Annotated in this window: 51 protein-coding genes and 3 pseudogenes (1 of these 54 cut by a window edge); 33 read left to right on the forward strand and 21 right to left on the reverse strand. The window is 64.8% G+C overall.

The annotated features are described in order from the left end of the window. Both ACEWFR_RS10055 and ACEWFR_RS10060 read right to left on the reverse strand, forming a co-directional pair. Positions 1–190, reverse strand: partial view of an AMP-binding protein gene (locus tag ACEWFR_RS10055; RefSeq protein WP_374060897.1) — the beginning only. 1841 nt of this gene lie to the left of the window's left edge; the window shows 190 of its 2031 coding nt (coding positions 1–190); its start codon is at positions 188–190; its stop codon lies off the left edge, out of view. A 2-nt stretch (positions 191–192) separates the two neighbouring features. Further along, a pseudogene (locus ACEWFR_RS10060) lies at positions 193–313 on the reverse strand (D-beta-hydroxybutyrate dehydrogenase); the annotation flags it as partial. Between the two features lie 372 nt (positions 314–685). On the opposite strand from ACEWFR_RS10060, the gene ACEWFR_RS10065 reads away from it, so the two are divergent. The 5 genes from ACEWFR_RS10065 (at position 686) to ACEWFR_RS10085 (ending at position 9713) form a co-directional block, all read left to right on the forward strand. After that, positions 686–3730, forward strand: a complete 3045-nt coding sequence (locus ACEWFR_RS10065; RefSeq protein ID WP_374060898.1) for a PAS domain S-box protein — start codon at positions 686–688, stop codon at positions 3728–3730. Positions 3731–3954: 224 nt separating this feature from the next. Continuing rightward, complete coding sequence (locus ACEWFR_RS10070) at positions 3955–4266, forward strand: hypothetical protein (RefSeq protein WP_374060899.1); 312 nt, start codon at positions 3955–3957, stop codon at positions 4264–4266. Between the two features lie 90 nt (positions 4267–4356). Then, the gene (gene smc, locus ACEWFR_RS10075) at positions 4357–7947 is read left to right on the forward strand and encodes a chromosome segregation protein SMC (protein ID WP_374060900.1); all 3591 of its coding nucleotides are present in this window, start codon (positions 4357–4359) and stop codon (positions 7945–7947) included. Continuing rightward, positions 7940–8974: a segregation/condensation protein A gene (locus tag ACEWFR_RS10080; protein WP_374060901.1), complete on the forward strand. Its 1035-nt coding sequence runs from the start codon at positions 7940–7942 to the stop codon at positions 8972–8974. Before smc ends, ACEWFR_RS10080 begins: the two co-directional genes overlap by 8 nt. Positions 8975–9071: 97 nt before the next feature. Then, on the forward strand, positions 9072–9713 hold the full coding sequence (locus ACEWFR_RS10085) for a hypothetical protein (protein ID WP_374060902.1): 642 nt from the start codon (positions 9072–9074) through the stop codon (positions 9711–9713). Positions 9714–9715: 2 nt separating this feature from the next. Here the strand turns inward: ACEWFR_RS10085 and mtnP are convergent, their stop codons facing one another. Continuing rightward, positions 9716–10576 carry an S-methyl-5'-thioadenosine phosphorylase gene (gene mtnP / locus ACEWFR_RS10090; protein ID WP_374060903.1) on the reverse strand — a complete coding sequence of 287 codons (861 nt, stop codon included), beginning with the start codon at positions 10574–10576 and terminating at the stop codon, positions 9716–9718. Between the two features lie 147 nt (positions 10577–10723). Here mtnP and ACEWFR_RS10095 point away from each other — a divergent pair, with 147 nt between their 5' ends. Continuing rightward, positions 10724–12178 carry an MATE family efflux transporter gene (locus tag ACEWFR_RS10095; protein WP_374060904.1) on the forward strand — a complete coding sequence of 485 codons (1455 nt, stop codon included), beginning with the start codon at positions 10724–10726 and terminating at the stop codon, positions 12176–12178. 81 nt (positions 12179–12259) lie between these two features. Here ACEWFR_RS10095 and ACEWFR_RS10100 read toward each other — a convergent pair whose 3' ends face one another. Further along, positions 12260–12955: a phosphoribosyltransferase gene (locus ACEWFR_RS10100; RefSeq protein ID WP_374060905.1), complete on the reverse strand. Its 696-nt coding sequence runs from the start codon at positions 12953–12955 to the stop codon at positions 12260–12262. 171 nt (positions 12956–13126) lie between these two features. Between ACEWFR_RS10100 and thiC the strand changes: the two genes are divergently transcribed. The 4 genes from thiC (at position 13127) to ppsA (ending at position 19683) form a co-directional block, all read left to right on the forward strand. Beyond that, a complete protein-coding gene (gene thiC, locus ACEWFR_RS10105) occupies positions 13127–14572 on the forward strand; it encodes a phosphomethylpyrimidine synthase ThiC (RefSeq protein WP_374060906.1) in 1446 nt (481 codons plus the stop codon). A gap of 104 nt (positions 14573–14676) precedes the next feature. After that, the gene (locus ACEWFR_RS10110) at positions 14677–16017 is read left to right on the forward strand and encodes an alpha/beta fold hydrolase (RefSeq protein ID WP_374060907.1); all 1341 of its coding nucleotides are present in this window, start codon (positions 14677–14679) and stop codon (positions 16015–16017) included. 61 nt (positions 16018–16078) lie between these two features. Beyond that, positions 16079–16978: a PhzF family phenazine biosynthesis protein gene (locus ACEWFR_RS10115; protein WP_374060908.1), complete on the forward strand. Its 900-nt coding sequence runs from the start codon at positions 16079–16081 to the stop codon at positions 16976–16978. 365 nt (positions 16979–17343) lie between these two features. Then, entirely contained in the window at positions 17344–19683 is a 2340-nt protein-coding gene (gene ppsA, locus ACEWFR_RS10120; RefSeq protein ID WP_374060909.1) for a phosphoenolpyruvate synthase, read from the forward strand. A gap of 86 nt (positions 19684–19769) precedes the next feature. Here the strand turns inward: ppsA and ACEWFR_RS10125 are convergent, their stop codons facing one another. Next, entirely contained in the window at positions 19770–19979 is a 210-nt protein-coding gene (locus ACEWFR_RS10125) for a hypothetical protein (RefSeq protein ID WP_374060910.1), read from the reverse strand. A 104-nt stretch (positions 19980–20083) separates the two neighbouring features. Here ACEWFR_RS10125 and ACEWFR_RS10130 point away from each other — a divergent pair, with 104 nt between their 5' ends. Continuing rightward, positions 20084–20719 carry a DUF456 domain-containing protein gene (locus tag ACEWFR_RS10130; protein ID WP_374060911.1) on the forward strand — a complete coding sequence of 212 codons (636 nt, stop codon included), beginning with the start codon at positions 20084–20086 and terminating at the stop codon, positions 20717–20719. A 1-nt stretch (position 20720) separates the two neighbouring features. Here ACEWFR_RS10130 and ACEWFR_RS10135 read toward each other — a convergent pair whose 3' ends face one another. After that, positions 20721–21380, reverse strand: coding sequence for a metalloregulator ArsR/SmtB family transcription factor (locus ACEWFR_RS10135; RefSeq protein WP_098724336.1), 660 nt, complete (start codon positions 21378–21380; stop codon positions 20721–20723). Positions 21381–21467: 87 nt separating this feature from the next. Further along, on the reverse strand, positions 21468–22295 hold the full coding sequence (locus ACEWFR_RS10140) for a hypothetical protein (protein ID WP_374060912.1): 828 nt from the start codon (positions 22293–22295) through the stop codon (positions 21468–21470). Positions 22296–22911: 616 nt separating this feature from the next. On the opposite strand from ACEWFR_RS10140, the gene ACEWFR_RS10145 reads away from it, so the two are divergent. Both ACEWFR_RS10145 and ACEWFR_RS10150 read left to right on the forward strand, forming a co-directional pair. Further along, positions 22912–23304, forward strand: a complete 393-nt coding sequence (locus ACEWFR_RS10145; RefSeq protein WP_374060913.1) for a DUF5802 family protein — start codon at positions 22912–22914, stop codon at positions 23302–23304. Between the two features lie 29 nt (positions 23305–23333). Continuing rightward, positions 23334–24263 carry a Vms1/Ankzf1 family peptidyl-tRNA hydrolase gene (locus tag ACEWFR_RS10150; protein WP_374060914.1) on the forward strand — a complete coding sequence of 310 codons (930 nt, stop codon included), beginning with the start codon at positions 23334–23336 and terminating at the stop codon, positions 24261–24263. Between the two features lie 109 nt (positions 24264–24372). On the opposite strand, the gene ACEWFR_RS10155 is transcribed toward ACEWFR_RS10150, so the two are convergent. Together ACEWFR_RS10155 and ACEWFR_RS10160 are read right to left on the reverse strand one after the other, a co-directional pair. Continuing rightward, complete coding sequence (locus tag ACEWFR_RS10155; RefSeq protein ID WP_374060915.1) at positions 24373–24567, reverse strand: hypothetical protein; 195 nt, start codon at positions 24565–24567, stop codon at positions 24373–24375. Between the two features lie 493 nt (positions 24568–25060). Continuing rightward, positions 25061–25231 (reverse strand): annotated as a pseudogene (locus ACEWFR_RS10160) (MFS transporter); the annotation flags it as partial. A gap of 117 nt (positions 25232–25348) precedes the next feature. Between ACEWFR_RS10160 and ACEWFR_RS10165 the strand changes: the two are divergent. From ACEWFR_RS10165 to ACEWFR_RS10175, 3 genes are all read left to right on the forward strand, one after another. Further along, a complete protein-coding gene (locus tag ACEWFR_RS10165) occupies positions 25349–26368 on the forward strand; it encodes a DUF1611 domain-containing protein (protein ID WP_374060916.1) in 1020 nt (339 codons plus the stop codon). Position 26369: 1 nt separating this feature from the next. Beyond that, the gene (locus tag ACEWFR_RS10170; protein ID WP_374060917.1) at positions 26370–27428 is read left to right on the forward strand and encodes a dipeptide epimerase; all 1059 of its coding nucleotides are present in this window, start codon (positions 26370–26372) and stop codon (positions 27426–27428) included. Positions 27429–27540: 112 nt separating this feature from the next. Further along, positions 27541–28422, forward strand: a complete 882-nt coding sequence (locus tag ACEWFR_RS10175) for a hypothetical protein (protein ID WP_374060918.1) — start codon at positions 27541–27543, stop codon at positions 28420–28422. Between the two features lie 74 nt (positions 28423–28496). On the opposite strand, the gene ACEWFR_RS10180 is transcribed toward ACEWFR_RS10175, so the two are convergent. The 3 genes and pseudogenes from ACEWFR_RS10180 to ACEWFR_RS10190 all read right to left on the reverse strand — a co-directional run bounded on the left by ACEWFR_RS10180 (position 28497) and on the right by ACEWFR_RS10190 (position 31054). Further along, complete coding sequence (locus ACEWFR_RS10180) at positions 28497–28943, reverse strand: AAA family ATPase (RefSeq protein WP_374060919.1); 447 nt, start codon at positions 28941–28943, stop codon at positions 28497–28499. Between the two features lie 276 nt (positions 28944–29219). Further along, positions 29220–29931 (reverse strand): annotated as a pseudogene (locus ACEWFR_RS10185) (hypothetical protein). A gap of 70 nt (positions 29932–30001) precedes the next feature. Further along, positions 30002–31054, reverse strand: coding sequence for a hypothetical protein (locus ACEWFR_RS10190; protein ID WP_374060920.1), 1053 nt, complete (start codon positions 31052–31054; stop codon positions 30002–30004). Positions 31055–31280: 226 nt separating this feature from the next. On the opposite strand from ACEWFR_RS10190, the gene ACEWFR_RS10195 reads away from it, so the two are divergent. Then, the gene (locus tag ACEWFR_RS10195) at positions 31281–31793 is read left to right on the forward strand and encodes an FxLYD domain-containing protein (RefSeq protein WP_374060921.1); all 513 of its coding nucleotides are present in this window, start codon (positions 31281–31283) and stop codon (positions 31791–31793) included. A 77-nt stretch (positions 31794–31870) separates the two neighbouring features. Here ACEWFR_RS10195 and ACEWFR_RS10200 read toward each other — a convergent pair whose 3' ends face one another. The 3 genes from ACEWFR_RS10200 to ACEWFR_RS10210 all read right to left on the reverse strand — a co-directional run bounded on the left by ACEWFR_RS10200 (position 31871) and on the right by ACEWFR_RS10210 (position 34343). Further along, positions 31871–32218, reverse strand: coding sequence for a hypothetical protein (locus tag ACEWFR_RS10200; RefSeq protein ID WP_374060922.1), 348 nt, complete (start codon positions 32216–32218; stop codon positions 31871–31873). A 146-nt stretch (positions 32219–32364) separates the two neighbouring features. Continuing rightward, complete coding sequence (locus tag ACEWFR_RS10205; RefSeq protein ID WP_374060923.1) at positions 32365–33243, reverse strand: PspA/IM30 family protein; 879 nt, start codon at positions 33241–33243, stop codon at positions 32365–32367. Between the two features lie 242 nt (positions 33244–33485). After that, on the reverse strand, positions 33486–34343 hold the full coding sequence (locus ACEWFR_RS10210; RefSeq protein ID WP_374060924.1) for a winged helix-turn-helix domain-containing protein: 858 nt from the start codon (positions 34341–34343) through the stop codon (positions 33486–33488). A gap of 128 nt (positions 34344–34471) precedes the next feature. Here ACEWFR_RS10210 and ACEWFR_RS10215 point away from each other — a divergent pair, with 128 nt between their 5' ends. Further along, positions 34472–36028, forward strand: a complete 1557-nt coding sequence (locus ACEWFR_RS10215; protein WP_374060925.1) for a M23 family metallopeptidase — start codon at positions 34472–34474, stop codon at positions 36026–36028. Between the two features lie 75 nt (positions 36029–36103). Beyond that, entirely contained in the window at positions 36104–36724 is a 621-nt protein-coding gene (locus ACEWFR_RS10220) for an alpha/beta hydrolase (RefSeq protein WP_374060926.1), read from the forward strand. Between the two features lie 126 nt (positions 36725–36850). On the opposite strand, the gene ACEWFR_RS10225 is transcribed toward ACEWFR_RS10220, so the two are convergent. The 4 genes from ACEWFR_RS10225 to ACEWFR_RS10240 all read right to left on the reverse strand — a co-directional run bounded on the left by ACEWFR_RS10225 (position 36851) and on the right by ACEWFR_RS10240 (position 40957). Further along, on the reverse strand, positions 36851–37273 hold the full coding sequence (locus tag ACEWFR_RS10225; protein ID WP_374060927.1) for a DUF6069 family protein: 423 nt from the start codon (positions 37271–37273) through the stop codon (positions 36851–36853). A gap of 217 nt (positions 37274–37490) precedes the next feature. Continuing rightward, positions 37491–39344: an ATP-binding protein gene (locus ACEWFR_RS10230; protein WP_374060928.1), complete on the reverse strand. Its 1854-nt coding sequence runs from the start codon at positions 39342–39344 to the stop codon at positions 37491–37493. A gap of 56 nt (positions 39345–39400) precedes the next feature. After that, a complete protein-coding gene (locus ACEWFR_RS10235; RefSeq protein WP_374060929.1) occupies positions 39401–40192 on the reverse strand; it encodes a cellulosome anchor protein in 792 nt (263 codons plus the stop codon). 135 nt (positions 40193–40327) lie between these two features. Beyond that, complete coding sequence (locus ACEWFR_RS10240; RefSeq protein WP_374060930.1) at positions 40328–40957, reverse strand: ArsR family transcriptional regulator; 630 nt, start codon at positions 40955–40957, stop codon at positions 40328–40330. A gap of 510 nt (positions 40958–41467) precedes the next feature. Here ACEWFR_RS10240 and ACEWFR_RS10245 point away from each other — a divergent pair. From ACEWFR_RS10245 to ACEWFR_RS10260, 4 genes are all read left to right on the forward strand, one after another. Next, positions 41468–41800 (forward strand): hypothetical protein, encoded by a 333-nt coding sequence (locus ACEWFR_RS10245; protein ID WP_374060931.1) that lies wholly within the window; start codon positions 41468–41470, stop codon positions 41798–41800. Between the two features lie 288 nt (positions 41801–42088). Next, the gene (locus ACEWFR_RS10250; RefSeq protein ID WP_098724358.1) at positions 42089–42274 is read left to right on the forward strand and encodes a hypothetical protein; all 186 of its coding nucleotides are present in this window, start codon (positions 42089–42091) and stop codon (positions 42272–42274) included. Between the two features lie 106 nt (positions 42275–42380). Continuing rightward, positions 42381–42638: a DUF1059 domain-containing protein gene (locus ACEWFR_RS10255; RefSeq protein WP_374060932.1), complete on the forward strand. Its 258-nt coding sequence runs from the start codon at positions 42381–42383 to the stop codon at positions 42636–42638. Next, positions 42613–43152 carry a hypothetical protein gene (locus ACEWFR_RS10260; RefSeq protein WP_374060933.1) on the forward strand — a complete coding sequence of 180 codons (540 nt, stop codon included), beginning with the start codon at positions 42613–42615 and terminating at the stop codon, positions 43150–43152. The genes ACEWFR_RS10255 and ACEWFR_RS10260 overlap by 26 nt, the downstream gene beginning before the upstream one ends. 70 nt (positions 43153–43222) lie before the next feature. Here the strand turns inward: ACEWFR_RS10260 and ACEWFR_RS10265 are convergent, their stop codons facing one another. Further along, entirely contained in the window at positions 43223–44500 is a 1278-nt protein-coding gene (locus ACEWFR_RS10265) for a DNA double-strand break repair nuclease NurA (RefSeq protein WP_374060934.1), read from the reverse strand. A gap of 126 nt (positions 44501–44626) precedes the next feature. Between ACEWFR_RS10265 and ACEWFR_RS10270 the strand changes: the two genes are divergently transcribed. The 9 genes from ACEWFR_RS10270 (at position 44627) to ACEWFR_RS10310 (ending at position 56423) form a co-directional block, all read left to right on the forward strand. Next, the gene (locus ACEWFR_RS10270) at positions 44627–44905 is read left to right on the forward strand and encodes a hypothetical protein (protein WP_374060935.1); all 279 of its coding nucleotides are present in this window, start codon (positions 44627–44629) and stop codon (positions 44903–44905) included. Positions 44906–45043: 138 nt separating this feature from the next. After that, positions 45044–46597 carry an HTTM domain-containing protein gene (locus ACEWFR_RS10275; RefSeq protein WP_374060936.1) on the forward strand — a complete coding sequence of 518 codons (1554 nt, stop codon included), beginning with the start codon at positions 45044–45046 and terminating at the stop codon, positions 46595–46597. 55 nt (positions 46598–46652) lie between these two features. Next, entirely contained in the window at positions 46653–48236 is a 1584-nt protein-coding gene (gene gpmI / locus ACEWFR_RS10280) for a 2,3-bisphosphoglycerate-independent phosphoglycerate mutase (RefSeq protein WP_374060937.1), read from the forward strand. A 105-nt stretch (positions 48237–48341) separates the two neighbouring features. Next, a complete protein-coding gene (locus tag ACEWFR_RS10285) occupies positions 48342–50081 on the forward strand; it encodes a histidine kinase N-terminal 7TM domain-containing protein (RefSeq protein WP_374060938.1) in 1740 nt (579 codons plus the stop codon). 167 nt (positions 50082–50248) lie between these two features. Continuing rightward, complete coding sequence (locus ACEWFR_RS10290) at positions 50249–50668, forward strand: hypothetical protein (RefSeq protein WP_374060939.1); 420 nt, start codon at positions 50249–50251, stop codon at positions 50666–50668. 277 nt (positions 50669–50945) lie between these two features. Then, positions 50946–53576: an alkaline phosphatase PhoX gene (locus ACEWFR_RS10295; RefSeq protein WP_374060940.1), complete on the forward strand. Its 2631-nt coding sequence runs from the start codon at positions 50946–50948 to the stop codon at positions 53574–53576. 101 nt (positions 53577–53677) lie between these two features. Continuing rightward, positions 53678–54385 (forward strand): hypothetical protein, encoded by a 708-nt coding sequence (locus ACEWFR_RS10300; RefSeq protein ID WP_374060941.1) that lies wholly within the window; start codon positions 53678–53680, stop codon positions 54383–54385. 174 nt (positions 54386–54559) lie between these two features. Continuing rightward, on the forward strand, positions 54560–55852 hold the full coding sequence (locus ACEWFR_RS10305; protein WP_374060942.1) for an O-acetylhomoserine aminocarboxypropyltransferase/cysteine synthase family protein: 1293 nt from the start codon (positions 54560–54562) through the stop codon (positions 55850–55852). A gap of 181 nt (positions 55853–56033) precedes the next feature. Then, the gene (locus tag ACEWFR_RS10310) at positions 56034–56423 is read left to right on the forward strand and encodes a hypothetical protein (protein WP_374060943.1); all 390 of its coding nucleotides are present in this window, start codon (positions 56034–56036) and stop codon (positions 56421–56423) included. Here the strand turns inward: ACEWFR_RS10310 and ACEWFR_RS10315 are convergent. Further along, the gene (locus tag ACEWFR_RS10315) at positions 56401–56589 is read right to left on the reverse strand and encodes a hypothetical protein (RefSeq protein WP_374060944.1); all 189 of its coding nucleotides are present in this window, start codon (positions 56587–56589) and stop codon (positions 56401–56403) included. The genes ACEWFR_RS10310 and ACEWFR_RS10315 overlap by 23 nt on opposite strands. 193 nt (positions 56590–56782) lie before the next feature. Here ACEWFR_RS10315 and ACEWFR_RS10320 point away from each other — a divergent pair, with 193 nt between their 5' ends. Further along, positions 56783–57319, forward strand: coding sequence for a DUF5813 family protein (locus tag ACEWFR_RS10320; RefSeq protein ID WP_374060945.1), 537 nt, complete (start codon positions 56783–56785; stop codon positions 57317–57319). The last annotated feature ends 352 nt before the right edge of the window (positions 57320–57671 follow it).

Consider the following 57671-nt stretch of genomic DNA (forward strand, 5'->3'; position numbering starts at 1 on the left):
AGAACCAGTCGACGCCGCTCTCGGGTTCACCCTCGAGTTCGGTCGTCGTCCGTTCGATGAGGTCGTCGTAGTCGTCGATCCCGTACGTCTGCATGAACTCGGCGACGTTGGTCGATTCGACGAACTCCTGGCTCGGTTCGTGAGCGATCTCGTCGATATCCTCGAGGCTCGGGCTGGTGTTTCCGGGCATTGCTACTCGTAGGTAAGCGTCATGCCCCCATCAAACAACAGGTCGCCGCCGTCGAGGTGTCGCCTGAGGTCAGAAAAGCCCAGTGGGAAGGGTAGCGACATCGATCGGTTCCATCATCCGTGAACGACTCGTCGGCGAACCGGCAGAGTTCCTCGCGGGAAAACGTCGACGCCGTGACCTGCTTCTGGGATATGTTGCGTATGTAATCGTCTCCGCGAACCACGATAAAAATGGCCAACAGACGACCGCCTCGCTGTCCGGTCACCGGCAGCGATCTGGGGCGACTGTAGCGGTCGCTCAAGGGCGTCCTCGAGACGCCTCGAGGAGCCAGCTGAACGACGACGGTTGAGAACACATTCTCCGCTTTGGAGCCTTCTCGTGCGCGTTCTATTACGTTTTCCTTCGTCGACGACGGCCTCGCCGAACGGGACGATACCGGGGGAAACCTGCAACGCGGCGGGGGTTTTTTCCCCGCTCAACGGCTATCAGATATCCATGAGTACTCGAGCGGGCGCGGACGGCGGGGCATTCTGGGGGGATGCCGACGACGACGACGTTGCGCTCCACCGGTATCGGACACTCGTCAACACGATCGACGACGGCATTTACCAGGTCGATACGGACGGACGCTTCGTCGCGGTCAACGACGTCATCGTCGAGGCGACCGGCTATACGCGCGACGAACTCCTTGGCGAGCACGTCTCGCTCGTGCTCGCCGATAGCGATATCGAACGCATCGAACGCGAGATTTCGAGCCAAATCGGCGCACCCAACGAGGACGACATCGCGACGTTCGATATCACCGTCAGAACTGTCGACGGCGACACGATACCCTACGAACTGCGGATCAACCTCCTTCTGGAAGACGGCACGTTCCGGGGCTCCATCGGCGTCGCCCGCAACCGTACCGAGGAACAGCGCCGACAGGAGTCGCTCGCATCGGCGGTGGAATCGTACGATTCGATCACGAGCATCATCGACAAAGCAGATATCGGCGTCTGTATCCTCGACGAGAACTGCGAGATTGCGTGGGCCGACGAGACCATCGAGCAGTACTTCGCTCTCGATCACGAGCGTCTCGTCGGGCGAAACAACCGGACGGTCATCGACGAGACCCTCAAACACAGGTTTGCCGATGCCGATTCGTTCGCCGAGACCGTCCTCTCGTCGTACGACGACGATCACTACGTCGACCGCCTCGAGTGTCGGGTCGTGGACGACGGGACCGACCTCGAGGACCGATGGCTCCGATACCAGAGTAAACCGATCGAATCGGGGGAGTTCGCCGGCGGCAGGGTCGAATTTTACTACGATATTACCGATCAGAAGCAGTCCGAGGAGGACCTAGAAGAGAACAGGGAAGCGTTTCAGTCCCTGGTCGACGCCGTCGAGGAGTACGCGATCTTCCGACTGGACGCGGACGGTCACGTCCTCACCTGGAACAGGGGTGCGCGGACCCTCAAGGGCTACGACCGCAAGGAGATCGTCGGCGAGCACTTCTCGACGTTTTACACCGATGCGGATCGAGCGGCGAACGTTCCCGAACAAAACCTCGAGCGAGCGCTCGAGACCGGATCCGCCGAGGACGAAGGGTGGCGCGTCCGAGAGGACGGGACGCGGTTCTGGGCGAACGTGACGATCACGCCGGTTCGGGACGATAACGGCACCCATCGGGGCTATCTGAAGGTAACTCGCGATATGACGGACCGCTGGGAGCGCGAGCAGGAACTCGAGAGCGAACTCCAGCGCATTCTCGGGCGGATTTCCGACGCCTTCTACGCGGTCGATGACGAGTTCCGATTCACGCACGTCAACGAGCGCGCCGCCGAACTCCTCCAGCAGACCGAGGAGGAGCTACTCGGCGAACAGCTCTGGGAGGTGTTCCCGGATCTCCGTGACCTCGACGAGGTCTGGGACGCCTTCCACACGGCGCTGGAGACGCAGGAGCCGACCAGCTACGAACTGTACTACGACACGCTTGACTTCCGTGTCGAAGCGAACCTCTACCCCTCCGAGACCGGGATCTCGGTGTACTTCCGCGACGTCACCGAACGCAGAGAGCGCGAGCAGGAACTCGAGCAGACGGAGCGGCGCTTCGAAGCGATCTTCGAGGATCCGAACATCCTCGTCGGGCTGCTCGAGACCGACGGGATGGTGCTGGATATCAACGGGACGGCGATGGAGTACATCGACGCCGACCTCGCTGACGTGACCGGCGAGCCGTTCTGGGAGACGCCGTGGTGGGGAGAGGGCGAGGACGTTCGGTCTTCGGTCAGGGAGTGGACCGAACGCGCGGCGGCCGGCGAGTACGTCAACTTCGAGGCCGACCTCACGCGACCCGACGGCGAGCAGTACACGCTCAACGGCGTCTTCAGGCCCGTCACGAACGACGAGGGTGACGTCGTGTCGATCGTCGTCTCGGACCGCGACGTCACGGAACGAAAGAAGCGCGAACGCGAACTCGAGGAGTCCGAGCAGCGCTACCGTACCCTCGCCGAGCACTTCCCGAACGGCGTCGTCACCCTCTTCGACCACGACCTCGAGTACACGCTGGTCGCGGGGCAAGGCTTCGACAAGATACCCGTGGACCCGGCGGAAGCCGAGGGGGAACAGTTCGACGACGTCTGGCCCGAGGAGACGATCGACACGCTCAAACCGGCGCTTCAAGCCGCACTCGAGGGCAAGGAGCGAACGGTCGAACTGGAGTACGCCGGCCGGGAGTGGGTGCTCTATACGGTCCCGATCACCGACAATCGAGGCGACGTCTTCGCCGGCGTGTCGATGGCCCACGACATCACCGAACGCAAGGAGTACCAGCGCAGACTCGAGGAGACGATCGACCGACTCGAGGAGTCCAACCGTCGATTGGAACAGTTCGCCTACGCGGCCTCCCACGACCTGCAAGAGCCCCTGCGGATGGTCTCGAGTTACCTCCAACTCATCGAGAGCCGCTACGGCGACGAACTCGACGAGGACGGCGAGGAGTTCCTCGCGTTCGCGGTCGACGGTGCCGACCGAATGCGCGACATGATTGATGGACTGCTGGCGTACTCTCGAGTCGAGACGCAAGGGGATCCGATCGAACCCGTCGACCTCGATTCGGTCCTCGAGAGCGTGCTCGCGGATCTACAGCTCCAGATCGAGGAGACGGACGCCGAAATAACGACCGACACGCTCCCCCGCGCCGAGGGCGACGCGGCCCAGTTGCGACAGGTGTTCCAGAACCTGCTGAGTAACGCCCTCGAGTACAGCGGCGACGAGCCGCCGCGAGTTTCCGTCGACGCCGAACGCCGGGGACGAGAGTGGGTGATTTCGGTGCACGACGAGGGCATCGGAATCGATCCCGACGATCAAGAGCGCGTGTTCGAGGTCTTCCAGCGCCTCCACAGCCGTAAGAAGTATTCCGGGACGGGGATCGGCCTCGCGCTCTGTCAGCGGATCATCGAACGCCACGGCGGCGAGATCTGGGTCGACTCCGAACCGGGTGAGGGCGCGACATTCTCCTTTACACTTCCCGCGGTGGACGATTTCGAGCCGTAAGTCCACCGAGCGTCTCGTTTTCACTCGCGATTCGTCGCGTCCCGTCCCGCCGCTACAGTTTGTATACCTCTCACACTGGCTGTCACAGTCTCCACAGTCATCCCATTCAGCGGGCGGCCGGTACCGGATCTGCAGCCAGTGCAAACGCGGCATGGCCAATATATGTAGAATTAGTTATGTACGTCTGACGTACGTTTATGTGGCCGGACGGGCCCCTAGTTGATATGTCGAACAACCGCGTCGAGACGCTCGAATCGACGGTTGCGGAACTCGAGTCGACGGTAGAGGGTCTGACGGACGAACTTATCGAGGCGAAAGAGCGGATCCGCGTCCTCGAGGCCGAACTGGACGCCGACACACCGACGCGCGTCCCCGAACGTCGCAGCGAGGAGACTGAAGCGAAGCCGGACGAAACACCCGAAGCCGAACCCGACGAGGTCGCCGAGGCGGCGGCGGACGCCGAGGGGAAAGTCGAGGAAGAAGCGACCGGTGACGAAGCGGAAGACTCAGGTAGCGACGACATTATCGTCGCATAACTGCGGCCGACACAACGGAAGTGGATGCCGCGGAGGGATTGATTCCCTCGTTTCGGCAGCTACTGACGGTATGGAGGTCGCGCAAAGAGAATGTATATCAAAGCGATCGTCCTCGACAATTTCAAGAGTTTCGGTAGAAAGACGAAGATCCCGTTCTACGAGGATTTCACCGTCGTTACGGGCCCGAACGGCTCCGGGAAGTCGAACATCATCGACGCCGTCCTCTTCGCGCTCGGACTGGCCCGTACCCGCGGGATTCGCGCCGAGAAGCTAACGGACCTCATCTACAACCCCGGTCACGAAGGCGAGGAGACCGCGAGCGGCCCCCGCGAGGCCACCGTTGAGGTGATTCTCGACAACGCCGAGGGCACCCTCGAGCGCTCGCAGGTCGTCAACGCCGCGGGCAGCGACGACGTCGGCGACGTCGACGAGATTCGCATCCGCCGGCGGGTGAAAGAGACCGAGGACAACTACTACTCCTACTACTACCTCAACGACCGCTCGGTCAACCTCTCGGACATTCAGGACCTGCTCGCACAGGCCGGGATCACCCCGGAGGGGTACAACGTCGTCATGCAGGGCGACGTCACCGAGATCATCAACATGACGCCCCACGCCCGCCGGGAGATCATCGACGAGATCGCGGGCGTCGCGGAGTTCGACGCCAAGAAGGAAGACGCCTTCGGCGAACTCGAGACGGTCCAGGAACGGATCGACGAGGCCGAACTCCGCATCGAGGAGAAACGCGACCGCCTCGACCAGCTCGCGGACGAACGTCGGGAGGCCATGCGCTACCGCCGGCTCCGCCGCGAAAAAGAGGAGTACGAGGGCTACAAGAAAGCCAGCGAACTCGAGGAGAAACGCGCCGAACTCGCGTCGGTCGAGCGCGAGGTCGACGACCTCGAAGACGAGCTCCGCGAACTCGAGCGCGAACTCGACGAACGCGAGGGCAAAGTCGTCCGCCTGCAGGAAGACCTCGAGGACCTGAACGCCGAGATCGAGCGCAAGGGCGAGGACGAACAGCTCCGGATCAAAAGCGAAATCGAGGAGATCAAAGGCGACATCTCGCGGCTCGAAGACAAGATCGAGGCCAGCGAGGACGCCATCGAGGAGGCCGAATCCAAGCGCCGCGAGGCGTTCGTCCAGATCGATCGCAAGCAGGAGACGATCGACGACCTCACGGACGAGATGCGCGAGCACAAACTCGAGAAGGCCTCGATCAAGAGCGAGATTCAGGAACGCGAGGCCGAACGCGACGAACTCGAGGCCGAAATCGATGCCGTCGATACCGAGTTCGACGAACTCAAGACCGATCTGGCCGAGCGCAAGGAGCAACTGGAGGACGTGAAGACGGAGCGGAACGACCTCCAGCGCGAACAGGACCGCCTGCTCGACGAGGCCCGGCGACGGTCGAACAACATCAGCGAGAAAGCGCAGACGATCGAGGAGAGACGCGAGGCGCTCCCCGAACTCGAGAGCCAGCGCGGCGACCTCGAGCGGGAACTCGAGAAGGCCGAGCGGAATCGCGCGAACATCGCGGAGGTCGTCGACGACCTGAAAAGCGAGAAGCGACGGCTGCAGTCCGATATCGACGACCTCGACGACGAGATCCAGGCCAAACAACAGGAGTACGCCGAACTCGAGGCTAACGCGGGCGAGAGCGGCGATTCCTCGTTCGGTCGCGCGGTGACGACGATCCTCAACTCGGGGATCGACGGCGTTCACGGCGCGGTCGCCCAGCTTGGGACCGTTCCCGGCGAGTACGCGGTCGCCTGCGAGACCGCCGCCGGCGGTCGACTGGCGAACGTAATCGTCGACGACGACGTCATCGGCCAACAGTGTATCGAGCACCTCAAGTCCCGAAACGCGGGGAGGGCGACCTTCCTGCCGCTGACGGACATGAGCCAGCGTCGACTCCCCAACGCGCCGAGTGATCCGGGGGTCGTCGACTTCGCGTACAACCTCGTCGACTTCGACAGCGAATACGCGGGAGTCTTCTCCTACGTTCTCGGTGATACACTGGTCGTCGAGGACATCGAGACCGCCCGCTCGTACATGGGTGACTATCGGATGGTCACGCTCGACGGCGACTTAGTCGAGAAGAGCGGCGCGATGACCGGCGGCTCCGGCGGCGGCTCGCGCTACTCCTTTACCGGCGGCGGCGAGGGCCAACTCGAGCGCGTTGCGAAACAGATCACGGAACTGCAGGAAGAACGGCAGTCGCTTCGCGAGGACGCCCGCGGCGTCGAAGAGCGACTCGACGACGCTCGCGACCGCAAGAGCGACGCGGCCGACGAGGTCCGCTCGATCGAGTCCGAACTCGAGGGTCTCGACGAGAAACGCGAGGAGATCGAGGCCGAGATCGAATCCCTCGAGTCGGACCTCGAGGAGCTCCGCGAAGAGCGCGAGTCGGTCGACGAGCGGATGAACGAGATCTCCGACGAGATCGACGCGAAGACGGCGACGGTCGAGGAATTCGAAGCGGATATTTCCGATCTCGAGCGCGAGCTCGCGGACTCGAAGATTCCCGAGCTGACCGACCAGATCGAGGCGCTCGAGGCCGAGATCGACGAGCGCGAGGACCGCATACAGGAACTCGACAACGAACTCAACGAGCTAAGCCTCGAGAAGGAGTACGCCGAGGACGCCATCGAGGACCTCCACGACGACATCGAGGCCGCGCAAAACCGGACGGCCGAGCACGAAGACCGAATCGATGAGTACGAGACGGAAATCGACGGGAAACGCGAGACCCTCGAGGCGAAACACGAGGCCGTCGCGGAACTCGAAGCAGAGCTCACGGAACTGAAAGCCGAGCGCAGCGACCTCAAGGAGGAGCTATCCGAGGCTCGGACGGAGCGCGACAAACAGCAAGATCGGGTCAACACCGTCGAAAGCAAACTCGAGGACGCCGGCGAGCGCGCGAGCAGCCTCGAGTGGGAGATCGAGTCCCTCGAATCGGAGGTCGGCGACTACAACCCCGAGGACGTGCCGGATCACGACACCGTCCTCGAGATGATCGAGTACCTGCAGACGGATATGGAGGCGATGGAGCCGGTGAACATGCTCGCGATCGACGAGTACGACCAGGTTCGGAGCGATCTCGAGACGCTCGAGGAGGGCAGGGAAACGCTGGTCGAAGAGGCCGACGGCATTCGCGAGCGGATCGAGCAATACGAGACCCAGAAAAAACAGACGTTCATGGACGCCTACGACGCGATCGCCGCCCACTTCACCGAGATCTTCGAGAAGCTGTCGGAGGGGACGGGGACGCTCCACCTCGAGAACGAGGCGGATCCGTTCGACGGCGGGCTGACGATGAAGGCACAGCCGGGCGACAAGCCGATCCAGCGGCTTGACGCGATGTCCGGCGGCGAGAAGTCGCTGACCGCACTCGCCTTTATCTTCGCGATCCAGCGGCACAACCCGGCCCCGTTCTACGCGCTCGACGAGGTCGACGCCTTCCTCGACGCCGTCAACGCCGATCGGATCGGCGAGATGGTCGACGAACTCTCCGACAAGGCCCAGTTCGTCGTCGTCTCCCACCGGTCGGCGATGCTCGACCGCTCCGAGCGGGCGATCGGTGTGACGATGCAACAAGATAACGTGAGCGCTGTTACTGGAATCGATCTGAGCGACGGCGGCGACGGCAGCGGGGAGGAGGTGCCGGTCAGTGACTAATCACGACGATTTTTATACCGATGGGGGGGACGAGATCCCCCTCGATATCGCGGGCCACGAGGACCGCGAGCGCCCCGGGGATGCGGACGCGAGCACGGACGACGATTCCGACGACGAGAGCCCGCCGGTCGGGGCCGACGGTTCCGTCCTCGAGTTCGCGGACGTCGAAACGGCCACGGAGACGTCCGACGACGACGAAGACGACGAAGACGAGGAGACGGTCGAGCCCGTCGAACTGCTCGTTCAGCTCGCGAAGGACGGCGACATCGACCCGTGGGACATCGACATCGTCGCGGTCACCGACAAGTTCCTCGAGGCGATCGACGAGGTCGACCTGCGAACCTCCGGGCGGGCGCTGTTCTACGCGAGCGTCCTCCTGCGGATGAAAAGCGACGAGCTGTTCGCCACCGACGAGCCCGACGAGGAGGAGCTCCCGCCGTGGGAAGCGCCCTTCGCCGACGACGGGCCGATGGACCCGGAGGGCGACGACGGTCGGGAGTATCCGCCGGGGTTCGATCCCGTCGAGAACCTCGAGGAGGAGATGGAGCGCCGCCTCGAGCGCAAGCACGCCCGCGGGAAGCCGGAGACGCTGGACGAACTGGTCCGCGAGCTTCGGACCGCCGAGCGCGACACCTGGTGGAAGGAATCACGAAGTTACGACACGAGCGATTCGCCGAAGGGATACGATCGTGGCGTGCAGGAGCTGAACTACCACTCGGGCGATGACTTCCGGGTCGACGACGAGCCGACCAGCGACGACGTGACCCACACGACCCACGAGGAGGATATCGAGGCGGTCATCGACGATGTCGAGGCCGAGCTCAAAGAGCACTACGAGCGAGGCCGCGACGAGGTGCTGTACGCCGAAATCGACGGGATCGGCGGCACGCGCGTGATGACCTACCTCGCCTTGCTCTTTCTGGCTCATCGGGGGACGGTGACGCTCGAGCAGGACGAACTGTTCGGCGATCTCTGGGTCATGGAGGCGGCAGTGGAGGCCGAGGCGACCGAAGCGATCGCCGACTGAACTCTCCGTACCGGCTTGAGAGTGACGCTTCGTACCGGCTTGGGAATGACTCGAGCGCCCACAAGCGTTTAGCCCGCACCGGCGAAACCTCGAGTCGATGACGAGGCCGGACGATGCCCTCTTTCGCACTCGTGTCGAGACGTTCGCGCTGGTCCGGAAGCTGCTGCCAATCGCCCTCCTCGCGGTGGCCATGGTCGGGCCGCTGTTCCGGTTCGAGCCGACGGTCGCGATGTGGATCTCGGCCGTGAGTTTTCTGGTGGTCCTCGTCGGCCTCCTCCTCGTGAGCCGCCTCCCGCTGTATCCGGCCCACACCTTCGGGATCGAGCACCGGTTCGAGGAGGAGCCGTTCGAAACCGGTCGGCGACAGTGCGTCCGCTGTGGCGTGCTGGCCGAATCCGGGACGCACCGCCGCTATGCCCGACAGATCGTCGTCCTCGGCGTGCCACTTCACACCCTCGAGTGGGGGAGCAACGACTTTTGTGACGACTGCGTCGCGCTCGGGGACGCCATCGACTCGCCTCCCACGGCCGAGCGAACCGCGGTACCGGATCCGTCGCCGACCCAATCGACGGCGCGGGAACCGGACCAAAGTCGAGATGGAGAACGAGAACGGGCAACGGAATCGCCGTCAGGCGACGGGATGCGGTCGGACGGCGAACCGCCGCGACTCGAGCGGGCCCGGCGCATCGACCGAACCGACGAGACGACCGCGCTGGAGCTCAGACGCGCGTTCGAGTAGACTCACTCGAGGTAGTCGCCGGCCAGCAGATCGACGCGCTCGAGCGTCTCCTCGGGGATCGCCTCCTGTGGCGTGTTGATCGTCCCCTCGAGGGCACTCCAGGCCTCGCTCTCGAAGTCCTCGGGCATCGTTCGGATGGCGCGTTCGACGACCGCGTTGATCGCGTCCTGATTGGCCGCGGCGTTCTCGAGGACTTCCTCGAGGGTGACCTCGCTGTCTTGCTTCCAGACGTCGTAATCGGTGACGCCGGCGACGGTGGCGTAGCTCAGTTCGGCCTCGCGGGCGAGTTTGGCCTCCGGGATGGCGGTCATGCCGATGATGTCCCAGCCCTGGTCGCGGTAGAACTCGCTCTCGGCCCGGGTAGAGTACTGCGGGCCTTCGATGCAGACGTACGTGCCGTCTTCCTGGGTTTTCGTTCCGCCGTCGGTCGCTTCCCGTGCCGATTCCGCGAGGTGGGAGACCAGTTCGGGACAGTACGGATCGGCAAAGCCCATGTGGACGACCATGCCGTCGCCGAAGAAGGTGGGCGTGCGGTGTTTGGTCCGGTCGAAGATCTGGTCGGGAATAACCAGCGTTCGCGGCGGCAGGTCCTCGCGCAGGCTCCCGACCGCGTTTGTGGCAATGATCCGGTCGACGCCGACCGACTTCAGCGCGTAGATATTCGCCCGGTAGGCCGCGTCGGTCGGCGGATGCTGGTGATCCTCACCGTGGCGCGGAAGGAAGGCGACGTCTCGCCCGGCAAGTTCGCCGAGAGTGATTTTCTCGCTCGGCTCGCCGTACGGTGTCGAAATCACCTCTTTGCGGGTGTTCTCGAGTGGCAGTGCGTCGTAGATGCCGCTGCCGCCGATTACGCCGATCGTCATGGCGAGAGATGGGCCGAGCAGAACCGTAAACGGACTGGTTCCTCCCGGGCTCGTCGCGAAGCGGTGATCCGTGCCGGTAGTCGAAACTGATGGCTGTCGCTACCACGGCTCACGAGAACCCAAGTAGCGCCGCCGTCATGTTTCGCTATGGTTGCGGAATCGGACGATGGAACGCTCACGGACGGCCCTCTCGTTCGACCGATGATCCGGCTCGCGTGGCCGCTCGTGGTCATTCAGCTGTTACAGGTCGCCTACAACGTGGGCGACACCTTCTGGCTGGGGGCGCTCTCGCCCGACGCGGTGGGGGCCGTGAGCCTCGCGTTTCCGATCCTCTTCTTGCTGATCGCGATCGGCGGCGGCTTCACGACGGCCGGCGCGATCCTGATCGCCCAGCACACCGGCGCGAAAAGCGGCGACGCCGGACTGATCGCCGGCCAGACGCTGTCGTTCGTCTCGCTGGTCGCTGTCGGACTGAGTACGCTGGGCTTTTTCGCCACGGGGCCGCTCCTCGCCGCCCTGCCCGCCGACGCCGCGACGCAGGCCGAGATCATCCCGCTCGCGGCCGGCTACCTCCGGATCTTCTTCCTCGGGCTTCCCTTTCTCTTTGGCTTTTTCGTCTTCGTCGCGCTCATGCGCGGCTACGGCACCACTCGAGCGCCGATGCGCGTGATGCTCGTCAGCGTCGTCCTCAATCTCGCGCTCGATCCGCTGTTCATCTTCGGCGTCGGTCCGTTCCCCCGCCTCGAGGTCGAGGGGGCCGCCGTCGCGACCCTCATCTCTCGGGGGCTCGCGACGGCGATCGGCTTCTACTTGCTGTACTACACCGACGTAGGTCCGGATATCCAGCCCAGCCATCTCCGGCCGCGACGGGAGTACGTCGCGAAGATCACCCGGTTGGGGGTCCCGACGGCGCTCGAGCAGTCGATGACGGCGCTGGCCCTCGTCGCGATGACGGCGATCGTCGTGACCTTCCCGCCGGCGGTCGTCGCGGCCTACGGCCTGGGCAATCGACTGATCTCGCTGGCCTTCCTGCCGGCGCTGGGATTGGGGCAAGCGACGGATTCGATCGTCGGCCAGAACCTGGGGGCGGGGAACCCCGATCGGGCGGCGAGGGCGGTCCGGATCGCCGCGAGCGTGATCGGCGCGGTCATGGTCACGGCCAGTATATTCGCGTTCCTCTTTCCGGAACCGTTCGTTTCGGTGTTCGTCACCGCCGACGCGGCGGGGAAAGCGGCGACGATCGACTACGGCGTGACCTATCTCCGCTTCGCCGCGGTCGGCTTCGCCTTCATGGGCGTCTTGCAGGTCGTCCAGGGCGCGTTCCGCGGGGCCGGCAACACGAAGACGGCGCTCGCGTTCGCGGTGCTCGGGCTCTGGATCGTGCGCGTCCCCGTTACCGCTTATCTGGTCTTCGTCGCCGACTGGGGACCGACCGGTATCTGGACGGGCGTCGTAATCGGCGATATCGTCGGTGCGATCGCCGCCGTCGCGTGGTTTTCGCGCGGCACGTGGAAAGGCGCGCTGGTCGACGAGAGCGGACAGAACGAAGGCGCAACGGACGGAGCGACGAGAGCCGCCGACACCGAGTCGACTTCGGAGTGACGGCGGCTCCGGATCGGCTCGACCGATCACCGATCCGCGTCGCGACTGACGGACGGACCCGAAAACGGGCAGCGAGACGCGTTACTCGACGAGCGTCCACTCGCCCGTCTCAACCGACTCGAGCACCTCGCGGCGTTCCATCTCGCTCAGGACTTCCGACAGCCGGTCGGGCTGGGCGATCTCCATCTCGATGCGCTCGATACCGTGGTGTTCGGTGAGGAAGTGACGGATCTCGTCGTTCGTGAAGCGCTCCTGGTCGGCCTTTTCCATCGCACTGGTGATCAGGTCCACCATATCCTCGATGAAGTTCCACGGGTAGACGACCCAGGTCCACTCCTCGAGGCGTTCGCCGACGTAGTCGGGCTGGAACTCGCTGGTGCCGAGCAACTGGAGGGTCGCGGTGCGGACCTCGCCAGCGTCGCGGTCGTCGACGTACTCGTATGCGCGCTCGATTGAGCCGCCGGTGTCGGCGATGTCGTCGATGATGAGGACGTCCTTCCCTTCGACGCTCCCCTCGGGCATCGGATAGCGGACGGTCGGCTCGCCGGATTTCTCGGCGGCGCCGACGTAGTGTTCCATCTTCAGGCTCGTCAGGTCGTTCAGTCCGAGGAAGTCACAGAGACACCGCCCCGCGAACCAGCCGCCCCGGGCCAGCGCGACGACGACGTCCGGCTCGAACGCGTCGTCGCGCACGTCGTCGGCGACATCCCGACACAGGCCGTAAATATACTCCCAGTTGGTTATCGTACAGTCGAAGTCGTCCGGTAGGTCGGACATCTGATGGCCACCTACCCGGTCTCTCGAGCGCGGCCCCCTTAAGTCGGCTGAAACGATTCGCACGCCTGATCGAACGACAGCTGTCCGATCAGTGTGAATCGTTTCAGTGGCTACTATAGTGGGGGACCGGCATCCGGCAATTTATAATCGAGTAGTACAACCTAGTTATCGATGCCGCAGACACAAATTCAGGCCGCCCGCGAGGGGACGGTGACGCCCGAGATGGAACGCGTCGCCGAACGAGAGAACCGCGATCCGGCGTTCGTCCGCGAGCAGGTCGCCGAGGGGCAGGCCGTCGTTCCGGCGAACGTCAACCACGACGCGCTCGACGCGATGATCATCGGCCGCGAGTTCGCGACGAAAGTCAACGCCAACATCGGCAACAGCGAGACGACCAGCGACCTCGAGACGGAACTCGAAAAGCTCCACACCGCGGTCCACTACGGCGCGGACACGGTGATGGATCTGGGTACCGGGAGCGATCTCGACGAGATCCGAGAAGCCCACGTCGAGCACTCGCCGGTCCCGATCGGGACGGTGCCGCTGTACGAAGCGGTCAAGCAGGCCGGGAGCCCCGAAGATGTGACGAAAGAACTGCTGCTCGAGATCATCACAAAGCAGGCCGAGCAGGGCGTCGACTACATGACGATCCACGCGGGAATTCTCGCAGAGCACCTGCCGCTGACCGACGGCCGGAAGACGGGAATCGTCTCGCGGGGCGGCTCGATCATGGCCAAGTGGATGGAAGAGAACGGCGAGCAGAACCCGCTGTACCAGATATTCCCGGAACTCTGCGAGATCTTCGCCGAGCACGACGTTACCTTCAGCCTCGGGGACAGCCTGCGCCCCGGCTGTCTGGCCGACGCCTGCGACGAAGCCCAGTACGCCGAACTCGATACGCTAGGCGAACTCACTCGCACTGGCTGGGACCGCGGCGTCCAGGTGATGGTCGAAGGGCCGGGCCACGTTCCGATGCACAGAGTTGCAGAGAACGTCGAGCGCCAGCAGGACGTCTGCGACGGCGCGCCATTCTATGTGCTCGGGCCGCTCGTCACTGATATCGCGCCGGGCTACGACCACATCACCAGTGCCATCGGAGCCGCGATGGCTGCCCAGGCCGGTGCCGCGATGTTGTGTTACGTCACCCCGAAGGAACACCTCGGCCTTCCCGAGGAGGAAGACGTCCGCGACGGTCTCGCGGCTTACCGGATCGCCGCCCACGCCGGCGATGTCGGCAACGAACGGCCCGGTGCTCGCGACTGGGACGACGCCCTCTCGGAGGCCCGCTACGAGTTCGAGTGGCGCGAGCAGTTCGACCTCGCGCTCGATCCCGACCGCGCCCGGTCGTTCCACGATCAGACGCTGCCCGAGGACAACTACAAGGAAGCCCGCTTTTGCTCGATGTGCGGCGCGGAGTTCTGCTCGATGCGGATCGATCAGGATACGCGCGATGTTGGCGAGATGGAAGCGATCGAGGGCGAGGAACGGACGGACCTCGAGTCCTCGCCCGCCGCGGACGTGAACCGACCACCGGTCGGAACGCACGAGTCGGGCGACCTGCCGCCGATGGCCGACCACGAGCACGGCGATCCACTCGAGGAAGCGAGCGACGATTGATCGAGCGCCACACGCACGGCGGCCCCTTCGTATATCAAACGCAAACACAGTCACAGAGAATCGACCTCGTCTTTATCTGACAGACCGTGGTCGAGTCGGTATCGATGGCACCTCGACGACGGACCGTTCTGGCAGCGGTATCGACGGCGACAGCGACGGCGGCAGCCGGCTGTACCAATCTGCTCGGGACCGGCGCTGACGACGAAACCAACGGCTCAACGTCCGCCGACGAGGTAGCGACGGCGTTCGTCGACGACCTCGCGAACGGGCGGTTCGAACGGGCCAGTGAACGATTCGTGGAGAACGGACGGGACCGGTACGGCGATCCCGGTCGACTCGAACGAGTCTGGCTGGCCTTCGAAACGGTCGGCGGCGCGTTCGAGGAAGTCGTTGAGACGAGCGTGACTGCGAGCAACCGGGGCAAGGTGGTCACCGTGACGCTGGCGTTCGACCGCGGCGACCACGACTGCGGCGTCATCGTCGATACCGAATCGCGGATCCGCAACTGTGGCATCGCCGACGAGTACGAACGACCGGCGTACGTCGATTCGAACGCGTTCGGCGAGCGGGACGTCTCGCTCTCGGTTCCGGACTGCTCGCTGTCGGGGACCGTCGCGACGCCCGCGGACGGCGACGGAGTTCCCGGCGTCGTCCTCGTTCACGACGACGGTCCGATGACCGCGGACACTCCTCGAGGCGCCACGAGGACGTTCGCGGACCTCGCCGAGGGGCTCGCCACGCGGGGCGTTGCGTCTCTCAGATACGACAAACGCGATACTGCCTGCGAGGTCGCGCTCGACGAGTACACGCTCGATCGCGTCACAGTCGACGACGCCGCGGTCGCGATCGAGCGGCTCCGGGCCGTCGACGGCGTCGACCCGGACCGGATCGTCGTCGTCGGGCACGGACTCGGCGGCCGAGCCGCTCCAAGGATCGCCGCTCGAGACGGTGATCTCGCCGGCGTCGTCGGGCTGGCCGCGCCGGCGCGGCCGTATCGCGAACTGACCCTCGAGCAACTCGAGCACAAGGCGACGGCTGGAAGCCACGAGTGGGAAGATCTGCGCGCCACGTACGAGACCTGGGTCGACGAGAGCGACCGGGTCCGAGAGGGCGAGTACGAGCCCGACGAACGGCTGCTCGGGAAACCAGGGGCCTTCTGGGACAGCATCACGGCGTACGACCACGTCCAGACTGCGGCCGAGGTCGACGTTCCGTTCCGGTTCCTGCAGGGCGAGCGCGACTTTCAGGTGACCGTGACCGATGACCTCGAGCGGTGGGAGCGCGAACTCGACGGGAAGTCGGCGACGACGTTCAAGACGTACGAGGGACTCAACCACCTGTTCATGCCGGGCGAAGGGGAGTCGCTGGCGTTCGCGTACGCCGTTCGAAACAACGTCGCTGAGGAGGTCGTCGACGACATCGTCTCGTGGATCGGCGAGCTGTGAGTGGGCCGTCCGCCGACGGCGGGACCGAGGATTCATACGCCGGTCGCACCACGCACGTCGTATGGAGACGATTCGAGTCTTGCAGGTCGACGCCTTCACCGACGAACCGCTCACCGGGAACCCGGCGGGCGTCGTTCCGAACGCGGACGGGCTCTCGGACGACCAGATGCAAGCGATCGCCGCCGAAATGGCCGTCAGCGAGACGGCGTTCCTCCGCTCGAGCGTGGACGCCGACCGTCGTGTGCGGTACTTTACGCCAACCCAGGAGGTCGATCTCTGTGGTCACGCGACGATCGGGAGCTTCGCTCACCTTCACGACGAAGACCTCGAGCCCGGATCGACGACGCTCGAGACGAACGTCGGCGTCCTCGACATCGAGGTCGCGGCGGACGGCACGGTTTGGATGACGCAGGACGAGCCGTCGATCCGCGAAGTCGACGTGGGCTACGACCGCGTCGCGAACGCGCTAGGCGTCGATGCGGCCGCGCTCGAGGGCGCGAGCGCCGACATTCCGCTCGCGGTGTCCTCGACCGGCCTCCCGTTCCTGATCGCGCCGATCACGTACCTCTCGGACGTCGGGAATGCAGAGCCCGACATGGCCGCGATCGAGGACCTCACCGACGCGGTCGACGCCGCGGGCGTCTACCTCTTTTCGTTCGACGCGCTCGAGCCCGAGTCGACGCTCCACGGTCGCATGTTCGCGCCGGGAGCCGGCGTCCCGGAAGATCCGGTCACCGGCACCGCCAGCGGGGCCGTCTGTGCGTACCTCGATCGCTTCGGGGCGTTCGACGACGACCTGCCCGATGAACTCCGGCTCGAGCAGGGCCACTACGTCGACCGGCCGGGTCTGGTTCGCGTTCGGCTCGACGACGCGGTACGGGTCGGCGGCCGGGGCGTCACCGTCCTCGACGGCTCGATCGTCGTCCCCGAAGACGCCGAGGACGAGATTCTCGAGGCCTGATATCGGCCTCGAGATCGTGCGATGGATCACCAGTCCATACTCGCTCGGGAGCGGAGTAGCTGCGGGAACGGATTTCACAGACAGACAGGGAAACAGAGAGACGGAGAGACTGACAGCGGTGACCGTCTCCGAGACCGCATATTCGCCACAAGAAACAGGTCAGTCGACGGTACCGGAGTGTAACGGTTGAATCTCGATGTACGAGGTCGCCATCTCGCAAAATCAAGCGGTTCGCGAGCAGCCGACCCCGATCGGAACGGCCCGTCTGACGATAGAAACGGGAAAATCTCATTCAGGTTCGAGTTAGAATTGATAGCGGCCGTTCGCAACCTTCTTTATTCGTTCCAGTGACCACCTCACTAGAGATGGCTGTACTCTGGCTGGACGAGATCAGTGCCGGCGACCTCGAGACGGTCGGCGGTAAAGGTGCCTCCCTGGGCGAGCTCACGGGCGCGGGGCTGCCCGTTCCACCGGGATTCGTCGTCACCGCTGGGACCTATCGATCGTTTATCGAAGAGGCCGAAATCGACGAGGAGCTGTTCGCGGCCGTCGACGTCGACGTCGACGACTCGGCCGCGCTGGCCGACGCGGCCGACCGCGCACAGGAACTCATCCTCGAGACGCCGTTCCCCGACGAGTTGCAGACGGAGATCCTCGAGAGCTACCACGAGGTCGGCAACGGTGAGGCGTTCGTCGCCGTTCGGTCGTCGGCGACGGCCGAGGACCTGCCGGACGCCTCATTCGCGGGCCAACAGGAGACGTTCCTCAACGTGACCGAGGAAGCCCTGCTGGACCGCGTCCGGGAGTGTTGGGCCTCGCTGTTCACCCAGCGAGCGATCTACTACCGGCAAGAACAGGGGTTCGATCACTCCGCAGTGAACATCGCGGTCGTCGTCCAGCAGATGGTCGACGCCGAGAAGTCGGGCGTGATGTTTACGAGCCACCCCTCGACGGGCGACGCGACGATGATCATCGAGGCCGCGTGGGGGCTGGGCGAGGCCGTCGTCTCCGGTGCCGTCTCGCCGGATAACTACGTCATCGATCGCGATGACCGGTCCATGGACGTCACCATCGCCGAGAAGAAGGTGATGCACGAGAAAGACGAGGCGACCGGCCAGACCATCGAGCGCGAAGTGCCCGAGGACAAGCGGACCCAGCGAGTCGTCTCCGACAACGAGATCGACGCGCTCATGGACCTCGGCGAGCGCGTCGAGGACCACTACGGCGAACCCCAGGACGTCGAGTGGGCGATCGTCGACGGTGACGTCTACATGCTCCAGTCGCGGCCGATCACGACGATCGACGAGGACGGAAGCGACGTCGCGGATCCGACCGGGAGCGTCGACGCCGCGAAGGGACTGACCGACGGCAGCGGGAGCGTGCAAGCCGCCGAGGGCGGCAGTACTGACGGGACCGACTCGAGTGGCACCGGCGACGTGCTCGTCGACGGGCTCGGCTCGAGTCCGGGGACGGTCAGCGGTCCCGCGCGGATCGTCATCAAGCTCGACGACCTCGACAAGGTCAGCGAGGGCGACATCATCGTCACCGAGATGACGATGCCCGACATGGTGCCCGCGATGAAGCGGGCCTCGGGCATCATCACCGATGAGGGCGGCATGACCAGCCACGCCGCCATCGTCTCGCGCGAACTGGGCGTCCCCGCCATTGTCGGGACGACCAACGCCACGACCACCCTCGAGGACGGCCAGGTCGTCACGCTCGACGGTGACAAGGGCGCGGTGCTCGAGGGATCCGAAGTCGAACCCGATGAGGAGACCGAACCGGTCGAGGAGGTTCGCCCGCAGTCGCCGGTCAAACCGATGACCGCGACGGAGGTCAAGGTCAACGTCTCCATCCCGGAAGCCGCCGAACGAGCGGCCGCGACGGGTGCCGACGGCGTCGGCCTGCTCCGTATGGAGCACATGATCCTCTCGCTGAACCAGACGCCCGCGAAATTCATCGCGGAGAACGGCGAGGACGCCTACATTACGGAGCTCGTCGAGGGAATTCGCGGCGTCGCAGACGAGTTCTATCCGCGGCCCGTCCGCGTCCGCACGCTCGACGCGCCGACGGACGAGTTCCGCCAACTCGAGGGCGGCGAGGACGAGCCCGACGAGCACAATCCGATGCTCGGGTACCGGGGCATCCGCCGCTCGCTCGACCGGCCGGACGTCTTCGCCCACGAACTCGAGGCGTTCCGTCGCCTCTACGAGCTGGGCTACGACAACGTCGAGATCATGCTCCCGCTGGTCAACGACGCCGAGGACATCTACCAGACCAAGGAGCTGATGAAGGAGGCGGGAATCGATCCCCAGAGGCGCCGTTGGGGTGCCATGATCGAGACGCCCGCCGCTGCGCTGTCCGTCGAGGGAATGGCCGAAGCGGGCATCGATTTCGCCTCCTTCGGGACCAACGACCTGACCCAGTACACGCTCGCGGTCGACCGCAACAACGAGCACGTCGCCGACCGCTTCGACGAACTCCACCCCGCCATCCTGCGACTCATCAGTAACGTCATCGAAACGTGTCGCGAACACGATGTCGATACGAGCATCTGCGGACAGGCCGGCTCTAAACCCGAGATGGCCCGATTCCTCGTCAACGAAGGGATCAGTTCGATCTCGGCGAACATCGACGCCGTCCGCGACGTCCAACACGAGGTCAAGCGGGTCGAACAGAAGCTCCTGCTCGACTCGGTTCGCTAACGGTCGGTTTCACTGATTTTTCGGGCGAGCAGCGTTCGGCGCTGTCGCCACGTGTACGCATGCTGTCGCCACATGTGCATATACTGTCACCACGTGTATGCAGAGCCGGCGGCGACGAGAAAGACCAGCCCGATCCCGAGTGCCGCAACCGCGATCGCGAGACCCAGGAGTCGAAGCAGGTCCGTCATGAGCGCTGGATACTCGGGCTGGGGCTCGAGGTTCGCCACGAGCACGTAGATGAACGCGCCGGCCCCGATGGAACAGAGGCCGAACGTAGCTGTCACAGCCCAGGTCATAGGCTCGATGGGGGTGCCGCCCTCGTATAGCCTGCGGCCGGGCAGGGAATAGTCTGCGTCCGGACGGGGAAAGGTCCATGATGGAGGCCGGCCTGGATTCGAGTATGAGCGACCGTTCGGACGAGGTGACCGAAAGTCGGGAGCCGGACGCCCCCGCGACCGACGACCTCCTCGAGGAGACGGATCGCCTGCTCTCGGAGTCGGGCCCCACCGTCGACGACGGGCCGTCCGAGACCGCGGGGAGCACAGCGGGCGGCGACACCGACGTGGATCCTCTCACGGGGTTCGATCCCGCGCAAGACGCCGGCCTCGAAGGCGACGGGACAGCCGACTCCGGGTCCGACACCGACTCGTCGCGATCGTGGCTCTCACCGATCACGTCGCGACTCTCGCTCGGGCGATACTTCTCGCCGAAGGAGTACGTCGCGCTCGTCGGCGTGCTCAGCGCCGGCGTCCTGGCCGGGGCGACCGTCCTGCCGTTTGCCGGCCGCATGATCGGCATGTTCGCCGTCGCCTTCATAATCGGGCTCCTCGCGTCGAAGCGGCGCTATCTCGAGATGAGCGCGGCCGGCATCTCGGTCGGCGGCGTCGCGGCGGTCATCAGCAACACCGTCCTCATCGCCGTCGGCTCCGGACAGCCACTCATCGCTGTCGGCGCGACCGTCGGACTCCTCGCGTCCGTCGTGGGCTACTACTTCGGTCGCGACCTCCGCGACGGGCTCTCGCAGGATGTCGACTGAGTTAGCCGTTCGTCGTCAGTTCCCAGCCGCGTTCCGTCCGGCGAACGACCCCGTTGTCGGCCATCACCTCGAGTAAGTCAGCGACGACTTCGCGGGGAGCGTCGATATCTTCGCTGAGTTCGCCGACCGATTTCGGTTCCGAGCGGACGCTGGCGAGCAGGTCGGCGTAGATTCGACTCTCCGGGCCGGCACCGACGGTCTCGGAGATGTTCTCGAGCACGTCGTAGAGCCGTCCCTGCACCCATCGCTGGGCCAGCGACAGCTCGTTTTCGAGCCGTTCTAGATCTTCTAACACGGCGAGTAACTCGTCGAGATTCTCGGTTTCGTCCCACGAGATATCAAGAGAGAGGTGTCGACAGGTCGTGATATCGAAACTACTGTTGGCCGGATAGGCGCTCTTGCTCGCGAAACCGTACGGCGAGACGTTCACCTCGAGTCGGACGTTCCGGGCGATGTGGAAGTACTTCCGCCGCTGGTCGTCGACGCGGCTCTCGATCAGCCCTGCCTCCTCGAGTTTTCGCAGGTGCTCGATGACCGCCTTGGGACTCACGCCGAGGTATTCAGAAATTTCAGTAACATAACACGGCTTCCGGGCGAGTAACTGGAGAATTCGCCTCCGGTTTTCGTTCCCGAGTAAATCCAACAGCGCGGCGGAATCCATCGAGACAGCGTTAGTGATCGGCGCTGAAAAGCGTGTCTGCTCGCAATACGCGACGGATCGACGTGGTTTGAGCCCGGGTAAAGTGGATCAGCCGTCGGTGTCGGCCCCGCTGGGCGTCCCTGAGTTGGTATCGGACCCATCGTTCGATTCGCCGTCCGGTTCGTCAGGGTCGGTCGACGGCGCGCCGGGCGAGCGCTCATCAGCGCCGTTTCCCGACGAGCGACCGTTGGGATCGGTTCCCGCATCCGAACCGTTCGACGCGCCCGAACCGTTTCCTGTCGCCGTCTCACCGGGTTCCGGCGACTCGTCGTTACCGGGGCCGCCGCGATCGGCCGGTGGCCCTGCGTCATCAGGGGGTCCGTCGCCGGCCACTCCCCGGGCGACCGCCGCGACATCCGGTCCGGCGTGCTCCGAAGCGGCCTGGCGGATCGCAGTCGCGTTCCCTCGTAGTTCCGCGAGCCGATCCCTGCCGATGCCGGCCTCGTCGGCACGGGACTCCGTTCGTTCGATCGTCCGCTCGAGGCTAGCGATCTGAACCGTCAGCCGGGCCATTTGCGATCGGTAGGCCCCAGTGGAGAGCTCCTCGCGTTGAGACTCGAGCGTCTCGCGTTCGTTCTCGAGTGCAGTTACTTTCGCCTCGAGGGCGTCAGTCCGCTCGCTGACGACTGCTGCCCGACTTTCGTTGTCGGCGCGCTCGTAGGCCGCATCGAACATCCCCGACTCGACCCCGTTTTCCGTATCGGCTGCGCTCGCCTGCATTACCGTCCCGACGGACGCGTTCGTCGAGTCGGACTGGGCACCGCCGGCGTCGGCAGCCGCGAACGTGCTCGCGACGGCACCGCTCGCGAGCAGCGCGACAGTCAGACCGACGACGGAGAGGGTCACCAGGAGAGCGACCGATCGCGTGCGTCTCATCGTCTTTCTTCTTCGCGTGAATGTACTAAAAAGACGGAGCTTCGTTCGAATCGTTTAATCGCACCGACCGAGCGCTGAGATCCGTTTTGAGCGTTCAAGACGGCTGCAGTACCCGTCAGCAGACTCGATCAGCCGACGGTTTGCGGGCCCCGTTTCACTGGAGTTTTGCGGATGGTTCAAATCGTTTCACTCGGAGAGCGAGGCATCAATCACTTGCTACTCCGGTCGGAGGTGCATCACGATTGGCCGCTACTGCGTCCGGCGAGGCGTCATGAGCGCCGATACCGTAATCGGAGAGATGCCACAATCACCGCTACTGCAACGGGGGCAATCGTGACATCTCCCCCATTGTGGTGAGGACTCACGCGAAGCGGCCGCTGACCAGACACTATAGTCGCCACTGCAAGTCACTGCACACCTGATCGCACGACGGCTGTGCGATCAGTGTGTGAATCGTTTCAGTTGTTACTATATCTGAGATCTAATCGGATCGATCCGCGACCGATCGTTCCGAACATCGCCCGAGCGACCGCCGAATGGCGAACGCACTGATAGCACGTCGACATAAGCCTACCTGCCAACAGTTATATCACTTCAACCCATGTTACCTATTACCATGTTCGAGGTGTTCTCGCGAAGCTATTATCTCGGACGTCTCTACGTGACCCCGACCAACGGGGAGCACGCACTCATGCACAGCGACCAGCACGAACGCATCAACGAGGAAGTGTACGCCACCGGCGACGGCGTCGAGCGACTCGACGCGCCGCTGGTGATGAAACTCGAGACCAGTCACTTCCCGGTTCACGGGGCGGACGCCGTCCCGACGAACACGCTCGCGTTGCCGGAATCGATGCTCGAGGGGATCGACGTCCGGAACCCGCCATCGCTCCGGGAGGTGTTTCTGGCCAGGCGCGAGCGCGCCCGTCAGCTGCTCTCGTTCGCCGGCGGCTTGCGAGCCGACGACGCAGGGCCGACCGGTGACGAGCCGTCGAACGCCGGAACCTAAAAGTAGCCTCGCTTCCCGATTTCGGCCGGATGCTCGATAGGTTGCTCGGCCGCGCCTCGCTCAACGCGCGCATCGACGAACTCGAAGCGGAAAACGAGCGGTTGCAAAAGCGCTACGAGGCCGAATCCGAGCGCCGAGCTGACGCCGCTACGGCACGACAGGACGCCGAAGAGCGGGTCAACCGGCTCGAGGATCGGATCGCCCAACTCGAGGGTGAACTCGAGCGAGTGGACGCGGACGAAAGCGCGCTGACAGTTCGCCGCCGAGACCAGCTGCGCGGCCCCCGGCTCGAGGCGGTCCTCGACCGGCTGGCGTCCCTCCGAACGGGAGCCGAGGGTGCGCTGACCGCCAGCGTGGACGACGCGGTGCCCGAGTCGGTCCGTGCGGATCTGGACGACGTGCTCGGCGATCGGGTCGCGCTCGTCGACGAGGCCGCGCCGTGTCTGTGTTGCGTCGACGACGCCGGATTGCTCGCCGTGACGCTCGAGCCGCCGATCACTCCGGACGTCGATACGGCCTGGCGGGACCGGTTCGCCCTCGAGCGCGAGTGGTTCCTGCCGACCGGCCGACACGCGGTCGCGCTGGTCCGGACCGATCTGTTTGCGGTCGGGGTCTACGAGGGCGACGAGCGCGTCGATTATCGTGGCTTCGAGAGCGACGTCAAGGGGAGCCACTCGAAGGGCGGGTTTTCGCAGGCCAGGTTCGAGCGGATTCGCGACGGACAGATCGACGACCACCTCGAGCGCTGTGGCGACGCGCTGGCTGCGTACGAACCTGCGGGAAAACGGGCCGACATGCCACTCTATCTCGTCGGCCAGCGCGGCACCGTCGACACGCTCGTCGACGAATCGGGGCTCGAGCCGACCGCGACGGCCGCCGTCGACGCAACGGGCGAACCGAAGGCGGCGCTCGCGGACGCTGTCCGGTCGTTCTGGACGACGGAGATGCGGGTGCTGTGATACGGTTTGCTGTAACGATTTACCGGTGCGACCGCGACCGCCCTGCGGTCGCACCGGCAATGACTTACAGTAGACCGTATGAGTCCGCACTTCGGACGATATCGGCCCGTCAGTAGCTGCCGCCGTCGTCGAAACAGCGACCGCATCTGTTCGCGTCCGCGTCACTGACCGCCTGCTCGACGGGGACCAGTCGGAGGTTATCATGAGCGACGTGAGAGGTCGCCCCGCAGGTCGTTTGGAAGTCTGAACGGCCGGATTCGTGTCGGTGGATCTTGTTCGTCGTCTCGTTCAGGACGCCATGCATGATACCAGTTCACATGAGTCAGCAACATAAGCGCACCGACCGTTGATTTCGGTAAACCAGGTCGATCAGTTACCAGTAGTCGTTGCGGGCAGTGAAACAGTACCGCGAAGAGATAGCGAGGGCGAAACAATCGATCGAGAGCGGCCCGATGAATCGCGATAGTGACGTGTAATCTGCCGTATCGATCCGATACGGTTCTATACTGGAAACGGACGTTCAAACCGAGTATGTACGATTTCTGTCGTCCCGCCTGTACGCTCGAGGCGAACTGACCGACGATGAACGCCGACCTGTTTCCATCACTCGTCGCGTGAGGGAACGGTATCGGCGGTAGCAACGCCGATATCGACCCGCTACTCGTCGCGGTTTGCTGCCCGCGTCGGGATCTCCTCGCCGACCGTCTCGACCCCGCCTTCGGGTTCAGGCGGCGCTGTCACGGCGCGACCGCCGCCCGAAAGCGCCTCGAGCGAGACGACCAGCGCCGCGCCGATTATAACGAGCCCGGCGGCGCGAGCCCGGCAGCGCCGAAGGCGACGGTCGCAGCCAGCACTCCCAGCTGGACCGGCGATGCACCGAGTTCCACGATGTAGAGCGGTACCAGGAGGGACGCGCCGCCGAATGCGACCGAGCCGAGTCCCCACGCGCCGAGCCAGCGATCCGTCATCGTCCGTCCCTGGAACGCGAACGGGGACGATGTGGCGATCGTCGGCCCGCCGATTCTGCTCACCGCTCTCGGAGACGTCAACAGGACGTTCAAGTACTCCCTCGTCCATTTCCGGGTATGCGAATCGCGATCCTCGCCCACGAGAAGTTCCCCGACCGGGCCAAGACCGCCCTCGGCGTCCTCCGATACGCCGACCACGACGCCGTCGCCGTCCTCGACTGGGACAACGCCGGCGGGCGCGTCGCGGACTTCGTCTCGGACGTGCAGGACGCCCCGATCGTCGACGGCATGGACGACCTCGAGCCCGACGCCGTCGACGCCCTGCTGATCGGCATCGCGCCGATCGGCGGCGGCTTCGACGAGCGCTGGCGCGGGGACGTCCGGACGGCCCTCGAGGACGGCTGTGACGTGATCTCGGGGCTGCACTACTTTCTCGCCGAAGACGAGGAGTTCGCCCGACTGGCGGCCGAAAACGACTGCGAGCTACGGGACGTCCGGAACCCGCCCGACGATCTAACGGTCGCCGAGGGCGTCGCCGGCGAGGTCGACGCCGAAGTGATCCTCACCGTCGGCACCGACTGCTCGGTCGGCAAGATGACGACGACGATGGAACTGGCCCGCGACGCCCGCGCGGCCGGCCACGACGCCGCCGTGATCCCGACGGGCCAGACCGGAATCATGATCGAGGGCTGGGGCACACCGATCGACCGCGTCGTCAGCGACTTCACCGCCGGCGCGGTCGAGGAGATGATCCTCGAAAAGGGCAACGACCACGACTACCTCTTCGTCGAGGGCCAGGGTAGCATCGTCCATCCGGCGTACTCGCCGGTCACCCTCGGAATCCTCCACGGCTCGATGGCGGATTCGCTCGTGCTCTGCCACGAGGCCGACCGGGAGGCGATCCACGGCTACGAGTCGTTCTCGCTGCCGTCGATCCCGACGTACGTTGATCTCTACGAGAGCGTCGCCGAACCGGTCGCGACAAGTCGGGTCGTCGCCGGTGCGATAAACACCGCCGCTCTCGAGGACGACGATGCTGCCCGCGAGGCGGTCGCAGCGTACACCGACGCGCTCGGCGCACCCGCGACCGACGTGATCCGCTTTGGGACGGACGAGTTGCTCGAGGAGCTCTGCTGAGATGGCCCTCGAGACCTCGTTCGAACGGCGCTCGCTGCCCCTCGAGTACCCCTTCGGGATCGCCCGCGGGACGACGTCCGAGACCGACGTCGTCTTCGTTCGGATCGGAGACGCGGCCGACGACGGCCTGACTGGCATCGGCGCTGCCGCGCCGTCCGCTCACTACGGCGAGACCGCCGCGACGGTCGAAGCCGTCCTGCCCGACCTGCTGGCGGTCGTCGAGGACGTCGGCGATCCACACCAACTCGAGCGAATCGAACGGGAGCTGCGCGAGACCGTTCGGCGGAATCCGTCGGCCCGCGCCGCGGTGAGCATCGCACTTCACGACCTCGTTGCGAAACGACTCGAGGAACCACTGTATCGATACTGGGGACTCGATCCGGCGGAGACGCTCGAGACGTCGTACACGATCGGCCTCGACGACCTCGAGACGATGCGCGAGAAGACCGAGACGGCGCTCGAACGCGGGTACGGCACGCTGAAGGTCAAACTCGGCACCGACCGCGATCTCGAGATCGTCCGGACGGTTCGGTCGGTCGCCCCCGATGTCGACCTGTTCGTCGACGCAAACGAGGCCTGGACGCCACGCGAGGCGGTCGCGAAGATCGACCGACTCGCCGAGTTCGACCTCGCGTTCGTCGAGCAGCCGGTTCCCGCGGAGAACCCCGACGGGCTGAAATTCGTCTCCGAGCGCTCTGCGCTGCCGATCGCCGCCGACGAGTCCTGCGTGACGCTCGCGGATATTCCGCGGATCGCCGATCGCTGTGACATCGCGAACCTGAAACTGATGAAATGTGGCGGGCTGGGGGAAGCCAAGCGGATGATTCACGCGGCCCGCGCCCACGGCCTCGAGGTCATGTGCGGCTGCATGACCGAATCCAACGCCTCGATCGCGGCGGCCTGTCACCTCGCGCCGCTACTGGACTACGCCGACCTCGACGGCTCGCTGTTGCTGGCCGACGACCCCGCCGACGGCGTCCCGATGCCCGACGGTCGGATCGATCTCGCCGGCCTCGAGCGACCGGGGACAGGTGCCGTCCTCGAGTCCGAATTCGACTGAGTTCGGTGTTCGAGCGTCCGCCACCGAGACCGATCGAGGAATCACTGCCGACGACTGTCAGCGCGACCACCAACGGGGTTTCATATCGGTCGTCGGTGTGGGAGGTGCTGGTATGCACGACAGCGACGGCGATCGATCCGTATCCCGTCGGGCGCTATTGCGGGCGTCGGCCGGGACAATGGGGCTCTCGGTGGTTGGGAGTGCACAAGCCGGTGGGGATGGTGGTGGTGAGCCAGCGGTCGCACCGCGGTTCGATCGGGGATGTCCGGACGCGACCCTCGAGCCCGGGATGACCCACTGCGAGGGGACGAGTATGGAAGGGTGTGCGGACGACCATCCGGCGACGATCGAGCTCCGGTCCGGTGTCGCCGAGAGTCTCGAGACCCGGTTTCCCGACGTGAACGCGCTGATCGATGCGGGGTTCAAGCCGTACTTCGACACGCTCGAGACAGGGGACGACAGCTGGTCACACTGGCTCAGTCCGGATTTTATCGGTGACGATGGCCTTCTGAACCCGGAGCGGCCGGAATCGGTCCTCGTCGACAACAAATCGTGGCGCTCGATGGGAGTCATGTTCATCGCGACGCGCGGCGGAGAGCCGGTCGAGCCGCCGGCGGCCTACGGCGAGGACGAGTCCACAGACCGGTGTTCGCCGTGGCACGCCCACACCGGGCTTCCGGGGCGATTCGGCTGGTGGTACTACAAGCAGGCCTACGAACGCGAGTTCGCGGACGGCGACCTCGAGTTTCCCTGTCGAACGCCCTGTATGCTCCACATCTGGACCGTCGACCACCCCGAGAGCGTCTACGCACACGACGCGCCCCCGCAAGAAGATCGCGATCTATCGCCCGCCGACGACCCCGGATTCGACACCGACGCCGTCCCCGGGGAGGACGAACTCGGCTGGGACGTGCTCCCGAACGAACTCGTTCCCGAACGGACGCCCAACGAATTCTCCCTGCCCGATCTCTTCGGCATCGACCTCGGGCTGTGATCCTCGGTCGAGAACCGCAGCGAGCCGTCGAACGTACTCACGCAGGCGGTGGCGCACTCGGCCACGAGGAGCCGTCAGTGAAGCCACGACTCGAGGCCGGCCATCACCAGATCGACAGTCTCGTCGGGTCCGCACCGCTCGGTATCGATCTCGAGGTCGGGATCGGGTTCCTCGAACTCCCGGAAGACGACGTGAACGCCCTGTTCGTCGATCGCATCCGCTCGCTCCCGATTGCGCTCGAGGCAGGTCTCGAGACTCGCAGTTATGAGGACGAACCGAACGGTACCGAGCGTCCGAAACCGCGTCTGCCACTCCCGGCGGTAGAACGTGCCGTCGACGAGCGTGATCGCGTCCGCGGGAGCCTCGTCGACTCGGTCGGCCAGTTGCTCGTAGGTCCGACTCGAGAAGTCGTCGGAGTGGAAGAGACAAACCGGGCTGTCCCGCTCCTCGAGTCGGCGGCGAACGCGGGTCGCGACGGTGGTCTTTCCGGCCCCCGGCGGCCCGCAGATGGCGACGATCACGCACGCCGGTAGCGGCCGGGGCTATATCCGTCGTGGGATTCGCGGCGGAGAGACCGCCCAGAACCCTCAGACGATCGACGAACCCGTGGTCTTGGCCTCGAGGTCCGCGAGACACTGCCGGCAGTACGAGTAGAAGGAATTGGTTTCGGTCCCGCAGACCGAACATCGCTGTCGCTTCGTCTGTTCGGATGAAGTGGCCGTACCTGCCGATTGAGGCTGGAGGGGAATAGCCGCTGGGCTACCGTGTGCAAGCGTGCTCGATACGGATCGTCGGCCTCACCCGAGATCATCGTCGCGCGCGGACTCCCGGAGGATGAACGGCCCCATCGCGAGCGTCCGCTTGGCGACGGTCGCGATCCGGAGAATGTAGACGATGAAGATCACGAAGGGCGCGATGCCGACGACGAAGCCCGCGCTGGTCAACCAGACGAGGTTGCCCTTGACCGTCCGGGCGTTGCCGATCACGTCGTCGGCGTAGTCGCGGATCCGTTCCTGAAGTTCATCGCTGAGGTCGGTGTCGCCCGCCACCGCCGACTCGAAGTCGGTCGCTTCGTCCTCGATGCCGTCGACGAGTTCGTAGAGGAATCCCGCGGGTTCCGGCGGCGTCACGTCCTCCTCGAGCTTGTCCTCCGTATCCCGGCGGAATTTCATCGCCTCCTCCATGCGCTCGCGCTGGTCGCCGACCGCGCCGAGTTCCTGGGAGAGCACCAGCTGATTGATCGTGACGACGATCGACGTGCCGGTGATGATCGCGCCGATAAACGCCGAGAAGATCCAGAAGGTGCCGTTGCTGGACGCGACGATCACGCGCAGCGGCGTGAGGCCGACCTGACTGAGTCCGACGAGGACGCCGTAGACGATCGCGAGCACGATCCCCGTGAAACAGCCAGCGGTTCAGACGCAACAGGAGAGAGAGGCGCGGACCGTTCAACTGATCGTGTTCGCTCGATCCGCCGCTCTCGTCGACGTTCGAATCCGAAGTATCCATCCGGCGATCGGCATCGACCACAACGGTGGACAAAAGCGTGTCGCACGAGCGGCGACGGGCCGAAAAGCGGCTATCGCTGGTCACCGAGACTCACGTCGAACGGCCCCTCATCGGGATCCTTCTGGGGGACCATCGGGCCGACCGACGCGGTCCGGCGCGTGATGGTCGCGGTCCGGAGGATGTAGGAGACGAGCAAGGCGAGCGGCGAGAGCACGATGAGAATCAGCGCGCTCACGACGTAGGGGAGGACGACGGCGCTGACGCTCGGTCCGGTCACGTCGGCGTAGAGGAACCCGACGAGGATCGCCGACAGGATCGACGGCACGCCACAGTACACCGTGAGCTGCGAGAACCGGGTGAGTTCCTGTTGCAGGTAGGTCGTTTTGAACTGCTCTCGAGCCACGTGGAACAGCTCCAGAGACTCGATCAGGTCGTCGAGTTGCGCCATCGCGGCCGGCGACAGCGAGTCCGCGTACTCGCCGCGCAGGTGGGTTCCGACGTACAGATGCCAGGACTCGTCGTACGTGATCGCTGCCGAAACGGCCGAGAACGTGTCGAATTTGGAGTTCTCTATTCGGTCCTCGATCCGATCCGTCCGTTCCTGAACGCTGTTCGTGTACCGAACGACCGTTTCACGCAGCTCATCGTCGTCGTGCGTCGCGACGGCGTCGGCGAGCCCGGTAGCGTCGTGATGGATCGATTCGACGATCAACTCGAGCACCCGCGTGGGCGACGCTGGGCTCGCGGGAACGGCCGCGTCGTCCGCAACGGCCTGCCGGAACTCGATGACGGCGTCGAGTCGCTCGCGGGCCTTGCCCGCCGCGCTGAACTCCTGAGAGAGGATGAGCTGGTTGACCGAGACGACCAGCGTCACGAGCGAGAACGTCCCCGCGATCATCCCGCTCGCGACGCGCGTCACGGAGTTCGGGTTGACGAAGGTGATGACGCCGAGTTCGTACAGCCCGACGAGGAGAACGAAGATACCGATCAAAACCGTCGCCGCGACGGTTAACCGATTGCCCTCGACCAGAAACCACTCGCGGAACCGTGTCAACAACCCCGACCGCGTCCCGATATCGGCACCGTAGGACTCGAGCGTCTCATCGGTCTCGGAGGACCCCATAGCGACACGTTCAACCGACCCGACAATAAGAGCCGTCGTTGCAGACACCGCCAGCGGGACGCGCTTCGTCGGCTCGAGACGAGACGCGCAGTGGCCGTGAACGGCCGGCCCAGTATCAACGGCTGGTGACTCGAGCGCTTCAAGGCCTACACTGAAATGCGTCCACGGTGTCGAACCGATACATGCACGGTGACGGAACGAACTCGCGGACAAGCGCTCGGCGGCGATGACCGGGGCGGAACCGACGAGCAGGCGGCGAGTACTCGCGACACTGGGGTCAGGTATCGCGGCCGCGGCCGCGGGCTGTCTCGGCGGTAACGGCGGTCTCGGCGGCCAACCGACCTACGAGGACGGCACCGTTAGCGGGATCAACGAGAGCAACGTCTCCAATCGGTCGGCGAGCGAGATGTCCACGGCAGCGTCGCTCGCCCAACAACAGCCCAGCAGCGCGGTGACGCCGCTCAATCCAATCTCGCTGCGCAGCCACGAGTTCGTCGTCGAGAGCGGCTATCTCGGCTCGACGATTCAGGGAACTGTCGAAAACACGGGAACCGATCGGATCCAGACCGTCGAAGTACGAACGCGCGTCTACGACGACGGCGGAAACATGCTCGGCCGCTATCTCGCCAGCACCGGCGACCTCAACGGCGGCTCGACCTGGGAGTTTCAGGTGATCGTCCTCGAGGCGCCGTCAGACGTCGCCAGCTACGATATTACCGTTCTGGGAACGCCCTCCTGACGGCCCTGAGCCGGGCCTCGAGTCGCCCACAGCGGGACGGCCTCTGAGCTATCGCACACGAGGGGGCCGAATCGGAATCACTCGGGCGACCCGTTCAGTAGTTCGTCGGCGACTTCCTCGTAGACCATTTCGGCGCTGACAGCGAGCGTGTACGCTGGTCGCCCCTTCCCCGTCGGCGACGTTTCCGCCGGACTGACCTCATCGACAAGGCCCTCGTCCTCGAGACGATACAGCGATCGGATCACGTCGGCCTCGGTGATCGTCCCGACGACCTCCGTGTCGACCTCGGGGAGGTGCCGCTGGCAGTGCTGTCGCAGTTCGTGCGTCTGAACCGGCGTCTCGTTCTCGCTGGCGAGTTCGGTGACCGCGAGCAGGATTACCTGATTGGTCAGCGAGACGGATTCGAACGGCGACTCGTTGCTCATAGTACACACTATATCATGAACGATGGTAACCGTTTCTCTCCCTCCCAGAGAGACAGAACGCAGTTCCTCGTCAGGAACGCGTGTACGCTCGCTGTCCGGCGGATCGATTGGCCCCTTCGCGGCCCGGTATCGTCAATAAATCCCGTTCAGGCGTTTTCTTCGTCCTGTAACTCCGCAAGTTCGGTCTCAACCTCTTCCTGATCCTCGCCCTCGAGTTCCGTGAGTTCCTCCTCGTCGACCTCTCCTCCGGTATCGGAATCGGGCGCGGCGTCGGACCCACCCTCGGATTCGACCGCCGCGTCGGTCTCGCCGGCGGCTTCGGACTCGCCCGCTCCGACCTCGGATTTGAGCGTCTCGAGTTCGGCTTCGACGCCGCTGTCGGTCGAGAGCTGCTCGAGTTCGCGGTCGATGGTGTCCTTGTCGGAGAGGACGTCCTCGAACGCGCCGGACTCGTGGAGTTCGTCCATCGCGGCGGCGCGGGCCTCCATGTCCTCGGTCTGCTCCTCGGCGCGCTCGATGGCGCGGCCAACGTCCTCGAACTCCTCGCCGGTAGCCGTCATCGCCTCGGAAACCGTCGAACTCGCCTTGGCGGCCTCGTGGCGGGCTTTCATCGTCTCCTTTTTCGTCCGGAACTCCTCGATGCGGCTCTGGAGTTCGTCTTTCTGTTCGATCAGGCGGTCTTGCTGGTTCTGCAGGTCCGAGATCTGGCGCTCCAGGTCCTCGATCTGGTTCATCTTCGTCTTCTTCTTCTCGAGGGCCTGTCGCGCCAGATCCTCCCGGCCCTGCTGGACCGCCGTTCGAGCCTGTCCGTTGTGTTTCTCGACGTTTTCCTCGAGGCGACGTTTTTGCATCTCGAGGCGCTTTTTCTGCGTGGTCAGATCGGCGATGCCCCGTTTGACCTGCTGGAGCTGGTCGCGCATCTGCTCGTAGGAGTAGTCGAGCGTTTCGGTCGGATCCTCCGCCCGGTTGAGCACCGAGTTGAGCTTCGACCGGATGACGTAGGAAGTCCGAGAGAGGATGCCCATACTCGCAACGTATCGTTCCCCGGCCTTAAAAACATCACTTCGGTAACAGTCCGCGACGAACGGAACGAACCCCGCAGTGAGAGCCCGGCGCTGTCCCGGTCCGGTCTCGTCTCCGAGGCACCTGAGACGCTGGCGACTCACGTCGCGCTCGCGGTGATATAGTAGCCACTGAACGTCACTGCACACCTAATCGCACGACTACGTTTCGATCAGTGTGTGAATCGTTTCAGTGGCTACTCTAGTTATCGGTCAATGGCGACCGACCGAACGGCAAGCGCCTCGTCGACGACGATCGTGGCCGTTCCCGCTTCGTCCTCGACTTCGAGCGCGAGCCGAACGGGGTCCCGGGATTCGACCCACGTCGTCGGCGTCGGCAACTCCCAGTCTGGACGCTCGAGATCGACGCCGATATCGCCGAGTGCACTGGCGACGCGATCCTCGAACAGCAACGGTGAGAGCGGTTCCACGCCGACCAGAAACGGGCAGGTGTCGCACGCGATCTCGACCGGAGTATCGTCTGCAATGTCGTCGAGAGGAACGTTGACGGTCGTCGTTCCCGCACAGAACGGACACTGTCCGTCGCGAGCCAGTCCGATATGGTATCTGGCGCGGCGGGCAGTCGCTCGAGCGACTGCCCGAGCGCTTCGCCCCGCGAACCCGTTTTTCGGGAACGGATACGTGAAGCCGGGCCAGTCATCACACGCCGTACACTCGACGGAGACAAATCCCCGGTCGTACCGCAGGATCGCCGCCGAGTCGCACCGCGGACACGTCGAGTCGATCGCCGTCGGTTCGTACTCGAGGCGCTCAGTCGGTCGATGCGCGAGCACGGCCCGGTACAGCGCCGTCACGCTCGCCGTCGGAACGTAGCCGTCCTCGACCTGCCGAACGTACACGCCGCGGAGCTTGTCGAGGTGGTAGTTGAACTTCCCGCTGTCACGCATCCCGACCGCGTCCATCAGCTCCGCGTACGATTTCGGGGCCGTGTACACCGCGTGCCAGTCCTCGAGCAATGTCAGGAGGATCTCGAGACGGATCTCGTGGTCGAGCAGCGAGAACGCCTCCCGAACTGTGGCCTCCGTCCGGTCGTCCGGTTCCATGCGTTATCGTAGTCCCGACAGCCCATTGACCGTTCCGGACAGGCGTGCGACAATAGAGGTATGCTAACATAGCTGGTGAACTACAGTTCACAAAGCGATTACGTGCCTTTCGCCCCATGGTCGTATCAATGACTGAACGGAGGACGATAGCCGAATCAACGCTCGCCTCACGGCTTCGGGGCCGCCTCCGCTCGTTCGAGCCGATGTACCTCGCACTACTGGGGGTGCTGGCCCTTCCTAGCTACATCTTCGACTCGCTGGCCGTCCTCGAGGTCTTTGAGGTATTCTTCCTCTTTTTCCTCTGGCCGTTCGTCTCGCCGCTGCTGGATCTGGCGCTGCGACGCGGGACCGACGAGGGGCGCGAGGAGCCGACCGACTGGCTCCACATGGGGAGTTGGCGGGAGTACGCGGCATGGTTCCTGACGATGCCACTGACGTTTCTCAACCCGCTCGTGCTGGCCCAAGACCTCTCGCAGTGGCTCGGGACCGCCGTCGCGTTCGTCCGCCACCGCGGGACGTTCCCCGACGTCGAAAGCTACGATCAGCAGGTGTCCTACCGGCTCCCGTTCGACGGCACCTGGACCGTCGTCAACGGGAGCTACGACCATGACTACTCCCACTCGTGGTTCCCGGTGACTCAGCGCTACGCCTACGACTTCGTGATCACCGACGCGGACGGGCGGACCTCCCCCGACAGCTCCGGATCGGCGGTGGACTCGTACTACTGCTACGACGAACCGATCCTCGCTCCCGCCGACGGCGTCGTGGTCGACGTCTTCGATACCGACGTCGAGTCGCCCCGTGGCGGCGGCCTCTCCCATCCACTGAAACGGGACATCCGCGGGAGCTACGTCGTGATCCAGCACGCCCCCGACGAGTACAGCTGTCTCGCCCATCTGGTCCCCGGCAGCGTGGCGGTCTCCCCCGGTGACCGCGTCGAACGCGGACGGGAGATCGGCCGCTGTGGCCACTCCGGGAACTCCTCGGAGCCACATCTCCATTTCCAGCTACAGGACCACCCCCGCTTCGAACTCGCGGCGGGGCTCCCGATCGCCTTCGACGGCGCCGACGCCGAGTGGCCGGGCGCGAACGCGGCGATCGACGACCCGCAGCCCAGCGGGGCTGACGACACTACTAACGCTCCACTCGAGGACGCCCCCGACGCCGGCCGCACGTCCCTCACGGCCGGCCAACGCGTCGCACACGTCGAACCGACCGACGGGGCCTCGAGTCCGGAGCGGGACGACACACTCGATATCACGGCCGAGAGCGACGCAGCGCAATCGACCGCTGGTAGCGGCGGGCGACTCGCCGCAACGCAACGCGCCGCGTTCGGAGCCTGCGTCGGCGGCGCCGTCGCCGTCCTGGGGCCGATCTTCGTGTCCCGGTCCGCCGTTGCGCTCTTGCTGGTCGCCGGGGTCGCGATCGCGGTTGGCTGGCGCGGCTGGGTCGCAGTCCGCTGGAACGCCGCCGAGGGGCGTCCCGGCGGCCTCGGCATCGCGATCGGCCTCGGACTCGTCGCGGTGACCGTCCGGTTTACCGGGGCCGGAGCGTCCCTCGAGATCGGAACCCAGTCGCTCGGTGCCCTCGCTCTCCTCGCCGGCTTCGTCGCCTACGCCGTCCTCGGCGAGTACGAACGGCACCGCTTGCGCGAGTCGTTCCCGACCGTTCGGGTCCGGACCTGAACACGGCTCGGACCGCCGGCTCGAGTCCGCCGCCGACGGCGGGGATTGATTAGCGCCGGTTCGGAACGACCAGACATGAGCGACGTCCTGCTCCCCGGCGGTCGCGACGTCCGGGGGACGCTCGAGGAACCGACCGACGAGCCGCGGGCGATCGTCGTCGCCTGTCCGCCTCATCCCCAACAGGGCGGCTCGCGGAGCGACGGGCGGCTCCGTGCGGTCTCGGCGGCGCTTTCCGAGGTGGGCATCGCCTGCCTGCGGTTCGATTACGGTTCGTGGGACGAGGGCTACGGCGAGCGGGAAGACGTTCGCAACGCCGTCCGATGGGCCCGCGAGGAGTACAACGGTGGCGACGACGGGCTTCCGGTCGGACTCTTCGGCTACAGCTTCGGCGCGTCGCTGGCCCTGCTCGCCGCGGCCGACACCGACCCCGACGCCGTCGCCGTCCTCGCGCCGACCGCGCGACTCGCCGACGACCTCGACGCGCTCGCGGCACTCGAGTCGCTCGAGGCCCCTGTCCACGTTTGCTACGGCGAACGGGACGCGACCGTCGACTGGGAACCGATCGTCGAACGGGCGCGAGAGCGCGGCGACGCGGTCACCGCGCTATCGGGCGATCACTTCTTTGGCGGCGAGCACGACGAAATCGCGGGCGCAGTCGTCGGGTTTTTCGAGCGGACGCTGCTCGAGTCGGCGTGACGGCGCGACGACCGGTCACTTACCGGACGCTGTTCCCCGTCCTCAAGGGGGTGGCGACCTGGCTCGAGTAGTAGTAGCAGCCGCAGTCGGGAGAGCGACTCGAGCGGGTGAACGGTGAGAGTACCGTCAGTTCCGGAGATCGGTTAGCGCTCCCACGCAAACGACCGCCGTCGCGACGTGCATCGCGCCGAGGATAGCACCGGTAACGAGGCTGCCACCGGGCTCACTGGGAATAACGGTGAAATCGGGTACCAGCGAGAGGAGAAGGACGATCGCCGCGACGGCTGCGAACAGTCGATCGGGATCGTCGGCGACTCGCGTGAGGACACCGTATGTCACGGTCGCACCGACGACGCCGAGGGTAGTAAACAGCGAGACGGGGGCGTAATTCAGTGCCATCAGCTCCGGGGCAATGTCGCCGGTGTTCGCTCCGAACACGATGAGCCAGTTGATAAGCAGTGACAGGACGAGCGCTACCGCCCCCGATAGCGCGATATCTCTGAGGGATCGATTGCTGGACGATGACGGGGGATTCGGGTCCGTATTCATATCCTCGTATGCAATTCAGGCGGCGAAAAGCATTCTGACGGTATTCATATATTGATCGACCAGCGAAACGGGAGCGTCCACGAGAGTTAGATGGTGTATTTCCTACTCCGAGACTACATCTCGGAGTGGGCTGAAGCTGGGTTGTCAACGAGCAGCCGTTGTGAGCGGCCGTTTGGAGAGTGTTCGTCCGAAGGATCTCTCGACAGCGCCGACACACTCAGTCCCGGCCGTGCCGGGTCAGACACTTCGGAAGCCCGATCAGTTCGACCGGTTCCGAGTTATCGGGCGAGTAGACGACCATCTGCCCCTTCTCCATGTAAGGAACTTTGGACTCGAGGTTGCTGGGAATATTCACGCTCTTGATGGCCTCCTTGTCGCCGAGGTTCAACACGACTGTGGTGTTGATCTGTTTGAACACGGCGTCGTGGATATCCTGCGGGTCCTGGGTGATGAGAAAGAGGCCGAGGCGCTCTTTCCGGCCCTGTTTGGCGGCCTCGGTGAACTTGTTGATCACCTTCCCCGCCTGCACGGAGTCGGCGTCGGTCAGGAAGTTGTGAGCCTCGTCCATCCCGAGGACGAGCGGCGTCTCCTTGATCCGGTCATAGTCCGGATCGTTCGAGAGCTTCTGGTCGATGATGAGCGAGGAGACCGCGAGAACGATGGCCTCCGTCGCTCGAGTGTCGTTAATATGGTATGTTGGGACCACGGTGAGCCCGCCGGGGCGGACGAACTCGTGGACTAGGTCGGTGATCGGCCGAGCGTCCTGATCGAAGACATGGCCGAAGCCGAGCACGCGCCGCCGGACCGCGTCGAAGGTCGCCTCGTGGACTCGACCGGACTCGTCGAGTTCCTCGCGCAGCGCGGGGTCGTCGAGGAAGGTGGTGAACTCCTCGTACGTTCCCTCGGGGCCGTACTGCTTGCGGAACCGCGGCAGGAGCACGCTGACGAGCGCGCCGTACTGGTTGTCGTTCAACCCGCTACCCGCGACCAGCCACGGATTGTCGTGGACCATCGCGAACGGAATCGTGAACTCGACCTGCTGGGCGCGGTGGTGGCCCGCGGCGTACGACGCCGAACCGACCTTCGGAACGAAGGCGGTCGTGTCGTCGTGGCCGCCGTAGGCGATGTCCTCGCGCTCGAGGCGACGCGCGAACTCGTCGTCCAGATCGGGGTTGTCGTCGTGCATCTGGGCGTACTCGTCCTGCGGATCGAACTGGACGACGGCGGGGGTGACCTCGCGGCCGTCGTCCATCGGATAGGTCTGCTCGTCGTCGAGGTATTGACGGAGAATGTTCTTCGCGCCGTGGGTCTTCCCCGAGCCGGTCCCGCCGGCGATCAGGGAGTGCCGGAAGACGAGGGGATCGCCCGCGTCGTAATCGTCTTTCAGCCGGTAATCGATGGTGGGCGGAGTGGCCGCGGTCCGCACCTTCTCGCCGCCGACAGAGAGGTGGCCCAGAAAGACGCCGTCGTCGGGCATCTTCAGCCCGGTCTTGATCTCCTCGGTGTCGTCGGCCTGCCTGATCACCGTCTTCGGTTTCGGCACGCGGTCGGTCATCCGTCGTTTGAGTTCGCCATCATCGTCGTAGAGCACTGCCACGGGCTCGAGGCTCGCGACGAACTTGTAATCGGATTCGTCGATTTCGTCGGTACGCATCGCCCGTCGGGCGTGGATCTCCGTCGCGTCGTCGGCGTGGTACTGCTGGGAATACTCAAGGCCCGTAATGCGACAGAACAGCGTCTCACCGTCGGGATAAGGGGCGAGCAGGTAGCTTCCGATACGAATCGACGAGCGGTTGCCCTGGGTGACGTAGGCGCGCAGCGTCGTCTCCTCGCCGTCCTCGTCGACGCGCAACCCCTGGGAGACGCAGATCGCGCCAATACCGACGTCGTCGCCGCTCGGTTCGACGGTTGTCGGTTCGAACTCGTCGACCGTCTCGTCGACGGTCGAACTCGTGCTTCCGGATTCTACGGATCCCGAAGACGACGTCGACGAGCCGGCTCCGTCGGCTGCCGCGCCGTCTCCGGAGTCGACGTCGCCGTTGAAATCGCCGAAGTCTCCCAGATCGCTCATATGGACTTCATCCGGCCCATCACTGAAACCCGTTTCCCTCCAGCTGGGCGGAGTGTTTATTTGGGGGGACCGTCACGAGCGGCTGTCAACCGGAGCACCGCGAGCGCAATGGCTAGCAGCGTGATCCCGATCGTAAAGCCGGGAACGGGCAGATCATCCCCGCTATCGGCCGCTTCAGCGCCGCCACTCGAGTCGTTCTCACTCCCACCCCCCTCGGCCTCGAGGTTCAGTTCGTCGGGATCGGGGTGGTCGAACGTCTCGAGCGGTTCGTCGCCGCCGTCGATCGAGACGGTCACGGATTCGTCGACGACGGCGATCGGCCAGTCGCCCGTGAGAGTGACGTCGGTCTCGTCGAAGGAAATCGTCGTCTCGCCGGCGGGTGCGTCGTCGGCAACCCGAACGGACAGGGTCACGATCGTCCCCGCTCCGGTCGTCCCGCCCGCGGCCGGCTCGCGGCGCTGCTCGAGGACCGCCGTCCCCCGCTCGTGAGCGATTCGTTCCGTCGTCCGGATTTCGGTCCCGTCACCCTCGAGCCACGGGCCTCGTTCGACATCGGTGATCGCGACGTAGTCGGGATGGTACTGAGCGGCCAGCGCGACTCCCGAAACACCCTCGCCACCGTGGCCGCCCTGACTCCGGAGGATAACGTCGATCTCGATCGTCTCGCCGGGCGCGGTCTCGATCGTCCGCTGCTCCGGCGAGAGGATCGCGACCTGATCGATCGCAGCGGCCGTTCCCGCGACGCCCGTCATCGAGAGAACGAGCAGGACGGCGAGACCGATACTGACAGCGATGCGAGCCACGCTCGTCGGGAGATCGCGCTCACCGCCCTCGCGTTCGGGTGGCATTTCACGTCCGTCCTACGCGGGGGAACGGGAACACTGTACCGTTCTGGCGACCGAAAACGCGAGCGGCGTGCAGACTGGTGGCTCGAGTCACAGCGGGAGAAGATCGAACGGTCGAGGTCCCGGAACGGTCGACGGCTACTGAACGATCGAGACGATGTCGTCGGAGCGCGTAACCAGCTTCGACTCGTGATCGTAGTCGACGACGCCGACGTCCGACAGCGCGGGGAGGTGGGAGTGGTGCAGCGCGACCGCCGCCCGATCGGGATCGGGAAACGGCCCCCCATCGTGTGCGCTGAGACGAGCCGCGAGTTGCTCGATCGAGAGCGGGCGGCCGTCGTCCTCGAGGGCGGCCAGCAGGCGCATCCGGACGGGGTCGACGACCGTCTCGAGCAGCCCCTCGGCGCGGTCCGTCTCGCATAGCTCGAGGAGGACGGAGAGGTCCGCGGGGTGAACCGGCGATTCGTCCACGAGCGCGACGCCGTCGTCGTCCCAGTCGACGATCTCGTCGTCCACGAGTCGCGGCAGGTGATTGTGGACGAGGCTGATGCGAACGTCGTGTCGCGCCTGGCCGTTCGAGCGAGAGGGTTCCGTTCGGTCGATCAGTTCAGTCGTCAGTTCCGGCAGGGAAAGCCGCGCTCCCCGGGTCCCGAGGACCTCGAGGATCCGAAGTCGGCGGGGATGGCGAAGAATCTCGTAACACTCCGTCGGAACGTCAGAGAGTGGATCGGGCAGGGTGTCGCCGCCGAGGTGTGCGTCCGAACTCATTACCCTACCAACCTCTGCAATGGGGATAAGATCCTTTCCAAAACAATTTGGGTCGGAAAATCGACTGTTACTCGCTTAACAACTGGGTAACGCAGTGAACTGCCCGTCAACAGTAAATAGAGGAAATTGCTGTTGGTTACGTGAACGGTATTTTATGAGTTGTTTTCTACTAGGAATACCGTTCCCGTCATCTTCTACTCTCAGAGTACGATCAGTATACCGACCACCTCGGCGTCGACCGCCATCGGAAACCCGAGCGCATAGTCGGGTGCTTCGATCACCGTGACCGGTTCCGAGGGAGTCCTGACCGAAACGAGCGAACGACCGCGGGTCGGCTACCCCGTAGAACCCTCGCTGTCGGCTGGAGACACCGATCACAGATAGTAACGACTGAAACGATTTACACACTGATCGTACGACGGGTGTGTGCTGCCGTTCGGCCGCCGCGATGATTCTCGTCGCTCGAGTGATAGCACGGTGTTTTTGCGCCCGCGAGCCGTACACTAACATATGCTTATGATACGCGGTCGTGCCGGCGGAACGGAGCTCACCGGTACGCTGTACGAACGGGGCGAACGAGCCCCCTCGTTCCGCGGCGCACCCGACGAAGACGCCGCGTACGTCTGGGTCTGTGACGAATTCTACGAGGTCGACAGCGGGGGGTCGACCCAGCTGGTCGACGGCCGGGAGGTGAATCTCGCCTTCGAGTCACCCATGCCCCGCGGCTTCGACACCCGCGAACGCGCCGTCGAGGGAGCCAAGGAACACGTCCGGACGCAGTTCGCCCGGATCGGAATCGACCCCGACGATGTCACCCTCGAGGTCGAGAAAAACGACGACTAATACTCGCCCGTGGAGTCCGGTTTTCGTCTCCTGGCGGCGTCCTCGAGCGATGCGTGGCGTTCCAGAGTGATACCGTCGCTTGCGTATCGAGGGCCATAGCTATGCCACTCGCATGCGTATAAATATCAATTAGTAGAGGCGAAAACTCGCCGCTCGACGATATCGAGTTTCTCGCACGCTCGGATCATCGATCCGCCGCGTGCCGCCAGACATATCCTCTCGACCTACCCGGAGCACTGTTCCGAGCCGCTCGAGAGCGGGGATCTCGCGGTTCGAGTCCACGACGACGTGCCGCCGTACGGAACCGCTCTCTTCGATCAGCGAATCGGGATCAGTGGCCACAATCCCGTCAGCGGGACGGTTCGGGCGTTGATCGATACCGACGCACCGGAAACGTTCGAATGGGCGGAATCGACGTACGAGTCCTACCGGCGCGACTCTCGGCCGCTCGTTCCCGAACCGACCGCGGAGTGACCGCCGGTCAGCGTCCGCGCGGCGGTCACCGGTTGCGAAAAACCCATCGGATGCCTACACGACCCTCCGCATCGTAGTCTCTCTCGCCGGGAGGCGAAACGAGACTATGGCAAACGATCTGCAAACGGAAGACGGGACGACAGCACTAGAAGTAGCGTGTGACACGGCGGTTTCGGGCTGTGTCTTCCGCATGCGTACCGAGGCGGACGACAGGGAACGCTTGCTCGAAATCACGCGAGAGCACGTGAAAGAACAGCACGGGAAAACGTACTCGCTCGAGGAGATCGACGACCAACACGTGAACGAGGTCGCGGTCGAACTCGAGATGGGGGAGACGAATGAGTCTGAAACGAACAACGACTGAGCGACACGGGACCGACTACGTGCCCGGACGAGGGCTACGGATCGGGTCCCTCATGATGGCGCTCGCGGGCGTCGCGTTCGTCGGGTACGGGGTCGTCTTCCTCGCCAGGGCGTTCTTCGGCACCGGGTTCGAACTCGGCGTCACGACGTTGAACGGAGTAACCCCGGCGGAGCTCGACGCGATCGATCCCGCGATCATGCACTACATCAACCACCTTCACGTCGCGACCGCGGCGTTTATCATCGCCACCGGGATCGCCATCGCGGCGCTCGCGTGGTACGGCGTCCGGAGCGGGCAACTGTGGGCGTGGGCGACGGCGATCGTCGCCGCGGTGGTCGGGCTGGCCCTGGCGCTCCCGATGCACTACGCCGATCTCTTCGCCCACGACTGGGTGACGCACCTCGGGCCGATCTACCTCGCGACGATCGTGTTCGTGGCGGGGGCCGCACTCGCTTTCCGGGGAGTGCAATCCGAGTCTCGGACGGCGGAAACCGGCGGGAACACCGAGGCCTAGTGGCCCGTCCGCTTTTTCGGTACTCGATCGGTCGGGTCGAACTGAACGCCGATCGCAGAACCCGCGTCGTTCAGTAGGGCTGTTCGTCCCACCGATGATCGTCGTAGGTCCGATCCTGTGCCGCGTCGAAGCGCTCCTCGAGCGTCTCGCGGAGCGACGCCTTCTCAGCGTTGCTGATCCGAGCGAGTTCGTCGGCTTTCGCGACGATCGTCGGTGGCCCGTGGGCGACGGCAACGTTCTGTAACAGTTGCATCGTCAGCCGCTCGCGCGTCTCCGGATCCTTCGTGAACGCATAGGGTGCCTCGATCCGATAGCAGAGATCGTCGCGTGGATCGTAGAGGATGAAGAAGGTGACCTCGTAGGCCTCGTGCTCGAGGCGTCGCTCGACGCCCAGCGCGTCGCCTTCGGCCGACAGCGGCCGGTCGACGCCGCCTCGAGACCGGAACCAGTTCGTATACGTCAGCGCCGAGGTATCCCGCTCCCAGCGATCTCCCTCGATATCGTCGACGTACTCGCCGCGCTCGAGCAGGCGAGTGAAAAGCGCCGAGTCGTCGCTCCACGGGACGCTAACATCGATATCTCGTTTGGACTTCAGGGTCCGCGTGAGGACGCGCGTCGCGGGATTCTTGACGAAGCCGACGAGCGGGACGCCGCGTTCGACGAAGTCCTCGACCAGCCGGACGTAGTTCTCGAGGACCGTTGTCGGTCGCGGATCGTCGAGGAGGAAGTCGGCGAGGTCGGGGTGCTGGTCTGCCCAGCGCAGCAGGCCCCGCGGGTACAGCGGGCCGTCGAGGACCAGCAGGTCCGAGACCGCTTCGGCGTGATCGAGAGCGTGGGTGCTCTCAGCGAGGTACAGCGCCAGCGCGTGGACGACGCCCTCGGCAAAGCGGGGCAGCGGCGGGATCTTGACCGCGCGGCTCCGGCTATACCCCTCGTCGAACTTCCCCCACGTCTCGTCGACGGTCATCGTCTCGTCGTTGGAGTGGACCGTCATCACGGTCGTTCGCGACCGGTGGCAGTCGAGATCGCTCGGGGTTGTGCTCATCGCCGCCTGCGCGATGTCGATGACGAGTCCGTTCTTGAACGTTGTCGGGTTGATCGTCCCCGCATCGAGGCCGTGTTCGGTCGGGAACTCGCGGTCGCGCAATGCGACCGCCTCGCAGTCGACCCGCCGTCGCGCCTGCTCGTCGACCGGCTCAAGGACCGTCCGTCCGTCGTAAACTAGGGGGTCGAGGAACTCCGCCCAGACCGTCTCGGCGAATGCGCGGCGGTCGCGCTCGTCGGTCCCGTGATCGATCCGCCCTGCGAGCCGCGCGATGCCGTCGAAGTGGACCGGATCGAGCGTCATGACAGGTGGCTCCCACCCGACCCGCAAAAAGCCAGTGGTCGCCACTCGAGCGAACGGGAACTCGAGACCGAGTAAATTACTATCAGAAAACGTATGTATGGGCGCATCGAGTCCGGAACTATCTCGATGTCCGAGCGAGAACCGGCAGCCGTCACCCGCGACGATCGCGCGACCAACTGGCGACAGGACAGTTCCGGCGTCACTCTCTACGAAGAAGGGAATCGCGACGCCTGGATCCGCGCCGACTTTGAAGCCGGCGTCACGCCGGAACACCGGCTGTACATGATCTGTGACGAGTGCGGTGGCGTGTTCGCACAGCGAGTAAAGCCCGGAAACGGAACGACATGTGGCGATTGCGGTGCGACGTTCGAACACGACGAGGACGCGACTCGGTCATCGCACTGACGGAACACGGCGGCCGGACTATTTTGGGTCTTCGACCGACAGCGGCGAGCGTGACGGCGACGAGAATCGAAGTTTCAGTTAACAACAAACTTATGCCGGTCGGTACGAGACCCGAGAGCGAACGGTCAATAGTAGACGATGTCTCAGGCCACCTCTACGAACGCGCGTGATCGAGTGACGGATACACTGGATCGGGCCGCAGGTGCGATCGAGCAGCGATTCGAGATCGATCTCCGAGCGCTGGCCGCGTTCCGGATCGCGGTCGGGACGCTGCTGATCGTCGATCTGTTGTTGCGCTCACGGAGCCTCACGGCGTTCTATACCGACAACGGCGTCCTTCCTCGAGAGGCGCTGTTCTCCGATTACTCGTCGGTCTACTCCCTCCACGCGATCTCCGGTGAGGCGTGGGCACAGATTCTCCTCTTTTTCGTCGCGGGCGTGTTCGCGTTCGCCGTGCTCGTCGGCTATCGGACCAGGCTCGCGACGATCGTCTCGTGGCTCCTGTTGATCTCGCTGCACGTCCGAAATCCGATGATCCTCAACGGCGGCGACATCATGTTGCGAATGCTCCTCCTCTGGGGAGTCTTCCTCCCGCTCGGAGAACGGTGGTCGATCGACGCTCGCCGGATCGAACGGGACCGGGTGACGGTGTCTTCGGTCGGAACGATGGCCGTCCTCACGCAGGTGTTGCTCATGTACGCGACCAACGCCATCCACAAGAGCAGAAGCGACGCGTGGATGTCGGGGAACGCGGTCGTCGAAATCTTTCAGGCCGATCAGTTCACGATCTTGCTCGGCAACGCCATCGCGGATCAGGTGCCGCTGTTGCGCGCGTTCACCCACCTCTGGATGGTACTCATCCTGCTCTCGCCCTTGCTCATCGTACTGGTCGGCTACCGGCGGGCGGTGTTCGCGTCGCTCTTCGTCAGCATGCACCTCGGCATGTTCGTCACGATTCAGGTCGGCCTCTTCCCACTGATCTCCGTCGCCGGACTCCTCCTGTTCTATCCGTCCGCCGTCTGGGACGACCTGACCGCGATCGCGACTCGAGTCGGGATCACGCCGCGACTCCACGGCGGCCTGATCCGGCTCCAGCGAGATTTCCCGCAGTTCTCGCTCCCACTGCTCAGATCGGTTCGGGAGATCGTCCCCTCCCCCGCCGCGATCACGTCTCGTGGTCGGGTCCTGTTCTCGACGGTCGTGCCGTGGCTCTTCCTCGTTCTCGTCGTCCTCGCCAACGCGCAGGCGGTCGACTACACCGAGGTCCCGGACCCCGCCGAACAGGTCCTCGAGACGGCCCACGCCGAGCAGAGCTGGCGGATGTTCGCCCCGAACCCGATCTCCAACGCCCGGTGGCTCGTCGTACCGGGTGAACTCGAGGACGGGACGGAAACCGACGTCCTCCACGGGTCGGCCGTCGACTGGGACAGACCGCCGTCGGTCGACGAGACCTACGAGACCTCGCGGTGGCGCAAGTATATCGCGACGATGCGCTACACCAGCAACGAGAACCACCGCTCGTACTTCGCCAACCACCTGTGCGGGCGCTGGAACGCCACCCACGAGACCGGCGTCGATCGGCTGACCATCTACGGACTGACCGATCGAGCCGGCCCGTCCGAAGACCCGGACATCGCGAAGTACGAACTACTCGAGTACGACTGCTCGGGCGAGTTCATCCAGAACGACTGACTGCCATCTCGCGGACAACGACAGCTAGTTAGGCCGCGCCGGAATCCGAACAGACATGGAAGCTGCGCTGATCGTCCTCGACGGCTGGGGGCTCGGTAACGGTGACAGAGATGCGGTCGCCGCGGCCGAGACGCCGGTCTTCGATCGACTGTCGGAATCGGGTGCGTACGGACGGCTCGAGGTCGCGGGCCGCCGCGTCGGCCTGCCCGAGGGCCAGATGGGCAACAGCGAAGTCGGCCACCTCAACATCGGTGCGGGGCGCGTCGTCTATCAGGAGTACACCCGAATCTCGGACTCGATCGCGGACGGCTCCTTTCGGGAGAACGACGCGATAAACGGGGCGTTCGAGCAGGCTCGCGAGAACAACGGGCGCGTCCACTTCGTCGGGCTCGTCAGCGACGGCGGCGTCCACTCCGACCACGAGCACCTCCACGCGCTGATCGAATTAGCGGCCGACCGCGAGGTCGAGGCGGTCACCCACGCGATCACCGACGGGCGGGACACCTCGCCGACCGGCGGTCGAGAGTATCTCGAGACGCTCGAGGACGTCGTTGCGGAACACGGTACCGGTGACGTCGCGACGGTCTCGGGGCGCTACTACGCGATGGACCGCGACCAGAACTGGGAGCGGACGAAGCGGGCCTACGACGCAGTCGTGTCCCGCGAGGCCGAGTGGACCGCCGAGTCGGCCGTCGACGCCGTCGAGGAATCGTACGACCGCGGCGAGACCGACGAGTTCGTCGAGCCCACCACGATAGACCGGCAACCGGCGCTCGAGGACGGCGATTCGGTCGTCTGGTTCAACTTCCGGTCCGATCGGGCGCGGCAATTGACTCGGATGCTGGCGGACATTCGGCCCGAAGACTGGGCCGAGCAACTCGAGACGAACCCGCCGGACGCAGAAGTCGTGATGCTGACCCAGTACGACGAGACGTTCGATCTCCCCGTGGCCTACCCGCCGAACCAGCCCGAACAGGTGCTGGGAGAGGTGCTGGCCGACGCGGGCCGAACCCAGCTTCGAATCGCCGAATCCGAGAAGTACGCCCACGTCACCTACTTCCTCAACGGCGGCCGCGAAGTCGAGTTCGACGGCGAGATCCGGAGAATTGTCGAGAGCCCCGACGTGCCGACCTACGACCTGCAGCCGGAGATGAGCGCGCCCGAAGTGACTGACACCGCGATCGAGACGATCGAGGGCGAGGCGCGAGCGGAGCGAACGCCTCGAGAAAGCGAGCAAGGAGGGACGACCCGCGAGCAGAGCGATGATCCCGACGTCCTCGTCCTCAACTACGCCAACCCGGATATGGTCGGCCACACCGGGGACTACGAGGCCGCGATCGAGGCCGTCGAGGCCGTCGACGCGCAACTGGGTCGCCTGGTGGAGACGCTCGAGGACGCCGGCGCACACGTCCTCATCACCGCAGACCACGGCAACGCCGACGATATGGGAACCGAGGAGGACCCCCACACCGCGCACACGTACAACGAGGTTCCGCTGGTTTACGTCGCTCCCGACGGCACCGCGGGAGGGCGGACGGTCCGCGAGGGAGGCACCCTCGCAGACATCGCGCCGACGATGCTCGAGGTGATCGACCTCGACCACCCCCCCGAGATGACCGGCGAATCGTTGCTCGAGTAAGTGGAGCGGGCACATTGAGCGGTTCCGGTTCGACGCGAAACGAGCGCGGATCGCGGAACCGACTGGCCACAACACCGAAGGCGCTGTACTCGTACTCTCAAGTAGATGTGGACGGTTCCGTGGCCGGCAGCCGGCTCTCTCCTGTCGGGAATCGGAACCCTGCTGTTGCTCTGGTATCTGCGCGAACACCGCGGGAAACCCGGGGCGAACTGGTTTCTGCTGGCGCTCGTCGCACAGGCGCTGTGGTGTTTCGCCTACGGGATCGGACTGTTCGTCTTCGACCCCACGCTCCGCTGGGTCTTCGAGGTCCTGACGTGGATCGGGATCGTCTGGACCGGCGTGCCGTTTCTGGCCTTCGGCCTCGAGTACACCGGTCGCGGGAGCCTCGTCAGAAGCCCGTGGTTCGGCCTGCTGGTACTCGTCCCGGCGCTCACGACGGGGCTGGTCGTCACGAACCCGCTGCACGAACTCGTCTGGAGCGGGTTTCGGGTCGACCCGGTCTTCGGTGCGGCGACGGTCGCGTACGAGCCCAACGCGTGGGCGTTCTTCGCGATTATGATCGGAACGGTCTTCGCGGCGTCGGGGACCATGCTCCTGTTCGATACGGTCGTCAGCTACGGCCCGCTCTACCGACGGGAGGCCCTCGCCGTCGGTCTCAGCACGCTGCCGCCGGGCGTCGCCTTGCTCGTCTGGTTCTTCGGACTCGGTCCCGTTCCCCAGCTTAACCTCTCCGCCGTTTTGTTCCTCCCCCACGTAGTCTTCGACGCCTACGCGTTCGTCGGCGGCAGCATGTTCACCTACAGCCCGTCGGTCCGGCGCACGGCGGACCAGTCGGCCGTCGAAGACCTCGAGAACCCATTTCTCGTCGTCGATCCGGACGAGCGGATCGTCGACTGTAACCCGGCGGCGGAAGCCCTGTTCGACATCGCGGAACCCGCCGTCCTCGGGGAGCCGCTTGAGTCCGCGACCGGCTTGACCATCGACGACGGGGGGACGACCGTCCGCACGCACGGCGATCGCGGTGACCGACGGGAGCTCGCGGTCTCGACGTCCCCGCTCCGAGACGAGTCGGGACGGGTCGTGGGACACTCCGTTATCCTGCAGGATATCACCGACCAGCGGCGACGCGAACAGCGCCTCGAGATCCTGAACCGCGTGTTGCGTCACAACCTCCGAAACGACCTGACGGCCGTCCGGGGCTACGTCGGCATCGTCGCAGATCGGACCGACGACGACGAACTCGCGGACATGCTCGAAACGGCTCGCAACACCGTCAACGGCGTGATCGAAACGAGCGAGAAGGCCCGCAGCTTCGAACGGGCGATCGAGACGACGGGCCATTCGCCCCCATCACTGTCCGTCCGCGACGTGCTCGAATCGATCGCAACCGACCTCGAGGCCGAGCGGGAGGGACGCGTCGAGATCGACGTCCCCGAAGATCTCGCGGTACGGGCGAACGAGGACCTGTTCGTCCTCGCGTTCGCGAACCTCATCGAGAACGGGATCGATCACAGCGACGCCGCAGACCCCCGCGTTCGAGTCGAATTTGACGGTATCGGGCCGGACCGAACGGCCGTTTTCGCCGTCAGCGACGACGGACCCGGAATCCCGGATCACGAACTCGCCGTCCTCGAGCGCGGCGAGGAGACATCGCTGGAACACGGCAGCGGGCTCGGATTGTGGATCGTTTCCTGGGCTATCACGGCGCTGGGCGGAGAGCTCACGTTTGAGACGGACGAGGACGGGACGACCGTCGCCGTTCGCCTCCCGGGGGCCACAGACGGGCAGTCAGCGAAAGCGGCGGATCGCTCCGAGGCGGTGGTGTCGGACGACCGATCCATCTGATCCGGCGGTGCGGCGTCGGGTTCGTACTCGATACGCACTGTCCGACCGCGGTCGTCGCCGACCGACCGTGGAGTTCGGTACCGGACCGGACGGGTCTCGAGAGGTATATACCACACATACGAAGATTCACTATTCGGATCGGAGTTGTTCCGTCCGAACCGCTTCAGATGTCCCAGAGTACTTCCACCACCGACGCGGACGAGTCAGTTGTCGACGCGTACGTTCTCGGCGTTCGCATCGTCGAGTCCGAGACGGCCAACGACGGGCCGCGGTACCGATTCGACGCGCCCGACCACACCGAGATCGCGTTCGACGACCTCGAGATGGCACGCCTCTACGCCGACGTCTACTTCGACGTCAACGGCTTCGTCGAGGAGGGGACCGGTGAGCGCGGCGTCCCGCCGGAGGTCGTCCAGGCCGGCAAGGACACCCTCGCCGCGTACCTCGTCACGTGTCCCTGGTCGGATGTCAACTGGGTCGCCTCGTTTTACGGTGCCACGCCAACCGAGATCGAGCGCTACCTCTCGTGGGTTCGCGAGCGTGCCGCCGAGATCCGATCCGAGGCGGCCGAACGAGGCCTCGAGTAGGCCCGCGACGGTCCGCAGTCACGAACGACTCTTTTTCGCTCCACCGTTGCACTCGATTCGATCGATTCACCGATCAGTTGTCGAACCATCCACCATCGATTTGGCCGACTGCCGGACTCATCGTCCGAACGGTGCACACCGTTTGCCTATATATCGACCAGTAGTCGTTAGAGCGCTCGATCGACTATAGTATCAGCAGTAGACTGTTAGGTTCTATACTGTTCTACGTGTATCTATTATAAAATCTCATTAATTAATAAGGGGTTGCTCCGCTTGCATGGTCGAATTTACCAGGCGGAACTTGATGGCATCGTCAGTCGCGGCGGCCATCAGCACTGGAGCGGTCGGCGTCGCCGGCGCACAGGACGGCCCCAACGAGCACGAGACGCTGGACGCACCGTACATCGAGGGGAGCATCAAGCGGTTCTCGACGACGGCTCGAGGCGCGGAGGTCACGGGCCCGTTCGTCTTTGAGACGGGCGAACTCCTCTACAGCGTTCAGCATCCGAGTCGTGACAACCCGGAACCGTTCGATCAGGCCGGAGTCGGCGTCTTCGAGGGGTTCCAGTTCACCTTCAACGGGAGTAACGACGACTTCGCCGAACTCGAGCCGCCACGCACCGAGCGCGAACAGGGGCAGGTGCTCTCGGCGGGTGGCGAGTACGCATACCTCGTCCAGGAGGGAGACCCGATCAACGGCGGCACCGAGAAGTGGGGCCATCCCGAGACGCCCGACGGAACGGATATCGCCGATATCGTCGGCGAGAGCTACGAGGGCGTTGGCCACAACCCCGACATGAACTTCTTCGTCTCGACGACCGATGACGGCACCGAGGGCTACCTCTTCACGAACAACGAGACTACGCCCGGTGCCATCACGCGGACGCCGATCAGTCGGACGGACGGCAGCTGGGATGCCGACCTCGAGAACGCGGCCGAGATCGAGAACCAGGCAGCGTTCCGCGACATCGGCGGCACGAAGATCAACTGCTACGGCGATCTGAGTCCGTGGGAGACGCCCCTCTCCGCGGAAGAGGACTACGGCCATCCGCGCGTCAACGGGCTCGCGACGGTCAGCGACATCGTCGAGCAGGGCAGCGGCGTCGGCCTGCGCGGAGGCAGCGAGTTCTACAACCGCCCCAACATCTCCGAAGTCGGGGACGCCCTCGAGGACATCTTCGGCGACGACGCCTGGTCGCCGATGGGGCTCTGGGCGAACAGCGGCGTCGAGAAGCTCGCCTACTATCTCGGTGCCGAGCCCGTCGACCGGACGGAAGCGGGCAACACGCGAACGCCCATCGACGACGAGTTCCCCAACCGCTATCGCTACGGCAAGATCGTCGAAATCGCCGACCCGACCGCCGAAGAGCCGACGCCGGTCAAACACCACGTCTTCGGTCGGGCCGCCTGGGAGTGTCCGGAGGTTCTGCCCGACGAGCGGACCGTCTATCTCGCCTCCGACGGCGGCGCGAAGGGGATCTACAAGTTCGTCGCGGACGAGCCGATCCCCGAGTACGACAGTCGAATGGACGTTCGCGGGACGCTGTTCGCTATGAAAGCGAGCGAGATCGGCGAGGGGCCGGTCGCCGAGACGGATCTCGAGGTCGAGTGGCTCGAACTCGGCACCGCGAGCAATGCCGAGGTCGAGTCCTGGATCGCCGACTACGACGACATCACGCAGGTCGAGTACCTCGAGACTCACGCCGAAACCGACTGGGAAGACGACCTCGAGACCGCACTCGCGGAAGCCGATGAGGAAGTCGCGATCAACGGCAACCGGGACTACATCACCGACGAGGAGATCGTCGAGTGGGCGGCTCAGTACGAGGAACGCGGTCCCGACGGCGTCGACGAAGAGCTTCGCCGCGTCCCCTTCCTCGAGACCCGAGCGGCCGCCAAGGAGATCGGTGCGAGCATCGAGTTCAACAAGGCCGAAGGGATCGACTCCCACGACGAGGCCGAACCCGGCGACTTCATCTACTTCGGCATCTCATCGCTCGGCGGCTACATGACCGACGAGCAGGGCGAACTCCGATTCGACGAGGTCGAGAGCGGCGTCCTCTATCGCGCCGAACTCGAGGACGGGTACGACGTCTCTCGGCTCGAGCCCGTCGTCGTCGGTCCGAACGGCAGCGACCCCGAATCCCTGAAAGACGTCTCGCTCATCAACGTCGACAACGTCATGATGATGGACGACGGCCGCGTCCTCCTCTGTGAGGACAAGGGAAGCTTCGGCCGCTCGTACCCCAACGACGCGATGTGGGTCTACGAGCCGCCGACGTCGCTACACGTCGACTCCGTCGCCGTCGGTCAGGGGGAGACGGGAGCCGTCGATCTGACGCTCTCGTCGGTTCCGGACGGCCTCGCCGGCGGTCGCGTCACCGTCAGCCTCGAGCACACTGACGTCGCCGAAATCACGGGTGCAACGTACCACGACGCGATCGAACTCACCGCCGGCCCGACGATCAGCGACGACGGATCGACGGTTGCGTTCAAATTCGCCGATCTCGACGACGAGATCGAGCCCGGCGCAATGGACGTAACGCTGGCGAGCGTCGAACTCGAGGGCATCGGGACCGGAACGACGGATATCACGGTCGACGTGCAGGCGCTGGACGACGACGACGGAGCCGCTATCGAACCCCAGCGCCGTCCCGGCGTGGTGGTTACCGGCCCACCGCCGATCGGTAGCGGGCCGGGCGGTTCCGGCAGGGCACCAACCGATCCGGACGGCGACGGCCGATTCGAGGACAGCAACGGCAACGGCCGACTCGACTACAACGACGTCGTCTTGCTGTTCGATCACATCGAGGACGACTCGGTGACGCTCAACGCCGACGCCTACGACTTCAACGAGAACGGCCGCATCGACTACGACGACATCGACGAACTGTACGACGAGCTGTGAGGCGGATGGAACGACCGGACGCCGATTCGGCCACGACCGCACGGCGGAGCCGAACTGACGAGTCGGCTTCGATCGGGTGGCCGAGATCACGGCGGCGGACGGTGACAGCTCTCGTCGTCGGGCTCGTGGTCTGTCTGGCAACCCTTCCGGCACCGATCGCGGCCGCGAGCGAGGGGGCGCCGTCCGTCTCCGGTGTGGACACCACTGCGACGGCAGCGGCCGAGAGTACGCTGGTCGTCACCGATTCGACCGTCGAGCCTGGGACCACCGCGACACACCGGATCACGCTCACCGACGCGCCGGACGGCCTCGCCGGCTTCGAGGTCACGCTCGAGCTGTCCGGCGACGCCGCGACGGTCTCGAACGCCAGCTATCCCGACGCGTACGGGCTAACGACCGAGCCGATCACGAGCGCCGACGGCCGATCGGTGACCGTCGAGGCCGCCGACCTCACCGGCGAAGTGACGCCCGGTGCGACCAATGTCACCCTCGCGACCGTCGAGGTGAACGCCACCGAGACTGCGACCGGTTCGACGACGCTGCGAGTGGCGGAGTCCCAGGTCGACGCCGACGACGGTGGTCGCATCGAGCCGGCGCTCGAGTCGGGGACGCTCACCATCGGCGAGAACGGACCGAAAGCCGCCTCGTCACAGAACAAGGGAACCGAATCGGCGGACGGGACTGCATCCGATGGACCAGACGGAACCGATAGGTCGGATTCGTCGGAACCGATTCCCGGCTTCGCCGCCGGATCGGCGATCGGTGCGATAGCCGTTCTCGGGGCCGCCCTGCTCGCGCGGTCCCGCTGACGCCTCCCGATCGGCTTCCTGTTAGACACCGGCCGAGACGCCGAAAGCGATCGGCCTCGTCCGTTCGATCGATCGCCCGATTCGCTGGTCGGGACGCAAAGCCCCCCATTAAATGAAGGTACGCCGAACCGGTTCGTCCAGTAACTTTACCGTATACCGGTTTCTATACCCGGTATGAGCGACGATTCTGATTCGGACACGCACCGCTTCGCCACGAACAGCGTCCACGCCGGCCAGGAACCGGACTCGGCCACGGGGGCCCGCGCACCGCCGATCTATCAGACCACGTCCTACGTCTTCGACGACACGGACCACGCCGCCGCGCTGTTCGGTCTCGAGGAGATGGGCAACATCTACTCGCGGATCATGAACCCGACGAACGCGATGTTAGAGGAGCGCATCGCGACGCTCGAGGGCGGCGTCGGCGCGCTCGCGACCTCGTCGGGAATGGCCGCGTTCGACCTTGCGACCTTTATCCTCGCGGAGGTCGGCGACAACATCGTCTCCTCGTCGGCGCTGTACGGCGGCACCTACACCTACCTCACCCACACCGTCGCAAAGCGCGGCATCGAGACGAAGTTCGTCGACACGCTCGACTACGACGCCTACGCCGAGGCCATCGACGACGACACCGCGTTCGTCCACCTCGAGACGATCGGCAACCCCGCGCTCATCACGCCGGACATCGAGCGTATCGCCGATATCGCCCACGAGCACGACGTGCCGCTGTTCGTCGACAACACGTTCGCGACGCCGTATCTGTGCCGGCCGCTCGAGCACGGCGCGGACCTCGTCTGGAACTCGACGACGAAGTGGATCCACGGCGCGGGCTCGACCGTCGGCGGGATCCTCGTCGACGGCGGCTCGTTCCCCTGGGAGGAGGGCGACTACCCCGAGATCACCGAGCCGAACCCGGCCTATCACGGCGTCAACTTCCGCGAGACGTTCGGCGATATGGCCTTCTCGGTCGTCGCCCGGACCCGCGGGCTTCGGGATCTGGGCAACCAGCAGTCGCCGTTCGACGCCTGGACGACCCTGCAGAAACTCGAGTCGCTGCCCCTGCGGATGGAAAAGCACTGCGACAACGCGATGACCGTCGCGGAGTACCTCGAGGAACATTCGGCGGTCGACTGGGTCAACTACCCCGGTCTCGAGAGTCACGAAACCCACGAGGAAGCCAGCGAGTACCTCGAGGGAGGCTACGGCGGCATGATCACGTTCGGCCTCAAGGGCGGGTACGACGCCGCCGAGACGGTCTGTAACGAGGTCGACCTCGCGAGCCTGCTGGCGAACGTGGGCGACGCGAAGACGCTGATCATCCACCCCGCGAGCACGACCCACCAACAGCTCACCGAGGAGGAGAAGTTGGCCGGCGGCGTCACCGACGACCTCGTGCGCCTCTCGGTCGGGATCGAGGACGTCGACGACGTGATCGCGGACCTCGATCGGGCGATCGAACAGGTGTAGACGAGCCGGCTTCGACCGGCAGCGACAGCCACGACTGCGGGAGACGTCGACTGTGACGGATGCTGTCTGAGACCAATGACGACTCCGTCCCGGGCCGCTGACTTCGGCCGTCACCGCCGGTAGTTTCACCTCGCCGAGACTATCCCTCGTCGTTAAGGTCGCGGGGATCGACTGGTCAGCTATGCCGACCGGAATACTCACGTCAGAGGCGTCGGAGCAGATCGTCGCGACCTGCCGAACGGCCATCGGCGACAGCCTCCGTTCGGTCACCTACTTCACGCGCGACGACTACGAGCAGGTTTACCTCCGCGAGGACCTCGAGCGCGACGCCGATCTCTCGACGTTTATCGGCCACGAGTGGCGCGGGTTCAAGACCACCCAAACCGCCTACGAGGGCTCGGAGCTCGGTGCCTACGACTACACCATCCGCGTGTTCGAGAACGGCTTTCTGATCCGCGTGACGAACGACAGCGAGGGCGTCTTCGTCACCACTGACGGACTGACGGTCAAAGACTTCGAAGAGGTCGCGACGGCAGTGGACGCGTTCCTCAACGAGCGCGAGATTTCGTAGCGTCGCCGTCGCTCGAACGCTCGAGATCGCGGTCGTCATCGTCATCCTCCTCGGACTCGTCGTCGGCGTCTCGGCCACCGATCGGGAGGCCGGAGCCGTGGTCGCCGTCCGTTCCGAGGAGGTGAGCGAAGCGACGACGTTCTGCCGCGTGTTTATCCAGACTCATACCCCGGACAGTATCCGGTTTCCCCTGTAGTTATGCAGTTCATTTTCGATAACAACGGATTACTTCCCGTGAAACGGTTCCAACGACGACTACTGGAGTCGCCGACGCCGGGCACTGCCACAGTGACTTCTCGTTCGGCCAGCGCGATCACCACAACGTAACATCCTTTTCCGCCACGCCCGTGATACGGACAATGACAGATCTCCCGACTCCCGTCGAACGCGAACTCGAGTCCCATGACGCCTTCGCCCGGACCGACGACGGCTACGACCTCACGACGACCGTCTTCGAGACGACCGTCGCGGCCGACGACGCCGAGGGAAAGCGCGACGGCCGCTTTCTGGTCACCGTCGTCCTCCCCACGCTCGACGCCGCCGTCGCCGACGAGGTCGTCGCGGCCCCCGTCGAAAACGGCTGGTTCGAGACCCTCGAGCGCCGCCTCGAGGACGTCTTTACGGTCGCCCGCACGAGCACGCACGACGACCCCATCATCGAACGCGACGCCGACGAGGTCCGAGTTCGCCTCGAGTACACCGCGTGGGACGCCGGCGAGGGTGCCGACGACGCCAAGGCGCTAATCGAGTACGTCGAAGGCACCTTCGCCCAGGGGATCATCCCCGGCTACGACTATCGCGGCGAGGCTGCGACGCTGCTCGAGAACGCCCAGAGCAGGGGCCAGCAGGCCGCGAACGGGGACGGAGACGGGAACAGTGGCGGCATGCCGATGTAGATCGAAGTTTTGCGCTGTCGTTCGAGAGAGCTTCGCTCTCTCGTGACTGAGCGAATCGGAGCTAAGCGGGAGCGAAGCTCCCGCGAGGTCAGCGGGACTACGGTCCCGCCAGAATTCGCGATGTCTGCGAGACCAAAGGTCTCGCTTGATGACGAAAGGCGCTAAGCGCCTTTCGAACCACGGGTGCGCCTGCGGCGCACCCTCGGCAAAAATTCGATTAAACGGACTCCTCCTTCCCCTTCGGGTCAGTCGTCGGCCCGAGCGCCAAGCGCTCGGTGAACGGCGTCACTCGGGTTCTTCGAACCGCTCGTTCGTCGATGCGACAGCCGAGGAATGGGCCATCGGTAACTAA

The organism is Natrinema sp. H-ect4 (assembly GCF_041894845.1).
Lineage (GTDB): Archaea > Halobacteriota > Halobacteria > Halobacteriales > Natrialbaceae > Natrinema.

Coding starts and splice junctions, on each gene's coding strand:
- ACEWFR_RS10065 (WP_374060898.1), top strand. CDS start 686: ATGAGTACTCGAGCGGGCGCGGACGGCGGGGCATTCTGGGGGGATGCC.
- ACEWFR_RS10070 (WP_374060899.1), top strand. CDS start 3,955: ATGTCGAACAACCGCGTCGAGACGCTCGAATCGACGGTTGCGGAACTC.
- smc (WP_374060900.1), top strand. CDS start 4,357: ATGTATATCAAAGCGATCGTCCTCGACAATTTCAAGAGTTTCGGTAGA.
- ACEWFR_RS10085 (WP_374060902.1), top strand. CDS start 9,072: ATGACGAGGCCGGACGATGCCCTCTTTCGCACTCGTGTCGAGACGTTC.
- mtnP (WP_374060903.1), bottom strand. CDS start 10,576: ATGACGATCGGCGTAATCGGCGGCAGCGGCATCTACGACGCACTGCCA.
- ACEWFR_RS10095 (WP_374060904.1), top strand. CDS start 10,724: ATGGTTGCGGAATCGGACGATGGAACGCTCACGGACGGCCCTCTCGTT.
- ACEWFR_RS10100 (WP_374060905.1), bottom strand. CDS start 12,955: ATGTCCGACCTACCGGACGACTTCGACTGTACGATAACCAACTGGGAG.
- thiC (WP_374060906.1), top strand. CDS start 13,127: ATGCCGCAGACACAAATTCAGGCCGCCCGCGAGGGGACGGTGACGCCC.
- ACEWFR_RS10110 (WP_374060907.1), top strand. CDS start 14,677: ATGGCACCTCGACGACGGACCGTTCTGGCAGCGGTATCGACGGCGACA.
- ACEWFR_RS10115 (WP_374060908.1), top strand. CDS start 16,079: ATGGAGACGATTCGAGTCTTGCAGGTCGACGCCTTCACCGACGAACCG.
- ppsA (WP_374060909.1), top strand. CDS start 17,344: ATGGCTGTACTCTGGCTGGACGAGATCAGTGCCGGCGACCTCGAGACG.
- ACEWFR_RS10125 (WP_374060910.1), bottom strand. CDS start 19,979: ATGACCTGGGCTGTGACAGCTACGTTCGGCCTCTGTTCCATCGGGGCC.
- ACEWFR_RS10130 (WP_374060911.1), top strand. CDS start 20,084: ATGAGCGACCGTTCGGACGAGGTGACCGAAAGTCGGGAGCCGGACGCC.
- ACEWFR_RS10135 (WP_098724336.1), bottom strand. CDS start 21,380: ATGGATTCCGCCGCGCTGTTGGATTTACTCGGGAACGAAAACCGGAGG.
- ACEWFR_RS10140 (WP_374060912.1), bottom strand. CDS start 22,295: ATGAGACGCACGCGATCGGTCGCTCTCCTGGTGACCCTCTCCGTCGTC.
- ACEWFR_RS10145 (WP_374060913.1), top strand. CDS start 22,912: ATGTTCGAGGTGTTCTCGCGAAGCTATTATCTCGGACGTCTCTACGTG.
- ACEWFR_RS10150 (WP_374060914.1), top strand. CDS start 23,334: ATGCTCGATAGGTTGCTCGGCCGCGCCTCGCTCAACGCGCGCATCGAC.
- ACEWFR_RS10155 (WP_374060915.1), bottom strand. CDS start 24,567: ATGCATGGCGTCCTGAACGAGACGACGAACAAGATCCACCGACACGAA.
- ACEWFR_RS10165 (WP_374060916.1), top strand. CDS start 25,349: ATGCGAATCGCGATCCTCGCCCACGAGAAGTTCCCCGACCGGGCCAAG.
- ACEWFR_RS10170 (WP_374060917.1), top strand. CDS start 26,370: ATGGCCCTCGAGACCTCGTTCGAACGGCGCTCGCTGCCCCTCGAGTAC.
- ACEWFR_RS10175 (WP_374060918.1), top strand. CDS start 27,541: ATGCACGACAGCGACGGCGATCGATCCGTATCCCGTCGGGCGCTATTG.
- ACEWFR_RS10190 (WP_374060920.1), bottom strand. CDS start 31,054: ATGGGGTCCTCCGAGACCGATGAGACGCTCGAGTCCTACGGTGCCGAT.
- ACEWFR_RS10195 (WP_374060921.1), top strand. CDS start 31,281: ATGACCGGGGCGGAACCGACGAGCAGGCGGCGAGTACTCGCGACACTG.
- ACEWFR_RS10200 (WP_374060922.1), bottom strand. CDS start 32,218: ATGAGCAACGAGTCGCCGTTCGAATCCGTCTCGCTGACCAATCAGGTA.
- ACEWFR_RS10205 (WP_374060923.1), bottom strand. CDS start 33,243: ATGGGCATCCTCTCTCGGACTTCCTACGTCATCCGGTCGAAGCTCAAC.
- ACEWFR_RS10210 (WP_374060924.1), bottom strand. CDS start 34,343: ATGGAACCGGACGACCGGACGGAGGCCACAGTTCGGGAGGCGTTCTCG.
- ACEWFR_RS10215 (WP_374060925.1), top strand. CDS start 34,472: ATGACTGAACGGAGGACGATAGCCGAATCAACGCTCGCCTCACGGCTT.
- ACEWFR_RS10220 (WP_374060926.1), top strand. CDS start 36,104: ATGAGCGACGTCCTGCTCCCCGGCGGTCGCGACGTCCGGGGGACGCTC.
- ACEWFR_RS10225 (WP_374060927.1), bottom strand. CDS start 37,273: ATGAATACGGACCCGAATCCCCCGTCATCGTCCAGCAATCGATCCCTC.
- ACEWFR_RS10230 (WP_374060928.1), bottom strand. CDS start 39,344: ATGAGCGATCTGGGAGACTTCGGCGATTTCAACGGCGACGTCGACTCC.
- ACEWFR_RS10235 (WP_374060929.1), bottom strand. CDS start 40,192: ATGCCACCCGAACGCGAGGGCGGTGAGCGCGATCTCCCGACGAGCGTG.
- ACEWFR_RS10240 (WP_374060930.1), bottom strand. CDS start 40,957: ATGAGTTCGGACGCACACCTCGGCGGCGACACCCTGCCCGATCCACTC.
- ACEWFR_RS10245 (WP_374060931.1), top strand. CDS start 41,468: ATGCTTATGATACGCGGTCGTGCCGGCGGAACGGAGCTCACCGGTACG.
- ACEWFR_RS10255 (WP_374060932.1), top strand. CDS start 42,381: ATGGCAAACGATCTGCAAACGGAAGACGGGACGACAGCACTAGAAGTA.
- ACEWFR_RS10260 (WP_374060933.1), top strand. CDS start 42,613: ATGAGTCTGAAACGAACAACGACTGAGCGACACGGGACCGACTACGTG.
- ACEWFR_RS10265 (WP_374060934.1), bottom strand. CDS start 44,500: ATGACGCTCGATCCGGTCCACTTCGACGGCATCGCGCGGCTCGCAGGG.
- ACEWFR_RS10270 (WP_374060935.1), top strand. CDS start 44,627: ATGTCCGAGCGAGAACCGGCAGCCGTCACCCGCGACGATCGCGCGACC.
- ACEWFR_RS10275 (WP_374060936.1), top strand. CDS start 45,044: ATGTCTCAGGCCACCTCTACGAACGCGCGTGATCGAGTGACGGATACA.
- gpmI (WP_374060937.1), top strand. CDS start 46,653: ATGGAAGCTGCGCTGATCGTCCTCGACGGCTGGGGGCTCGGTAACGGT.
- ACEWFR_RS10285 (WP_374060938.1), top strand. CDS start 48,342: ATGTGGACGGTTCCGTGGCCGGCAGCCGGCTCTCTCCTGTCGGGAATC.
- ACEWFR_RS10290 (WP_374060939.1), top strand. CDS start 50,249: ATGTCCCAGAGTACTTCCACCACCGACGCGGACGAGTCAGTTGTCGAC.
- ACEWFR_RS10295 (WP_374060940.1), top strand. CDS start 50,946: ATGGTCGAATTTACCAGGCGGAACTTGATGGCATCGTCAGTCGCGGCG.
- ACEWFR_RS10305 (WP_374060942.1), top strand. CDS start 54,560: ATGAGCGACGATTCTGATTCGGACACGCACCGCTTCGCCACGAACAGC.
- ACEWFR_RS10310 (WP_374060943.1), top strand. CDS start 56,034: ATGCCGACCGGAATACTCACGTCAGAGGCGTCGGAGCAGATCGTCGCG.
- ACEWFR_RS10315 (WP_374060944.1), bottom strand. CDS start 56,589: ATGAGTCTGGATAAACACGCGGCAGAACGTCGTCGCTTCGCTCACCTC.
- ACEWFR_RS10320 (WP_374060945.1), top strand. CDS start 56,783: ATGACAGATCTCCCGACTCCCGTCGAACGCGAACTCGAGTCCCATGAC.